Origin of the sequence: Psychroflexus aestuariivivens, assembly GCF_004010055.1 — a bacterium.
Lineage (GTDB): Bacteria > Bacteroidota > Bacteroidia > Flavobacteriales > Flavobacteriaceae > Psychroflexus > Psychroflexus aestuariivivens.
Window position 1 is genome coordinate 57,672 of sequence record NZ_RQVT01000024.1, and the last position, 57,671, is coordinate 115,342.

The 57,671-nt window shown below is 33.5% G+C and carries 59 protein-coding genes (2 of these 59 cut by a window edge); 32 read left to right on the top strand and 27 right to left on the bottom strand.

What is annotated here, in order from left to right; genetic code table 11:
* The 7 genes in view from ppk1 to pyrR are tightly spaced (at most 57 nt apart) and all read right to left on the bottom strand, a layout consistent with a single transcriptional unit that may run on beyond the window.
* Window positions 1-1,773, bottom strand: partial view of a polyphosphate kinase 1 gene (gene ppk1 / locus EIG86_RS05230; protein ID WP_127845108.1) — the 5' portion only. It extends 303 nt beyond the left edge of the window; the window shows 1,773 of its 2,076 coding nt (coding positions 1-1,773); it begins with the start codon at window positions 1,771-1,773; its stop codon lies off the left edge, out of view.
* Complete coding sequence (locus tag EIG86_RS05235; protein ID WP_127845109.1) at window positions 1,770-2,258, bottom strand: SixA phosphatase family protein; 489 nt, start codon at window positions 2,256-2,258, stop codon at window positions 1,770-1,772. The genes ppk1 and EIG86_RS05235 overlap by 4 nt, the downstream gene beginning before the upstream one ends.
* A 1-nt stretch (window position 2,259) precedes the next feature.
* On the bottom strand, window positions 2,260-2,907 hold the full coding sequence (gene pdxH / locus EIG86_RS05240; protein ID WP_127845110.1) for a pyridoxamine 5'-phosphate oxidase: 648 nt from the start codon (window positions 2,905-2,907) through the stop codon (window positions 2,260-2,262).
* A 57-nt stretch (window positions 2,908-2,964) separates the two neighbouring features.
* Entirely contained in the window at window positions 2,965-3,873 is a 909-nt protein-coding gene (locus tag EIG86_RS05245) for a ribonuclease Z (protein WP_127845178.1), read from the bottom strand.
* 5 nt (window positions 3,874-3,878) lie between these two features.
* Window positions 3,879-4,211, bottom strand: a complete 333-nt coding sequence (locus EIG86_RS05250; RefSeq protein WP_127845111.1) for a ribonuclease Z — start codon at window positions 4,209-4,211, stop codon at window positions 3,879-3,881.
* Complete coding sequence (locus EIG86_RS05255; RefSeq protein ID WP_127845112.1) at window positions 4,201-5,139, bottom strand: aspartate carbamoyltransferase catalytic subunit; 939 nt, start codon at window positions 5,137-5,139, stop codon at window positions 4,201-4,203. Before EIG86_RS05255 ends, EIG86_RS05250 begins: the two co-directional genes overlap by 11 nt.
* Before the next feature lie 8 nt (window positions 5,140-5,147).
* Complete coding sequence (gene pyrR, locus EIG86_RS05260; RefSeq protein WP_127845179.1) at window positions 5,148-5,687, bottom strand: bifunctional pyr operon transcriptional regulator/uracil phosphoribosyltransferase PyrR; 540 nt, start codon at window positions 5,685-5,687, stop codon at window positions 5,148-5,150.
* A 152-nt stretch (window positions 5,688-5,839) separates the two neighbouring features.
* Here pyrR and EIG86_RS05265 point away from each other — a divergent pair, with 152 nt between their 5' ends.
* The gene (locus EIG86_RS05265) at window positions 5,840-7,057 is read left to right on the top strand and encodes an Nramp family divalent metal transporter (protein ID WP_240032182.1); all 1,218 of its coding nucleotides are present in this window, start codon (window positions 5,840-5,842) and stop codon (window positions 7,055-7,057) included.
* Window positions 7,058-7,113: 56 nt separating this feature from the next.
* On the opposite strand, the gene dnaK is transcribed toward EIG86_RS05265, so the two are convergent.
* Window positions 7,114-9,027: a molecular chaperone DnaK gene (dnaK, locus tag EIG86_RS05270; RefSeq protein WP_127845114.1), complete on the bottom strand. Its 1,914-nt coding sequence runs from the start codon at window positions 9,025-9,027 to the stop codon at window positions 7,114-7,116.
* Between the two features lie 186 nt (window positions 9,028-9,213).
* On the opposite strand from dnaK, the gene EIG86_RS05275 reads away from it, so the two are divergent.
* Entirely contained in the window at window positions 9,214-10,653 is a 1,440-nt protein-coding gene (locus EIG86_RS05275; protein ID WP_127845115.1) for an L-serine ammonia-lyase, read from the top strand.
* A 189-nt stretch (window positions 10,654-10,842) separates the two neighbouring features.
* Here EIG86_RS05275 and EIG86_RS05280 read toward each other — a convergent pair whose 3' ends face one another.
* Window positions 10,843-11,775 carry a peptidylprolyl isomerase gene (locus tag EIG86_RS05280; protein WP_127845116.1) on the bottom strand — a complete coding sequence of 311 codons (933 nt, stop codon included), beginning with the start codon at window positions 11,773-11,775 and terminating at the stop codon, window positions 10,843-10,845.
* A gap of 266 nt (window positions 11,776-12,041) precedes the next feature.
* Here EIG86_RS05280 and EIG86_RS05285 point away from each other — a divergent pair, with 266 nt between their 5' ends.
* The gene (locus EIG86_RS05285; RefSeq protein WP_127845117.1) at window positions 12,042-12,944 is read left to right on the top strand and encodes a T9SS type A sorting domain-containing protein; all 903 of its coding nucleotides are present in this window, start codon (window positions 12,042-12,044) and stop codon (window positions 12,942-12,944) included.
* 122 nt (window positions 12,945-13,066) lie between these two features.
* Here EIG86_RS05285 and EIG86_RS05290 read toward each other — a convergent pair whose 3' ends face one another.
* The 3 genes from EIG86_RS05290 to EIG86_RS05300 are packed head-to-tail and all read right to left on the bottom strand — an operon-like array spanning window position 13,067 to window position 15,360.
* Window positions 13,067-13,612: a Smr/MutS family protein gene (locus EIG86_RS05290; protein WP_127845118.1), complete on the bottom strand. Its 546-nt coding sequence runs from the start codon at window positions 13,610-13,612 to the stop codon at window positions 13,067-13,069.
* Window positions 13,602-13,814, bottom strand: coding sequence for a hypothetical protein (locus tag EIG86_RS05295; RefSeq protein WP_127845119.1), 213 nt, complete (start codon window positions 13,812-13,814; stop codon window positions 13,602-13,604). Before EIG86_RS05295 ends, EIG86_RS05290 begins: the two co-directional genes overlap by 11 nt.
* A 28-nt stretch (window positions 13,815-13,842) precedes the next feature.
* Window positions 13,843-15,360, bottom strand: coding sequence for a GH3 auxin-responsive promoter family protein (locus EIG86_RS05300; RefSeq protein WP_127845120.1), 1,518 nt, complete (start codon window positions 15,358-15,360; stop codon window positions 13,843-13,845).
* Window positions 15,361-15,435: 75 nt separating this feature from the next.
* Between EIG86_RS05300 and EIG86_RS05305 the strand changes: the two genes are divergently transcribed.
* A complete protein-coding gene (locus tag EIG86_RS05305; RefSeq protein WP_127845121.1) occupies window positions 15,436-16,230 on the top strand; it encodes a DUF2797 domain-containing protein in 795 nt (264 codons plus the stop codon).
* A 58-nt stretch (window positions 16,231-16,288) separates the two neighbouring features.
* Here the strand turns inward: EIG86_RS05305 and rpsU are convergent, their stop codons facing one another.
* Window positions 16,289-16,483, bottom strand: coding sequence for a 30S ribosomal protein S21 (rpsU, locus tag EIG86_RS05310; RefSeq protein ID WP_127845122.1), 195 nt, complete (start codon window positions 16,481-16,483; stop codon window positions 16,289-16,291).
* Between the two features lie 242 nt (window positions 16,484-16,725).
* On the opposite strand from rpsU, the gene EIG86_RS05315 reads away from it, so the two are divergent.
* The gene (locus EIG86_RS05315; RefSeq protein ID WP_127845123.1) at window positions 16,726-17,826 is read left to right on the top strand and encodes an acyloxyacyl hydrolase; all 1,101 of its coding nucleotides are present in this window, start codon (window positions 16,726-16,728) and stop codon (window positions 17,824-17,826) included.
* Between the two features lie 9 nt (window positions 17,827-17,835).
* Here the strand turns inward: EIG86_RS05315 and EIG86_RS05320 are convergent, their stop codons facing one another.
* On the bottom strand, window positions 17,836-18,567 hold the full coding sequence (locus EIG86_RS05320; RefSeq protein ID WP_127845124.1) for a biotin--[acetyl-CoA-carboxylase] ligase: 732 nt from the start codon (window positions 18,565-18,567) through the stop codon (window positions 17,836-17,838).
* A gap of 90 nt (window positions 18,568-18,657) precedes the next feature.
* On the opposite strand from EIG86_RS05320, the gene rsfS reads away from it, so the two are divergent.
* From rsfS to EIG86_RS05365, 9 genes are all read left to right on the top strand, one after another.
* Window positions 18,658-19,029 (top strand): ribosome silencing factor, encoded by a 372-nt coding sequence (rsfS, locus tag EIG86_RS05325; RefSeq protein ID WP_127845125.1) that lies wholly within the window; start codon window positions 18,658-18,660, stop codon window positions 19,027-19,029.
* Window positions 19,030-19,045: 16 nt separating this feature from the next.
* Window positions 19,046-21,172: an ATP-dependent zinc metalloprotease FtsH gene (ftsH, locus tag EIG86_RS05330; protein WP_127845126.1), complete on the top strand. Its 2,127-nt coding sequence runs from the start codon at window positions 19,046-19,048 to the stop codon at window positions 21,170-21,172.
* A 149-nt stretch (window positions 21,173-21,321) separates the two neighbouring features.
* Window positions 21,322-21,924: an LUD domain-containing protein gene (locus EIG86_RS05335; RefSeq protein WP_127845127.1), complete on the top strand. Its 603-nt coding sequence runs from the start codon at window positions 21,322-21,324 to the stop codon at window positions 21,922-21,924.
* Window positions 21,925-21,928: 4 nt separating this feature from the next.
* Entirely contained in the window at window positions 21,929-22,729 is an 801-nt protein-coding gene (locus EIG86_RS05340) for a phosphatidate cytidylyltransferase (protein WP_127845128.1), read from the top strand.
* Window positions 22,719-23,372, top strand: a complete 654-nt coding sequence (locus tag EIG86_RS05345; protein ID WP_127845129.1) for a phosphatidylserine decarboxylase family protein — start codon at window positions 22,719-22,721, stop codon at window positions 23,370-23,372. Before EIG86_RS05340 ends, EIG86_RS05345 begins: the two co-directional genes overlap by 11 nt.
* A gap of 2 nt (window positions 23,373-23,374) precedes the next feature.
* Window positions 23,375-23,683, top strand: coding sequence for an acyl-CoA-binding protein (locus tag EIG86_RS05350; protein WP_127845130.1), 309 nt, complete (start codon window positions 23,375-23,377; stop codon window positions 23,681-23,683).
* Between the two features lie 186 nt (window positions 23,684-23,869).
* Complete coding sequence (locus EIG86_RS05355) at window positions 23,870-26,497, top strand: gliding motility-associated C-terminal domain-containing protein (protein WP_127845131.1); 2,628 nt, start codon at window positions 23,870-23,872, stop codon at window positions 26,495-26,497.
* Between the two features lie 28 nt (window positions 26,498-26,525).
* The gene (locus EIG86_RS05360) at window positions 26,526-27,464 is read left to right on the top strand and encodes a PorP/SprF family type IX secretion system membrane protein (protein WP_127845132.1); all 939 of its coding nucleotides are present in this window, start codon (window positions 26,526-26,528) and stop codon (window positions 27,462-27,464) included.
* Between the two features lie 10 nt (window positions 27,465-27,474).
* Window positions 27,475-29,556 (top strand): OmpA family protein, encoded by a 2,082-nt coding sequence (locus EIG86_RS05365; RefSeq protein ID WP_192901708.1) that lies wholly within the window; start codon window positions 27,475-27,477, stop codon window positions 29,554-29,556.
* Window positions 29,557-29,619: 63 nt separating this feature from the next.
* Here EIG86_RS05365 and EIG86_RS05370 read toward each other — a convergent pair whose 3' ends face one another.
* Complete coding sequence (locus EIG86_RS05370) at window positions 29,620-32,247, bottom strand: valine--tRNA ligase (RefSeq protein ID WP_127845134.1); 2,628 nt, start codon at window positions 32,245-32,247, stop codon at window positions 29,620-29,622.
* A 130-nt stretch (window positions 32,248-32,377) separates the two neighbouring features.
* Between EIG86_RS05370 and EIG86_RS05375 the strand changes: the two genes are divergently transcribed.
* Window positions 32,378-32,752, top strand: coding sequence for a DUF1573 domain-containing protein (locus tag EIG86_RS05375; RefSeq protein ID WP_127845135.1), 375 nt, complete (start codon window positions 32,378-32,380; stop codon window positions 32,750-32,752).
* Here EIG86_RS05375 and EIG86_RS05380 read toward each other — a convergent pair.
* Window positions 32,749-34,110 (bottom strand): aspartyl protease family protein, encoded by a 1,362-nt coding sequence (locus tag EIG86_RS05380; RefSeq protein ID WP_127845136.1) that lies wholly within the window; start codon window positions 34,108-34,110, stop codon window positions 32,749-32,751. The genes EIG86_RS05375 and EIG86_RS05380 overlap by 4 nt on opposite strands.
* 143 nt (window positions 34,111-34,253) lie before the next feature.
* Here EIG86_RS05380 and EIG86_RS05385 point away from each other — a divergent pair, with 143 nt between their 5' ends.
* The 5 genes from EIG86_RS05385 to EIG86_RS05405 all read left to right on the top strand — a co-directional run bounded on the left by EIG86_RS05385 (window position 34,254) and on the right by EIG86_RS05405 (window position 37,877).
* Entirely contained in the window at window positions 34,254-35,447 is a 1,194-nt protein-coding gene (locus tag EIG86_RS05385; protein WP_127845137.1) for a pyridoxal phosphate-dependent aminotransferase, read from the top strand.
* Window positions 35,448-36,452 (top strand): UDP-N-acetylmuramate dehydrogenase, encoded by a 1,005-nt coding sequence (gene murB / locus EIG86_RS05390; protein ID WP_127845138.1) that lies wholly within the window; start codon window positions 35,448-35,450, stop codon window positions 36,450-36,452. It begins immediately after the preceding gene.
* Between the two features lie 93 nt (window positions 36,453-36,545).
* Window positions 36,546-36,752 carry a membrane or secreted protein gene (locus EIG86_RS05395; RefSeq protein WP_127845139.1) on the top strand — a complete coding sequence of 69 codons (207 nt, stop codon included), beginning with the start codon at window positions 36,546-36,548 and terminating at the stop codon, window positions 36,750-36,752.
* Between the two features lie 160 nt (window positions 36,753-36,912).
* Window positions 36,913-37,461, top strand: a complete 549-nt coding sequence (locus EIG86_RS05400; RefSeq protein ID WP_127845140.1) for an RNA polymerase sigma factor — start codon at window positions 36,913-36,915, stop codon at window positions 37,459-37,461.
* Window positions 37,458-37,877, top strand: coding sequence for a DUF4174 domain-containing protein (locus tag EIG86_RS05405; RefSeq protein ID WP_127845141.1), 420 nt, complete (start codon window positions 37,458-37,460; stop codon window positions 37,875-37,877). Before EIG86_RS05400 ends, EIG86_RS05405 begins: the two co-directional genes overlap by 4 nt.
* A 5-nt stretch (window positions 37,878-37,882) precedes the next feature.
* On the opposite strand, the gene EIG86_RS05410 is transcribed toward EIG86_RS05405, so the two are convergent.
* Window positions 37,883-38,839: a phosphoribosylaminoimidazolesuccinocarboxamide synthase gene (locus tag EIG86_RS05410; RefSeq protein ID WP_127845142.1), complete on the bottom strand. Its 957-nt coding sequence runs from the start codon at window positions 38,837-38,839 to the stop codon at window positions 37,883-37,885.
* Between the two features lies 1 nt (window position 38,840).
* Window positions 38,841-39,794 carry a PhoH family protein gene (locus EIG86_RS05415; protein WP_127845143.1) on the bottom strand — a complete coding sequence of 318 codons (954 nt, stop codon included), beginning with the start codon at window positions 39,792-39,794 and terminating at the stop codon, window positions 38,841-38,843.
* Window positions 39,795-39,889: 95 nt separating this feature from the next.
* On the opposite strand from EIG86_RS05415, the gene EIG86_RS05420 reads away from it, so the two are divergent.
* Genes EIG86_RS05420 through gldG form a run of 4 tightly spaced genes read left to right on the top strand, consistent with a single transcriptional unit; the run spans window position 39,890 to window position 43,419 of the window.
* The gene (locus tag EIG86_RS05420; protein ID WP_127845144.1) at window positions 39,890-40,720 is read left to right on the top strand and encodes an SAM hydrolase/SAM-dependent halogenase family protein; all 831 of its coding nucleotides are present in this window, start codon (window positions 39,890-39,892) and stop codon (window positions 40,718-40,720) included.
* A 2-nt stretch (window positions 40,721-40,722) separates the two neighbouring features.
* Window positions 40,723-41,019, top strand: a complete 297-nt coding sequence (locus EIG86_RS05425) for a putative quinol monooxygenase (RefSeq protein ID WP_127845145.1) — start codon at window positions 40,723-40,725, stop codon at window positions 41,017-41,019.
* A gap of 1 nt (window position 41,020) precedes the next feature.
* Window positions 41,021-41,752 carry a gliding motility-associated ABC transporter permease subunit GldF gene (gldF, locus tag EIG86_RS05430; RefSeq protein WP_127845146.1) on the top strand — a complete coding sequence of 244 codons (732 nt, stop codon included), beginning with the start codon at window positions 41,021-41,023 and terminating at the stop codon, window positions 41,750-41,752.
* Entirely contained in the window at window positions 41,749-43,419 is a 1,671-nt protein-coding gene (gldG, locus tag EIG86_RS05435) for a gliding motility-associated ABC transporter substrate-binding protein GldG (protein WP_127845147.1), read from the top strand. Before gldF ends, gldG begins: the two co-directional genes overlap by 4 nt.
* 1 nt (window position 43,420) lies before the next feature.
* Here gldG and EIG86_RS05440 read toward each other — a convergent pair whose 3' ends face one another.
* Window positions 43,421-43,654, bottom strand: coding sequence for a DUF5652 family protein (locus tag EIG86_RS05440; protein WP_127845148.1), 234 nt, complete (start codon window positions 43,652-43,654; stop codon window positions 43,421-43,423).
* A gap of 130 nt (window positions 43,655-43,784) precedes the next feature.
* Here EIG86_RS05440 and folP point away from each other — a divergent pair, with 130 nt between their 5' ends.
* Window positions 43,785-44,612 (top strand): dihydropteroate synthase, encoded by an 828-nt coding sequence (gene folP / locus EIG86_RS05445; RefSeq protein WP_127845149.1) that lies wholly within the window; start codon window positions 43,785-43,787, stop codon window positions 44,610-44,612.
* Between the two features lie 3 nt (window positions 44,613-44,615).
* On the top strand, window positions 44,616-45,392 hold the full coding sequence (cdaA, locus tag EIG86_RS05450; RefSeq protein ID WP_127845150.1) for a diadenylate cyclase CdaA: 777 nt from the start codon (window positions 44,616-44,618) through the stop codon (window positions 45,390-45,392).
* Between the two features lie 56 nt (window positions 45,393-45,448).
* Here the strand turns inward: cdaA and EIG86_RS05455 are convergent, their stop codons facing one another.
* Together EIG86_RS05455 and truA are read right to left on the bottom strand one after the other, a co-directional pair.
* The gene (locus tag EIG86_RS05455) at window positions 45,449-47,215 is read right to left on the bottom strand and encodes an ABC transporter ATP-binding protein (RefSeq protein WP_127845151.1); all 1,767 of its coding nucleotides are present in this window, start codon (window positions 47,213-47,215) and stop codon (window positions 45,449-45,451) included.
* Window positions 47,216-47,968 (bottom strand): tRNA pseudouridine(38-40) synthase TruA, encoded by a 753-nt coding sequence (truA, locus tag EIG86_RS05460; protein WP_127845152.1) that lies wholly within the window; start codon window positions 47,966-47,968, stop codon window positions 47,216-47,218.
* Between the two features lie 86 nt (window positions 47,969-48,054).
* On the opposite strand from truA, the gene EIG86_RS05465 reads away from it, so the two are divergent.
* Window positions 48,055-48,564: a metallophosphoesterase family protein gene (locus EIG86_RS05465; RefSeq protein WP_127845153.1), complete on the top strand. Its 510-nt coding sequence runs from the start codon at window positions 48,055-48,057 to the stop codon at window positions 48,562-48,564.
* A 62-nt stretch (window positions 48,565-48,626) separates the two neighbouring features.
* Here the strand turns inward: EIG86_RS05465 and EIG86_RS05470 are convergent, their stop codons facing one another.
* On the bottom strand, window positions 48,627-49,037 hold the full coding sequence (locus EIG86_RS05470; RefSeq protein WP_127845154.1) for a DUF4293 domain-containing protein: 411 nt from the start codon (window positions 49,035-49,037) through the stop codon (window positions 48,627-48,629).
* A 184-nt stretch (window positions 49,038-49,221) separates the two neighbouring features.
* Between EIG86_RS05470 and rho the strand changes: the two genes are divergently transcribed.
* Entirely contained in the window at window positions 49,222-50,985 is a 1,764-nt protein-coding gene (rho, locus tag EIG86_RS05475) for a transcription termination factor Rho (RefSeq protein ID WP_127845155.1), read from the top strand.
* An 82-nt stretch (window positions 50,986-51,067) separates the two neighbouring features.
* On the opposite strand, the gene EIG86_RS05480 is transcribed toward rho, so the two are convergent.
* Entirely contained in the window at window positions 51,068-52,360 is a 1,293-nt protein-coding gene (locus tag EIG86_RS05480; protein WP_127845156.1) for an NAD(P)/FAD-dependent oxidoreductase, read from the bottom strand.
* An 89-nt stretch (window positions 52,361-52,449) separates the two neighbouring features.
* Between EIG86_RS05480 and EIG86_RS05485 the strand changes: the two genes are divergently transcribed.
* Window positions 52,450-52,947: an RNA polymerase sigma factor gene (locus EIG86_RS05485; RefSeq protein WP_127845157.1), complete on the top strand. Its 498-nt coding sequence runs from the start codon at window positions 52,450-52,452 to the stop codon at window positions 52,945-52,947.
* A gap of 3 nt (window positions 52,948-52,950) precedes the next feature.
* Window positions 52,951-53,556, top strand: a complete 606-nt coding sequence (locus EIG86_RS05490) for a hypothetical protein (protein ID WP_127845158.1) — start codon at window positions 52,951-52,953, stop codon at window positions 53,554-53,556.
* On the opposite strand, the gene xerD is transcribed toward EIG86_RS05490, so the two are convergent.
* Window positions 53,557-54,453, bottom strand: coding sequence for a site-specific tyrosine recombinase XerD (xerD, locus tag EIG86_RS05495; protein ID WP_127845159.1), 897 nt, complete (start codon window positions 54,451-54,453; stop codon window positions 53,557-53,559).
* A gap of 59 nt (window positions 54,454-54,512) precedes the next feature.
* Window positions 54,513-54,962 carry a thioredoxin-dependent thiol peroxidase gene (gene bcp / locus EIG86_RS05500; RefSeq protein WP_127845160.1) on the bottom strand — a complete coding sequence of 150 codons (450 nt, stop codon included), beginning with the start codon at window positions 54,960-54,962 and terminating at the stop codon, window positions 54,513-54,515.
* A gap of 30 nt (window positions 54,963-54,992) precedes the next feature.
* Here bcp and EIG86_RS05505 point away from each other — a divergent pair, with 30 nt between their 5' ends.
* The gene (locus EIG86_RS05505; protein ID WP_127845161.1) at window positions 54,993-55,655 is read left to right on the top strand and encodes an endonuclease III domain-containing protein; all 663 of its coding nucleotides are present in this window, start codon (window positions 54,993-54,995) and stop codon (window positions 55,653-55,655) included.
* Window positions 55,656-55,686: 31 nt separating this feature from the next.
* On the opposite strand, the gene EIG86_RS14170 is transcribed toward EIG86_RS05505, so the two are convergent.
* Entirely contained in the window at window positions 55,687-55,836 is a 150-nt protein-coding gene (locus tag EIG86_RS14170) for a hypothetical protein (RefSeq protein ID WP_192901709.1), read from the bottom strand.
* 55 nt (window positions 55,837-55,891) lie between these two features.
* Window positions 55,892-56,479 (bottom strand): RNA polymerase sigma factor, encoded by a 588-nt coding sequence (locus EIG86_RS05510; protein WP_127845162.1) that lies wholly within the window; start codon window positions 56,477-56,479, stop codon window positions 55,892-55,894.
* Between the two features lie 225 nt (window positions 56,480-56,704).
* Between EIG86_RS05510 and uvrA the strand changes: the two genes are divergently transcribed.
* Window positions 56,705-57,671: the start of an excinuclease ABC subunit UvrA gene (gene uvrA / locus EIG86_RS05515; protein ID WP_127845163.1), read on the top strand. The gene runs 1,829 nt beyond the window's last position; only the first 967 of its 2,796 coding nucleotides appear in the window; its start codon is at window positions 56,705-56,707; its stop codon lies beyond the right edge, outside the window.

Consider the following 57,671-nt stretch of genomic DNA (forward strand, 5'->3'; position numbering starts at 1 on the left):
GTGTTCCAAAAATTTATCTACAATACTTATCGATTCTATATTTTCACTCATTCCAGGTACTTTTGGAATCAAACAATTAATTCCACGTACTATTAGTTTTACTTTGACTCCTGCTCGACTGGCTTCATACAATTTATCAATCATATCATAATCAGATAAAGCATTCATTTTTAAATATATACCTGATTTTTTTCCAGCTTTATGATTTGCAATTTCATGATCAATTAAATTGGAAAATGCTTCTCTGGAATAGTGTGGCGAAACGATAAGGTGTTTATAATTTTTAATTTTATAGTTAACTTCAAAAAATTCGAAAACTTTATTGATGTCTTTCAGAATTCCCTGATGCGCTGTAAATAAAGTATAATCGGTGTAGATTTTCGCCGTATTTTCATTGAAATTTCCCGTACTGATAAATCCGTAATATTTAATTTTCTGATTTTCCAAACGTTCGATAATACAAGTTTTAGAATGCACTTTTAAACCTGTGACACCAAAAATTAATTTGACGCCTTCGCGTTCCATTTTTTCAGCATATTTGATGTTGTTAGCTTCATCAAAACGGGCTTGCAACTCTATAGAAACTGTAACACGTTTTCCATTTTTGACAGCATTAATCAAAGAACTTGCAATGTGAGATAGAGATGCCAAACGGTAGATTGTAATTTTAATCGCTTTCACTTTTGGATCCAAAGCAGCTTCTCTTAGAAATTTTACTGTGTACGAAAAAGTTTGGTAAGGCACATATTGAAGAAAATCTTTTCTGGCTATTTTCTCGAGCAAACTCCCTTGAATTTGTAGTCCAGGAATAGGTAATGGTTCGATTTTATCGTATAACAAATGCTTCGCGCCCAAATCTGGAAAATTCATATAATCACGACGATTGTGATATTTACCTCCTGGAATTAAACTATCTGTGTTGTCAATTTCCATTTTTTTCAAAAGGAAATCCAAAGTATCTTGTTCTATGTTTTTATCGTACACAAAACGCACTGGATCTCCCTGTAAACGGTCTTTGACGCTGTCCATCAATTTCTCGATGTAGCTCTTACTTAAATCGCCTTCCAAATCCAATTCTGCGTCGCGCGTAATTTTGATCATGTGTGCAGAAATGCTTTCATAATCGAAAATATTGAAAATTACATTTAAGTTAAAGCGAATCAAATCATCCAATAAAATGATGTATTTTTTCCCATCGTCCGAAGGAATTTCTACAAAACGCTCAACGCTAGATGGAATTTCAATCAAAATATATCGATTGGTCAAGCGGTCTTTTTCCAACTGAACCATTTTTACAGCCAAATAGGCTTTAGAATCTTTTAGATTTGGAACTTTGTCCAAATCGTTCAACATAATTGTAACAAGTGCCGGACTTACTTTTTGAAGAAAAAACTCTTTTAAAAATTTAGCTTGTTGACTATTAACTTGATTTTCATCAATGATAAAAATATCGTGATTTTTCAATTCCTCTTGAATTGAAGCTAAAATTTCAAGACTTTCAGATTGTTTTTTTATTACAATTTGAGTAATTTCTTTCAGCAAACGACCAGCATTAAAACCACCTAAAGCTTTTTTACCAGATTTTCCTGCCAAATCTATACGTTTGACAGTAGCATAGCGGACTTTAAAAAATTCATCCAGATTATTAGAAAAGATTCCCAAAAACCGCAAGCGTTCCAATAACGGGACACTAGAATCGGCAGCTTCCTGCAAAACGCGACTATTGAACTGCAACCAACTCATTTCACGATTGTTATACTTATTTTTAATCATAATCTAAGATTTTTTGGGAACAAATTTAACCGTGTTATTCCAGGTTGAATGTTGTTCCAAGAGGAAGAATTGAATTCCAAAACAACTAAACCAGTCGTTGGAATATTTTCATAATTTTCTGAACCAAAAAAATTTACAAAATTTGTTATTGCAGGATTATGACCAAAAAGCATAACATTATCTACTGAATTTGGCAATCTTTCGATTTCAGATTTAAGTTCGTTGACATCGAAAGTGTAAATTTCTCTTTTAATATGAAATTTCTTATCAGGAATATTGAGTTCGTTTTGGAAAATTTCAGCTGAAGATTTGGCTCTATTTGCATAGCTTGTAAAAATCTCAAATTCAAAATCAACAAAATTCTTAAATGAATTGATGACCAATCTTGCATCATCATAAGCGCGTTTCAGCAAAGGTCGCTCTTTATCTTCAACATTATGTTCCCAAGATGATTTTCCATGTCTAACTAAAATTAATCGTTTCATATCAAGGTGCTAATCGTTCTATTTTCCAGTCTAAGTTGTTGATTAAGGTAAATCTAAATCTGTCGTGAAGTCGATTTGGTCGACCTTGCCAAAACTCTATACTTTGCGGTCTAACTAAAAATCCACCCCAATTTTTGGGTCTGGGCACATCTCTATTTTTGTATTTATCTTCGAGTAGATTTAGTTCTTTCTCCAAAATCTCACGACCTTCAATTACACTACTTTGATTAGAAACTAAGGCACCGAGTTGACTACCTTTTGGTCTCGAAGCGAAATAATTATCCGAAACACTTTCAGGAACTTTCTCTGCCTCACCCTTTATAATAACCTGGCGTTCAGTGTTCGGCCAAAAAAATGAAAGGCAAGTTTTTGGATTGTTCGATAGAGCTTTACCCTTTTCACTTTCATAATTAGTATAGAATACAAATCCGTTTTCGTCGTAAGATTTCAAAAGTACGATGCGGTTTTTTGTAAAACCATCCTCGCCAATGGTAGAAATTGTCATTGCATTGGCTTCATCTAAACCACCAGATTTTTCAACATCATAAAACCAAGTTCTGAACTGTTGAATTGGATTTTCATTGAGATTTTCACGAATAAGACTCGCTTTTTCGTAAGATTTTCTATAATCGTGTAATTTGTTTTCCATATCGCCAAATTAGAAAAATTAAATTTTTAACCCAATGGATTTTGTAAAAGTTTAGATTTATTCAAATCTAAAAACTTTACCACTTTCAGCAGCTACAGAATTTTCAAAAACCACTTTAGCTTCATTTTCAAAAAGTTTTAAATCGTTGTATCTAGCTGAAAAGTGCCCTAAAATAAGTTGCTTAACATTTGCTTTCTGCGCAATAATTCCGGCTTGTTTTGCTGTAGAATGCTTGGTTTTTTCACATAAATCTTCATGAGTTTCTAAAAATGTTGATTCGTGATAAAGTAAAGTTGTGTCTTTTATCTGAGGGACAATATCTGGCTTAAACATCGTGTCACTACAAAATGCATAACTCAATGGTGTTTTTGGCGGTTCTGTGATTTCTTTATTTTCAATGATTTCACCGTTTTCCAAGACAACATCTTTTCCTTTTTTAATGCTTTTGTAATAGGCTTTATCAATCTCTAGATTTTGTACTTTATCAATGAGTAATTTCCGATCGCCTGGCTTTGCTTTGAACAAAAAACCATTGGTATAGACACGATGTTTCAATGGAATAGTTTCTACTGTAAGTTTCGAATTATCTAATATTTTTTCAGGCTGATTGGATTTTAACTCATTAAATACCAAAGGATAAGATGTAAACGCTCTACTTGCTTTTAACTGAATTTCAACAATTTCTTTTATGCCTTCTGGAGCGTGAATGTGAAGCGTTGCTTTACGATTTAGCAAACTGAAAGTGGAAATTAAACCAATGAGTCCAAAATAATGATCGCCATGCAAATGAGAAATAAAAATATGACTTATGCGTGAAAACTTTACTTTTCGTCTCCTCAACTGAACTTGAGTGCCTTCTCCACAATCGATAAGCATAAGTTCCCCATCTATGTCCAAAACTTGGGCAGTAGGATGTACATTTGCTCTAGGCGTTGCTGAATGACAACCTAAAATAGTGAGTTCCATCATGCCTAAAAACCTAAATCGCGTTCTATCTCCTCTAATTTGATAATATCTTCTGCTTCCTGTAATGTTGGGACGACATTCAATTCTTCAGGAACAGTGTCAATATTAATCGTGTCATTGACAATTACAAAAGACTTTTTAGCTTTTTTATGTTTGGTGGAAAGTTTCAAAAATGATAATAATTCTTCCAAAGTCAAATTGCCATATTTTTCAATATCAACGACAATATTTTCATCTTTGAATTGTTTGTAAATACTATTCAAAAAATCTGCAAAATCTTTAACATCATTTTTTTCATCTCTAAGAATAATATAATCCTTTTTCTTTTCAGTTTTCATATTGTTTGATTTTTGAAGCTAAAAGATAAATTACCGCCATTCTGACAGCCACACCATTTTCAACTTGATTTAGAATAATGGAATGTTCGGAATCTGCTACATCACTTGTAATTTCTACTCCACGATTTATTGGTCCAGGATGCATGATTGTTATTGGTTTTTTCAATTGATCCAAAATAGTTTTGTTCAATCCGTACTGTTGTACATATTCTCGAATGCTAGGAAAATAAGAATTGTCCATTCGCTCATGTTGAACGCGAAGCATATTGGCAATATCGCACCATTCCAAAGCTTTTTTCAAATTAGGTTCAACCTGAACGCCCAAACTTTGGATGTGTTTAGGAATTAATGAGTTAGGACCGCAAACTTTCACTTTAGCGCCCAATTTTTTTAATGCAAAAATATTACTTAAGGCGACACGAGAATGTAATATATCACCTATAATAACAATATTTTTATCTTTCACTTCCCCAAATTTTTCTCTTATAGAATAGGCATCCAACAAAGCCTGAGTTGGATGTTCGTGAGCACCATCGCCTGCATTTATAATACTTGCGTTAATATGTTTCGATAGAAAAACGCCTGCTCCAGGATTGGGGTGACGCATTACAACCATATCAACTTTCATTGCCAAAATATTATTGACTGTGTCTATTAAGGTTTCACCCTTATTTACTGATGAAGATGCTGCAGAAAAGTTAACCACATCTGCACTCAACCTCTTTTCTGCTAACTCAAAAGACAAACGTGTTCTCGTGCTGTTTTCAAAAAACAAATTGGCTATGGTAATATCTCTTAAACTCGGCACTTTTTTTATCGGTCTATTGATGACTTCTTTAAACTGATCGGCGGTTTCAAAAATGAGATTCAAATCTTCCGGTTGCAAATATTTTATCCCGAGTAAATTATTAACGCTAAGTTCTTTCATAAAAATCTTCAATTATTCAATAAATAAATAGCATCCTCGCCATCCTTGTTCTGCCAATTTACCTTTACATATTCATCGTTAATCGCATCAACTTGTCGGCCTTTATAATCTGGTTGAATTGGCAAATGCCGACTAAAACGACGGTCGATTAATGTAAGTAGCTCTACTTCTGAAGGACGTCCAAAAGATTGTAAAGCAGTAAGCGCTGACCTGATGCTTCGTCCGGTATACAACACGTCATCGACTAAAATGACTCGCTTATTTTCTATAATAAAATCAATTTCTGTTTCGTTGGCTTTCAAAACTTTGTCTCCTCTTCTGAAATCGTCTCGATAAAATGTAATGTCCAGTTTTCCAGCTTTTATATTTTGAAGTTGATAGTCTTCAATTAAAATCTGATGCAAACGCTCGCAAAGCAAACTTCCTCTTGGCTGAATACCTATAAGCACGGAATTCTCAAAATGTTTGTGATTTTCGACGAGCTGACAAGCCAAGCGCTGCAAGATGATCTTGATTTCTTTGGCGCTCAATAGCAGTTTTTGGTGCATCGGTGTTGAAAATTTATTGTCTTTCACAAAAGTAATTAAAATAAGCTGTAATGTTAAAAAGTAATTTCACTTTATGATTTCACTAATGAAATTATAAGAATTTCAAAAATTATTTTTAAGATTGTCAGTTAAATGAATTTCTATTGAAAACAATGCTAAAACACATTGGACCAGGTTTTTTATTAGCGGGCGCAGCTATTGGTGTTTCGCATTTGGTTCAAGCCACACGTGCTGGTGCAGATTATGGTATTGTTTTGATTTTTGCCATTTTAATTGCTTGCTTAACAAAATATCCGTTTTTAGAATTTGGTTCGAGATATGCGTCGGCCACGGGAAAAAATTTGATTGACGGTTACAGAACATTAGGACAAAAATATGTAATTGCCTTTGCAGCGATTACAATTTGTACGATGTTCATTATTCAGGCAGCTGTAACTATTGTTTCCGCAGGTTTAGCCGAATATTTATTTGGTTTTGGTTGGTCGAACTTCACTTGGAGCGTTCTACTTTTGATTGTTTGCATTTTGATTTTGCTTATCGGAAAATATAAAAAATTGGATTTATTGATGAAAATTGTCATCAGCCTCCTTACAATTTCTACTTTATTTTCTGTAATAATCGCAGCATTTCAAGTCGATTTTTCTACAATTAGTTTCAATAAATCTTCTGAATTATGGACGCTCAGCGGAATCGGATTTATAATTGCATTGATGGGCTGGATGCCAATTCCAATAGATGCATCGGTTTGGCATTCGTTATGGGTTGGCGAAAAATCACAGCAGACCAAGCTCAAAGCAAATTCTAGAGAAGCCAGTTTCGATTTTAATCTCGGCTATATTTCTGCAACTTTTCTTGGAGTGTTATTTTTCTTGATGGGACTTTTGGTCATGAACAGTAGCGGTGTTAGTTTTGCTTCTGGTAGTGTTGCTTTTTCTGCACAATTGATAGAAATGTACGCCCAAACTTTGGGTGAATGGAGTAAGATATTGATTGCTTTTATTGCTTTTGTGACCATGTTTAGTACAACTTTAACCGTAACTGATGCTTTTCCCAGAGTGATGTCAAAATTGTTTCAAAATGAAAATCAAACTCAAAAAAGCTTCAATAGTTACCATATTTTTATATTCCTTATTCCAATTGTAGCACTATTCATTCTTTACTTTTTAAAAAGTACGTTTACAGTTTTGGTTGATTTTGCCGCAGGTTTATCATTTTTGGCTTCTCCAGTTTTGGCTTGGTTCAATTTGAAATTGATAACTCAAAATAATTCGATTCAAATCAATCGCAGTTATCTGATTTTTTCTAAAATCTGTTTATTCTTTTTAGTTTGTTTTGGCTTAGGTTATATAATATACGAATTGATGTTATAAAAAAAAGCTGCCTCAACTTAATGAGACAGCTTTTTTAGAAAAATATGTGTGAAGAATTATTTCACTTCTTCGAAGTCTACATCTTCAACATCGTCTGAATCTTCGCTAGATTTTTTCTGTTTATCATCTGATTCAGCGCCACCGCCCTGAGCACCACCTTGCGCTTCAGCTTGATTTTTGTACATTTCTTCAGAAACTGTTTTCCAAGCTTCATTCAATTTGTCTAAAGCTGGTGTAATTTGCTCAATATCTTTAGATTCGTGCGCTTTTTTCAATTCTTCTAAAGCATCTTCAATTGGCTTTTTCTTGTCATCAGAAATCTTGTCGCCATATTCTTTCAATTGACTTTCAGTTTGGAAAATCATCGCATCTGCCTCGTTAAGTTTGTCAACTTTTTCTTTGGCTTTTTTATCAGCTTCAGCATTCGCTTCAGCTTCTTGCTTCATTTTTTCGATTTCCTCTTCTGTCAATCCTGAAGACGCTTCAATTCTAATGTCTTGAGACTTACCAGTTGCTTTATCTGTCGCACTAACTTTAATTATTCCGTTGGCATCAATATCGAAAGTAACTTCAATTTGTGGTACACCGCGTTTTGCTGGTGGAATACCGTCTAAGTGAAATCTTCCAATAGTTTTGTTGTCTTGCGCCATTGGTCTTTCACCTTGTAAGACGTGAATTTCAACACTTGGTTGATTGTCTTGCGCAGTTGAAAAGACTTGCGATTTTTTAGAAGGAATTGTCGTGTTTGCTTCTATTAATTTTGTCATTACACCGCCCATAGTTTCAATACCAAGAGACAATGGCGTAACATCTAGTAACAATACATCTTTGACATCACCTGTCAAAACTCCACCTTGAATAGCTGCACCAATCGCAACAACTTCATCTGGGTTTACACCTTTACTTGGTTTTCTTCCGAAGAAGTCTTCCACAGCTTTTTGTACTGCTGGAATTCTTGTTGAACCACCAACTAAAATCACCTCATCGATGTCGCTTTTAGTCAAATCTGCAGCTTTTAGTGCTTTTTCGCATGGTGTAATTGTTCTTTTAACTAAATCTGAAATTAATTGCTCAAACTTAGAACGAGACAATGTTCTTACCAAGTGCTTAGGTCCGCTTTGCGTTGCAGTAACATAAGGTAAATTGATTTCTGTTGAATTTGAAGAAGACAATTCGATTTTCGCTTTTTCAGCTGCTTCTTTCAATCTTTGAAGCGCCATTGCATCTTTTCTTAAGTCAATGTCTTCATCTTTAATGAATTCTTCAGCTAACCAGTCGATGACAGTTTCGTCAACATCATCACCACCTAAATGTGTGTCACCATCTGTTGCTAAAACTTCAAAAACACCATCACCAAGTTCTAAAATAGAGACGTCATGCGTACCACCACCAAAGTCAAAAACAGCGATTTTTTGATCTTTATCCTTTTTATCCAATCCATAAGCTAAAGCAGCTGCGGTTGGTTCGTTTATAATTCTGCTTACTTTCAAACCAGCTATTTCACCAGCTTCTTTAGTCGCTTGTCTTTGTGAATCGTTGAAATATGCAGGAACTGTAATTACCGCTTCAGTGACATCTTGACCTAAATAATCTTCAGCAGTTTTCTTCATTTTCTGAAGAATCATTGCAGACAATTCTTGTGGTGTATATTTTCTACCATCAATATCAACTCTAGCCGTATCGTTTTCACCTTTGACTACTTTGTAAGGAACTCTGTCTATTTCTCTTGTAGATTCAGAATATTTGTTCCCCATAAATCTTTTGATAGACGATATGGTTTTTTCTGGATTGGTTACCGCCTGACGTTTTGCAGGGTCACCAACTTTTATTTCACCATCTTCTACAAAAGCAATCACAGATGGGGTTGTTCTTTTACCTTCAGCATTAGAAATAACAGTTGGCTCGTTACCTTCCATTACAGAAACGCAAGAATTTGTTGTTCCTAAATCTATACCTATAATCTTACTCATAATTTTTTGTTTTGTAATTTCTAATTTGAATTCGCTATACAAAAGTCAATCTTTATGCCATCAAAAAGTCTATGACATAGTGTCAGATTATGATTTTCTTTCAAATCTTTACATTTTGAAAGATTATGAATTTAGATTGAAAAAAAACTTGAATATTTGCAAATAGATAAATAAATGACTTAAATAATGAAAAAAGTTGAATGCATTAGTGTTTTCGATATGTTGAAAATCGGTGTCGGACCGTCAAGTTCGCACACTTTAGGACCATGGCGAGCTTCTCAGCGTTGGATTGAAGAGCTGAAAGATGAAGGCATTATTGATGACGTTGAAAAAATAGAAATTCAATTATACGGATCTTTATCTTTAACCGGGAAAGGTCACGCTACAGATATCGCTGCCATTTTGGGACTTTGCGGTCACGATCCTGTCACAATGGATATTAACTTAATCGATGTAGAAATTGATCGCGTCAAGAAAGATGGCAACCTGAATTTTGATAACAGCCGCCTTTTAGATTTCGATTTTGAAAAGGATGTCAAATTTCTAAAAGAATTCAAAGATTTCCATCCCAATGGCATCACCTACAAAGCAACTTTAAAAAATGGTGAACACACAGAATCGACTTTTTATTCTATCGGCGGTGGTTTTGTAGTGAAAGAAAATCGTGAAAATGCGAAACAAAAACAAGAAGAACTTGCACAGTTTCCTTTTCAAATTGAAAACGCCAAAGAACTCTTGAAACATTGTAAAGCTGAACAAAAAATCATTTCAGAAATCGTTCTGGAAAATGAAAAATCCTTAAGAAGTGAAGCTGAAATCGATGAAGGTTTAGAAAAGATTTGGGAGGTTATGTTGGAATCAATGTACATTGGTTGCCACACCGAAGGAGAATTACCTGGTGGACTAAATGTAAACCGTCGAGCTGCCAAAATGAACGAAAAACTTCTGGCTGAAAAACACAATACTTACAACAATCCTAAAGAATGGTTAGAAACTATTCGTACCAAAGAAGTGAAATTTCGACAAATTCTGCAGTGGGTCAGTTGTTTTGCTATTGCAGTAAATGAAGTCAATGCTTCACTTGGGCGCGTGGTTACTGCACCAACCAATGGAAGTTCCGGAACTGTTCCTGCCGTCATGATGTATTATATGGTTATTGAAAATCACAATGCAACATTTAAAGATTTAAAACAATTTATGTTGGTTGCTGGAGAAATTGGCAGTTTATTTAAAAAAGGCGCTACAATTTCGGCAGCTATGGGTGGTTGCCAAGCAGAAATTGGCGTTTCTTCTGCGATGGCTGCTGGTGCACTAACGGAAGTTATGGGCGGCACGCCAGAGCAAGTCTTGATGGCAAGCGAAATTGCCATGGAACATCATCTCGGTATGACATGCGATCCAATCGCTGGACTGGTACAAATTCCTTGTATAGAACGAAATGCTATGGGTGCCATAAAAGCCATTAACGCCGCAGAAATCGCTATGGAATCTGATGCCACAAAAGCCAAAGTTCCTTTGGATAAAATTATTTCTACCATGTGGGAAACCGCAAAAGATATGAATTCTAAATATAAAGAAACTTCTGAAGGTGGACTGGCTGTAGAAGTTAATATGAGTGATTGCTAAGAAAGACGTAAGATCGCTTCGCTTTCAGACAATAGATATTAGAAACGCCTATAACTTATTTTGAAAACAAGTTTTACTGAAAAAGTCTTCATGTTTATAATTTCATATTATAAAACGGTGATTGCTAAAACAAAAAAACCTTAGAAAAATCAGATTTTTAAGGTTTTTTGTTTTAAAATATTTTTAGAATTACTTGACTTTCGTCAATTCCAATTCAAAAATCAAAATAGAGTTTGCAGGAATAACGCCAGCCACTGCTCTATCACCGTAGGCCAATTCTGGCGGAAGTACAAATTTAGCTTTTGTACCTTCGTTAAGCAAAGTCAAACCTTCATCCCAACCTTCAATCACTTGACCAACGCCAAGCTTAAATTCTATAGGTTGCTTTCTTGAATAAGAAGAGTCGAAGACTGTGCCGTCTACTAAACTTCCTTTATAATGAACGCTTACAGTTTGTCCTTTTTTAGGTTTTGCGCCGGCACCTTCATTGATTATTTGATAGCGCAAACCGCTTTCAGTTTCTTTGAAACCTTTGGAAATTTCGTCAAGTTTTTGAGTAGCTTCAGCTTTTTTTTGAGCTTCTCTTTCGGCTTTAGACTTTGTAAAATTTTCAAATTCAGAGATTGCATCAAAATTTTCAGCCTTCTCGCCAATACGTTCAATGTCTAAACTTTCAATTTTATCACCTTGTTGAATATCATCAACGACATTTTGACCTTCTACAACAAAACCAAAAACTGTGTGTTTACCGTCCAACCAAGGTGTTTCATTATGTGTGATGAAAAATTGACTTCCGTTGGTTCCAGGACCAGCATTTGCCATAGACAAAACGCCAGGTCGATCATGTTTCAAATCTGGGTGAAATTCATCATCAAATTGATAACCAGGACCGCCAGTACCATTACCTTTAGGGTCGCCGCCCTGAATCATAAAATTCTCGATAACGCGGTGAAATTTCAATCCATCATAATAGGCTTCGGCTTTGGGTTTGGCTTTATTGTCGATTTTGCCTTCTGCCAAACCGACAAAGTTACCTACAGTTCCAGGTGTTTTTTCAAAAGTTAATTGAACTGTAATCTTTCCTTTATTGGTATTGAAATGTGCGTAAATACCGTTTTCCATAAATCTAAATTTTTCAGCAAATTTAGAACTAAATTCAAATTAGATACAAAAATTGTAAGATTTTACTTGAATTTTAAAAATTTATAACTAAACAGAATTGAATTTATATTGTATAATATCTCTATAATTCGACAAACATATAAACGGAAAAAATAAAAGATTTAACATTCACCCCCCCAATTTATAAATATTATACTTAATTTTATATGAAATTTTAAAACCAAAACCAATGAAAACAAATTTACTTTCTTTTTTTTTTAAGCCTCATGTTTTTCCATTTTGGCTATTCACAAACAACAAACATCCCCGACGAAAATTTTGAACAAGCCTTGATTGACCTTGGCATTGACAGCGACGGCACCGTAAACGGTCAAGTTCTCACCGCTGATATAGAAACTTTGACGGAATTGGATTTTTCAGAAATTAGTATTGATACTCATATTACCGATTTAACTGGAATTGAAGACTTTACTGCTCTTGAAATATTAAATTTAAATTATGCGACTATTGCTATAGAAGAATCTGATGAAGATTTTTTGAGCAATAATCTAAACTTAAAAGAATTACACGCCCAAAATGGCTGTGGCGACTGTGGTGGTCTTTTTATTGAAAGTTTAGACTTTAGCAATTTGGAAGATTTGGAATATGTCAATTTAAAACATGTCGACATTCAATCTTTAAAATTAGATAATCCGAATTATGATTATGAAAATTTGGTTTTAGACTTGTATCATGAAGGTTACCCAAGACCAGCTGAACCAATTACAAACGACGATGACACAAACTGGACGAATGAAGTTTGTATTCAAGTCAACGACCCTAATGCGGCAAGCAATAACGAAGCACCTTACAATACTTGGACAATAACTGTCAATGATTTTGTAACAACCTATAGTTTTTCCTCAATTTGCAACCTAAATACTGAAGATTTTGAAAATTCAAATTCCATCTCCGTTTACCCCAATCCGGTACAACGTGAGTTGAATTTTGAGAATCCAAGACAAATTAATTTAGACAAAGTTGAAGTCTTTAATATAAAAGGTCAGTTGGTCAAAACATTTTCTAAAGTTAACAATCAAATCAACATAGAAAGTTTAGACCAAGGCGTTTATTTTGTAAAAGTAAAATCTGAGGATGTTTCAGAAACTTTTAAAATTTTAAAACATTAAAAATTATTAATTTAGGTTGAAAAAGGCTTTTGGGGTGAAGACTTCAGAAGCTTTTTTTATTCGCTAAAATTTCTTTGTGTTTATTCAAGGCTTGCTATTCCATTACTGGTTTTCAGTAATTCTCAATTATGATAAATATAAATTTCCGTCGCGCCTAAACCATATTTTTGATAATCGGCATCATAAAATTCAATTTGATCGTAGCGTCTGAATAAGGTTTCCAATTCAGCCTTGAGGACGCCTTGACCAACGCCATGAATAAAGACTATTTTTTTGATACGTTTTTCAATGGCAAATTCAATTTTCCGACGACTGTGATCCAACTGAATATTGAGCATTTCAAAATTGGATAAATTTGCAGTTTTGTCTAGCAAATGATGAATGTGCAGGTCAACTTCCATCGCTGGAACATCACGTACTGCTTTTTGCGAAGGTCGTTTTGATTTTAATTTTAAATCAGATTGGATTTTTTGCTGTAAAGCATCATCGGCTAAATCAACATCAATTTCATTTTCAATTTTGACCAAAAGATGAGCAGGAAAGGTCATATCGAAACCATCTTCAGTTGTAAAAGTAATTTCATCTTGATCTACAGTAATCACTCGACCCGACATATTGTCGTCCAAAAGTTCAACGCGGTCACCGATATGAAAATTTTTATTGCCCATCTTCGGATTCGTCTTGATCGTTGTCTTTATTATTATCGCTTGCCCACTGTTTTGTAGAGTTGTAGAGTCCAATCATCAAAATCACTAAGCCGCCAATTTTGAAATATACATTTTCGCTTTCACCCGTTAAATCATATATGATTAAAGCTGCACCAACAATGATGAATGCGGTATAAATGGCTTGTCTTTTAGTGTTAATCATGAATTTTAAAATTTCTACAAAGGTAAAATCAATTTTGGTTTAAGACTAGCAATTCTTCTAGATGTTCTCTATTGTTGGACAAACGTGGAATTTTGTGTTGACCGCCGAGTTTGTTATTTTGTTTGAGCCATGTTTGAAACAATCTGGGTTTGGCTTGGTGGATTTTTAACAAGTTCAATGTCATATTATTGTAGCGTTTGGCTTCATAATCGCTATTGACTTTCTGAAGGTTGAAATCTAATGTTTTTTGAAACTGTGACAAGCTTTCAGGTGGTGTTTTGAATTCTATAATCCATTCGTGCGCTCCTTTTTCTTTGCCAACCATGTAAATTGGCGCTGCGGTATATTCCATCACTTCGCAATTCAATTCTTGAGTGGTTTTTTTGATGGCTTCTTCAGCATTTTCAATAATCAATTCTTCACCAAAAACATTGATGTGGTGTTTTGTCCGTCCTGTGACACGAATTTTATATGGACTTAAAGATGTAAATCTGATGGTATCGCCAATTTTGTAACGCCACAAACCAGCGTTCGTGGTAATGACAAGCGCATAATTTTCACCTATTTCAACTTCAGACAAGGGAATAATTTTTTCTCTTGGTGTGCCATAAGTTGACATGGGAATAAATTCATAAAAAATACCGTAATCCAACATTAGCAACAATCCATCGGTAGAATTGGCATCTTGTGCGGCAAAAAATCCTTCAGAAGCATTATAAATTTCATAATACTTCATTCTCGGATTATTTATAATATTTTGATATTGGTTTCTATAAGGTTCAAAACTCACGCCGCCATGAAAATAAACCTCCAAATCAGGCCAAACTTCACTGATATTAGACTTTCCGGTTGTTTTCAAAACATCATTGAGCAGAACGAGCATCCATGAAGGCACGCCAGCCAAACTGGTGACTCGCTCTTTAATCGTTTCATCAACAATAGCTTGCATTTTTGTTTCCCAGTCGCTCATCAAAGATACTTCATTGCTTGGTGTGCTACTGAAACTAGCCCAAAAAGGCATATTGTAAATCAACAACGCAGACAAATCGCCGTAAGAAGTGCCTTTGTTTTGGTAGATTTCTTTGCTTCCTCCTAGTCGCAAACTTTTCCCTGTAAACAATCTAGAGTTGCAATTATTGTTGAGATACATACAAAGCAAATCCTTGCTAGCCGCGTAATGACAGTCTTCTAAAGATTCTTGACTTACGGGAATAAATTTACTTTTGGCACTGGTTGTGCCGCTAGATTTTGCAAACATTTTGATTGGTGTTGGCCAAATGATATTGGATTCACCTTGTCGGCAACGTTCAAAAGTAGCTTCAAAATCTTCATAAGTTTGAACAGGAATGCGGTCTGCGAAAGTTTGATAATCTTTAATTTCACAAAATTGAAATTGTTTACCAAATTCGGTGTTTTTTGCTTTATAAATCAAATCTAAAAGCAGTTCATTTTGAACTTCACTCGGGTATTTTTGAAAAAGTTCCATATGATGAATTCTTTTTTTCAAAATCCAAGAAGCTATAGAATTGACAATAGGAATTGGCATAAATCGATTATATTTAAACTTTGAATCTAAATTAAAAATTCAAACAATATTTTAACTCATCAAACTTAATAAAAAATGCAATATAGAGGCGTTTTAAAGAAAATGAAAACAGAGAATAATGAAGAAGTCGATTATTTTTTGGATTTCGAAAATGACATTATTCATATGAACCAATTTCTAGACAAAGAGTTGGCGTTTTACTTCGTTGAATACCAGTGTTTAAATTGCAGTAAAAACAAAAAAATATTTAGACAAGGTTTTTGTTACGATTGTTTCCAAAGCATTCCAAATGCTGGCGAATGGATTATGCATCCAGAATTGAGTAAAGCGCATTTGGACGAGGAAGATCGTGATTTAGTATATGAGAAAAAAGTGCAAATGCAACCCCATGTGGTGTATTTGGCCAATTCTAGCAACGTGAAAGTTGGTGTGACCAGAAAAACGCAAATTCCTACCCGATGGATCGACCAAGGCGCACATGAGGCCATTGCCATTCTGGAAGCACCCAATCGCTATTTGGCTGGTATTACTGAAGTGGCGCTGAAAGAACATATTGCCGACAAAACCAACTGGCGAACGATGTTGAAAAACGAAATTGAAGATAAAAACCTAGCAGAAACACGAGATGTTTTAAAAGAATTTATTCCCGATGAAGCCAAGCCTTATTTTTTGGATGAAAGCGAAGAAATTCATATTAATTTTCCAGTTTTGGAATATCCGACAAAACTGAAAAGTTTGAATTTGGAAAAGAATAATAATTTCAAAGGCAAACTGAAAGGCATCAAAGGTCAATATTTGATTTTTGAAAACGGTGTGGTTTTCAATATCAGAAACAGCGAAGGTTTAGTAATTGACTTTGAGGTGAAGTAAAACAAAAATACCCTATCAAATAAATGATAGGGTTATTTTAAATTTATTTTAGAAAAAACTACAAATTATCTTTCTCTCTAAGAGACTGGATGTATTGTGCTTTTTTAAGGTTTTGTCTTTTTTCAACAGATTTTTTCGTGAATTGTTTTTTATCACGAAGTGTTTGAAGAACTTTTGTGTCTCTGAATTTTCTTTTAAGACGCTTTAAAGCTCTTTCAATTTTTTCACCATCTTTTACTTTAACTACTAACATATAATGACTAATTAATTTTATTATTATTTAAAATCAAATTTTAAGTTTGCAAATATAGATAATTCAATTATAATTAAGCGAAAAACTTTACTTTTTTCTGAATTTTATTTTTTATTAATTTTCAAAAATTTGAATTACCGCTATTTTATAATATCAATACAAACCTAAGGTTTAAATAGAACTAAATCGTCATATTTTGAGTTTATGATTTTTAAATTGCCATTACATTTAATGAGAACTATATGAAAAAGCTATTTCTTATAGCCTTATTATTGTCGATAAGCTTTACTCCTTTACTTTGGTCTCAAAATCAAGGTTCAGATATAGACCAAAAACCGACATTAATCGGTGTGAGTTTTGACTATGGATATATTCTCAAACATTCAGAAAATTTACGCGAATTGGACGATGCATTTCCAGTCGGAATTGGCTTGGAATGGAGTAAAATGCTCCTGACAAAAAATGCTTGGGAATTTTGCAACTGCTTACCAAGAATTGGTGTCGAACTCGCCTATTGGAGTTGGGATAATCCAGATATACTCGGCAACGGTATAATTGCTATGGGTTTTGTAGAACCGTACTTCAGAACTCATAAAAAAATGAATCTATTTTTCAGAGCAGGCTTAGGCGGAACTTACCTTACCAAACCTTTTGATGCTGAACAAAATCCTCAAAATTTGTCTTACAGTACAGATTTTAGTTTTGCCATCATGCTTGGAGTTGGCATCAATTATCGCTTAACCAAGGAATGGAATATTGGACTTCTTGCAAAATACAATCACACTTCTAACGGAGGAATCAAAACCCCTAATAAAGGAATTAATTTTCCTTCTATTAGTTTCAGAATTAATAAAAGCCTGGAGCCAATTGTTTTTCCAGATTTTCAAAAAGTTGAAAACAGAAAACCTCCAAATGAGCTTTCCAGAATTTCAGTAACCCATTTTTCGGGATGGAGTAATGCTAAAGTTGGTGACCGCGATAAATTTTATGTCTTTGGAATTTCAGGACGATTCAGCAAATGGATTGGCCGAAGAAGTGCTGTTTCTGGCGGAACCGAATTGATTTTTGACTATTCCAGAAAAGAACAAATAAATCTGAATAATCAAAACAATAATTTTGCACAAGCTGCCGCTTTAGTGGGACACGAATTTTGGCTTGGCAAAGTTACTTTCAGCCAACAAATAGGTATTTATTATTATAATGACTACAGAATCAATGACGATTTCTATCAGCGTTATGGGCTGACCTATAATTTTTCAAAACATATTTTTGCAGGTTTCAATTTGAAAGCTCATCGACATGTAGCTGATTTTTTTGACTTTAGAATTGGCTATACTTTTTAGGGATTTAATTTAAATTTTGATCTTAATCTCCTTAATATCAAAAGACTCTAACCTATCTTCTTCAAATTCAACAATCAATCTACCATAATTATCAACGCCTCTAATAAGTCCTTGCGCTAAACTATCGTCAGGAAATTGAAGCATGGTGACTTTATTGTATTTGAAAAGTGAAGTGTAGTAATCAGAAATGACTTTTTTATAACTCATTTCATTAAAAAGATTAGGAATTTGTTCAAATTCAAATAAAATATCTTGCAGTAACACATCAAGATCATAAGTGACATCGGTTAAAAGTTTCATCGAAGACGCTTTGGGTAAATTCTGAAATGAAGTTTGATTCACGTTCAAACCAATTCCTACAATACTTGCGCCTAGTCGATTTTGAGTAATCATATTTTCAATAAGAATACCTCCTATTTTGAATTGACGTGACAAGATGTCGTTTGGCCATTTGATAGAAAGTTTAGGAATGTCATAATTTGTCAATACTTTTTTTAAGGCCATAGCGACTAAAGCACTTAATTTAAAAGTCTCTTTATGAATAGATTCTAAACCAGGAAAATACACGCTAAAGGTCAGGTTTTCACCAGCTTCTGACTGCCAAACCGTTCCTCGCTGCCCTCTACCTTCTACTTGGTGATGAGCTACAACGCAAAACATTTTCTTTTCAGAATGGGACTTTACGAACTCTTTTAAAAAGCTATTAGTGGAACTTGTGGCATCAACTTTGACAACTTTCATAACCTAGCTAAATATCGAATAATCTTTTGTTAAGTGTGGCAAAAAAAAGGATTAAAAACCTATTTTTGCGTTAAAGTTTAAAATAATTTAATGACATTGAATAATAAAAATTCAGATCAACTTATTACCTATATTATACAAGGTATTGAAGACGTAAAAGGAGATAATATTGACATTATAGACCTCAGAGAATTAGAAAATACAGTTTGCGATTATTTCGTTGTATGTTCTGGAAATTCCAACACTCAGGTGAACGCTATAGAAAGCTCTGTTAGAAAAGCTGTCAGTAAAGCACTAAAAGACAAACCTTGGCACGTCGAAGGTTTAGAAAATTCCGAATGGGTACTAATGGATTATGTTGATGTTGTAGTTCATATTTTCCAGAAAAAAACTCGTGAATATTATGATATTGAAAGCTTGTGGGGAGATGCGAAGATAACTTCAGTAGAAACAAATTATTAATTTTTAGTGAAATATAATGGCTAAAAAAACAGCAGAAAATAGACCAAACAATAGTAACAACAATAGAAAAGAACCTAAGAAACCAAAATTCAATTCTTATTGGATTTATATTGGCATAATTGTCATTTTCTTAGGTGTTCAATTTTTTGGCGGTAGTGGATTCAGCGAACCTAATAAAACAAGTCCGGCAGAATTTGAATCATTTTTAAGAAACGGTGATGTTGAAAAAGTGAATATTATCAAAAATGCTAGAGTTGCCGAAGTATTCTTAACCGAGGAAGCCAAGCAAAAACCAGAACATAAATCAACTTCAGAAGATCAGGTTTTTGCAGGTTCTGAGAGTCCAGATTATGAATTTGAATTCGGTGATCTTCAGAATTTTGAAAATACCATTGAAAAAATAAAAAAAGAGAACAATCTAAATACAAGTGTTTATTTTGATACGCGTTCAAATTACATGAGTGATATTTTAATTGGTTTATTGCCGATAATTATCATCGTAGGAATTTGGATTTTCATTATGAGGCGCATGAGTAAAGGTGGCGGCGGTGGACCAGGTGGTCAGATTTTCAATATTGGAAAATCTAAAGCCAAACTTTTTGACGAAAAGAAAGATATCAAAACCTCTTTCAAAGATGTTGCTGGGTTAGAAGGCGCTAAAGACGAAGTTCAAGAAATTGTGGACTTCTTGAAATTTCCTGATAAATATACTAATCTAGGAGGTAAAATTCCTAAAGGTGCTTTACTTGTTGGCCCTCCAGGAACAGGAAAAACATTATTGGCAAAAGCTGTAGCAGGTGAAGCTGGCGTGCCTTTCTTCTCCCTTTCTGGGTCAGATTTCGTAGAAATGTTTGTTGGAGTCGGTGCTTCTCGAGTTAGAGATTTATTTAAACAAGCTAAAGAAAAGTCGCCTTCTATTATTTTTATAGATGAAATTGACGCAATCGGTCGATCTCGAGGAAAAGGCAATATGTCAGGTTCTAACGATGAAAGAGAAAATACGCTGAATCAATTATTAACAGAAATGGATGGTTTTGGCACAAACACAAATGTTATTGTGATCGCTGCTACAAACCGTGCTGATGTTTTGGATAAAGCACTGATGAGAGCTGGTAGATTCGACAGGCAAATTTATGTTGACTTGCCAGATGTTCGAGAGAGAGAAGAAATCTTTGAAGTACATTTAAAACCGCTTAAGAAAATAGACAACGAAGTAGATACAGAGTTTCTTGCTAAGCAAACACCAGGATTTTCTGGTGCAGACATTGCCAACTTATGTAATGAAGCTGCACTAATTGCCGCTAGAAATAACAGTAAAGCTGTTGGTAAGCAAGATTTTCTTGATGCAGTTGACAGAATTGTCGGAGGCTTGGAAAAGAAAAACAAAATCATGTCGCTGGAGGAGAAAAAAGCTATTGCTTATCACGAAGCAGGTCACGCTACAGTGAGCTGGATGTTAGAATATGCTGCACCTTTGGTTAAAGTTACGATTGTACCTCGTGGTCAATCACTAGGCGCTGCATGGTATTTACCAGAAGAACGGCAAATTGTAAGAACAGAGCAAATTCTTGATGAAATGTGTGCCACGATGGGAGGAAGAGCCGCTGAAAAAGTGACTTTTGATAAAATTTCTACTGGCGCATTGAGTGATCTTGAAAAAGTAACCAAACAAGCTAAAGCTATGGTTACAGTTTACGGACTCAATGACAAAATAGGAAATTTAACTTATTACGATTCCTCTGGTCAGTCAGATTATAACTTCACAAAACCATATAGTGACAAGACGTCAGAGTTAATTGATGAGGAAATTTCAAAGATTATCGAAGAACAATACCAACGCGCGATTCAAATTCTGAATGATCACAAAGAAGAATTGAATCAGTTGGCAGAGTTATTACTTGAAAAAGAAGTTATTTTCAAAGACGATTTAGTTGATATTTTTGGAGAAAGACCTTTTAAAAAGCCAGAAATGGCTGCGACAAGTGCTCAGAAATTAAAGAATAAAAGTGATAAAAAAGAGTCTGAAGAGTTAAAAAAAGAGTCTGACCAAGATCGTCCAAAAAACGAAAATATTTCTTCAGAAGATTCTTCTTCAGAAAATAAAGATAAAAACTCAAAAGAAGCTAACGAGATGAAAAGTTAGTTAAAAGACTTAACAAGCTTAAAAAAAGGGATAAAAATTAAGATATTTCCCATGTTTTACCTAAAAAACTTGCATTTGACAGGAGTCAGATGCAAGTTTTTTTTATATTTGAATTGGTGATTTATATTTAAATAATTTATGGTCAATATATGAACTTCTTGAAACGTTTGTTAGGTTTAGAAACTAAAGATGATGAAAACTCTGACAGAAATGAACAGAGCAAATTCATGCCAGAACCCAAACTTCCAGTTGATGAAGCCTTCACCAATAATTTCAGAAATAATGGTGGTAAATTCCTGTATTGTGAAAATGAAAATGAACTACGAATTACTTTTAATGAAATTTTAAATGAAAACCACTGGGAAGAAGCTGAAGTGTATTGTCATAATGAAAAACTGAAAGAAAAATTTGAACATACTAGGCTGACGTTTTCCAAAAATAACAACGCTAGTTTTTTCCTTGCAGGTTGTGAATTCTTAATTGCAAATACTGGTGCAATTTTAATTAGTTCTAGCCAAATAGGTGACAAAAAATTAGCAGATTTACCTTACGATTTTATAATTATTGCTTACACTAGTCAATTACTTGAAACTATCGGTGAAGGTTTGCAAAAAATAAAACGCAAACATAAGAATAGAATTCCTACCAATATTACCACACTTAAAACATTTGAAGACAAAGAAGAATCTGATTTTATGAGTTATGGAAGTACGCCTAAAAATTTGTACTTGCTACTTGTAGAAGACCTATAAATTTATGAGTGAAATTCTTAAACGGAGCATAACAGGTGCTTTATATATAATAATAATTGTAAGCACTGCATTTTTAAGTCACTATGCACTTCTTGTTTTTTTTGTAATAGTCGGCTTCATTTGTTTGAGGGAGTTTCAAAAATTGCTTGGCTTCAGAAATATTATTTCCTATATTTCTTTAGTCGTACTACTCTACTATTTTAATTTTACAGAAATATATTTACCACTTCTTATAGCCTATTTGGCAATGACTTTATTTGTAAAAGTTTTTTTGCTAAGAGACCTCTTTACCTTGTCAGAAATACCATTATTCGATGGAAGAAAGCATTTACTGACATTGTTTTATATCGTTCCTTCGATTATATTCCTGACTATGATTCCGGTTTATAAGCCTAATTATGAATACGTTTTAGTAGGCACTTTTGTGTTGATATGGACAAATGATTCTTTTGCGTATTTAGTGGGAAAAAGCTTTGGTAAACGAAAACTTTTTGAAAGAATTTCACCAAAAAAAACTATAGAAGGTTTTATAGGTGGCGCTATTTTCACAATGATTATGGGCTATTTAATTTTTATTTACATAGATATTTTAAATTGGTGGGCGTGGCTAATTTTAGCAGTAATAATAAGTGTCTTCGGCACTTTAGGAGATTTGGTTCAGTCCAAATTTAAAAGAAAAGCAGATGTAAAAGACAGTGGAAAAATCATGCCTGGTCATGGTGGAATTTTCGACAGAATGGATAGTATGCTTTTTTCTAGTACATTTGTATTTATATTTTTACTTTTAATAGATTATGTTTCATAAAGAAGGTTTTAAAATTTTATTGACAACATTTGTTGTTTTCATCATAATCAATTTCTTAATAAATCATTATTTTGAAAACGATATTGTCATTTATAGTGTATTTGGAATTACTTTGGTACTATTCATATTAGTAGCTCAGTTTTTTAGAAACCCAAAACGAAATTCACCAAAAAATGACAAACATATTTTGGCACCAGTTGACGGTAAGGTTGTCGCTATAGAAAAAGTATATGAGTCTGAATTTCTAAAAGAAGAACGTTTACAAGTATCAATTTTCATGTCGCCATTGAATGTTCATGTTACTCGATACCCTGTCAGTGGAAGAATTTTGTATAGCAAGTATCATCCTGGCAAATTTTTAGTTGCTTGGCATCCAAAATCTAGTGAAGAAAACGAGCGCACTACAGTTGTGCTGGAAACAGAGAATTTTGGCAATATTTTATACAGACAAATTGCGGGTGCTGTAGCCAAACGTATTGTTAATTATGCTTCTGAAAACCAGAAAGTTTTACAGGGAAGTGATTCTGGTTTCATCAAATTTGGATCTAGAGTTGATCTTTTTCTTCCAGCAAACTCTAAGGTAGATGTGAAAATTAATGAAGTTGTTAAAGGCGGTATATCTGTAATTTCAAAAGTTGAATAATTATGGAATTGGACAACTTAACAGAAAGCGAGCTTGACCATTTATTTTTTAAAGCTTATCAAAAAGTAAGTCGTACCAAAAGAAAATTTCCACAGGATACTTTACTATATTTCTACGCTTTTTACAAACATGCTACACGAGATAATCAACTCAATGTTACTCACAACCCTATGAATGGGGAAGAACTTGTAAATGCATTTAAAGCAAATGCTTTATTCCAAGTTAAAACTATTTCTGAAAAACAAGCAAAAAAAGAATACATCAAACTTGCCCAAAAACACCTGAATGGAGAGTTTGATTTAGAAAAATAACGCTTTAGTAAATCTAACTATTAATAAAAGTTATTCTTCTAACACTTTTAAAAATTTAGCTTCAAACAGAAATTTATAATGTTTCGTAGTGATTTTATTAACAAATTAGCTAGTTTTGAGAGTCATGTATTATAAAACAAGACCTTTAAAACTGAAACGCTAACTTCACACCCTTCAAAATCTATTATGAGAATACCATTTAATCTACCAAAGGTGGCAAATCCATTTCTGTTTTTTTATCTAATTTTTTCATTATTTACTATTCAAAATTTAAATGCACAATGCGCAGGAAGTAATGCTTCAGTAACCATTTGCGACATCACTGATCCCGAAAATCAAAATCTTAATTTATTCAATTTATTAAATGGTAACCCTGAAACGGGAGGAACTTGGGAAAGTAACGTTAATATTTTCGTTAACCAAGATCAAGGGATTGTCAATATTTGGAATTTAATTCAAGGTGGAACCTATGTTTTTAACTATACTGTTGAAAACGACAACTGTGGGATAGACACAGCCTCTGTTGCGCTCATTGTTGGCGGTTATCCAGGTACAGATAATTTTACTGCAAATGCTTGCGAAGACGACACAAGCGTAAACTTATATCAATTTATTAGCAGCAGCCCAAATCCACATTTTTTTGGAGAATGGACAGATGTTAATGGAACTGGCGGTTTAAGCGAAAACACATTTAATGCTACAGTTCCAGAACCAGGAACATACACATTTATTTATACAGTTCCGGCCGTTGGAGATTGTTCTGAAAAAACCGCTACTGTAGAACTTACAGTACACCCTATAATTGATCCTGGTGAATCTTCAGAAATGGTTATATGTGGTGAAGAGCAGTTGCAAGAATTCACAAATGTTGACTTGAATCAATACCTTTCTGGAAATTACAATGGAAACTGGTTTGAAGCTTCAGGCACTTCTCAGATTGAAAACAACGAAGATTCTGTAATAAATCTTCAAGAAATTTACAACAATTTCGGGTATGGTATTTACATTTTTAATTTTAACGCCAACCCAAGCCACCCCATATGTGATCCAGTGATTACTATGGTTACATTTGAAATTTACAGAGAAATAGATTATTCTGATGCTGAATTGAATGTTGATTCTTTTTGTATAAATGAATTAAATCCAAGTGGAATTTTTGCTGAAATAGTGAATCTCCCCCTATTAGAAGATTTACCGAGTAATAGTTTAGTCTTGCAATACGAAATTGCAGGACCAGATTTTTTTCAAGGACAAACTCAAGTAGAAATTGCTAATCCAACTTCTTTCAATTTAAATCCAAATTTTAACCTAACCCCAGGTGAATACACAATTTCAATCACAGGTCTTGGAATGTCAAGCGATCCTGACGGTCTGATTTGTAATATAATTTTTGAATTGGAAGATACTTTTGAAATTTATGAGATTGAAATTGAAGATCTGGAACTTGAAATCGAAAATATTTGTTTTGGTGAAAATGTAACTGTCACCGTAACTAGTCCAGATCCTAATTTTGATGAAAACTTTACTCTCGAGTACAACATTACTGGCGCAAATGAATTATTGAATCAAACTGAAGGCTTAATCTTTGTAAACGGACAAGCAAGTTTTGAAATTGATAGTAACTTATTTACAAACGCTGGAAATCATACACTTACAGCTACAAATATCAGCAACGAGTTTTGTACAGAATTTCCAGATTTATCAGATGATTTTGAAATCTATGAAATCCCCGAATCAAATATCAATATTTCAGTAAATAATGTTTGTTTAGGTGAGGATTTAAGCATTTCACTTTCCAATTTATCTAATCTGAATAATATTGAAATAGAATATGAAATCACAGGTTCAGAAAATTTTGGCAATGTGATTTCACTTCAAGTTGACAATGGTTCTTCAGGATTTGTCTTATCCGGAAACAATTTTCTAACAGAAGGTAATTACAATATTGAAATTGTTAGCATCACAAATTTAGATTCTGAATGCAATATAATTTTAAACAACAATACAGATTTTGAAATCTATGAAATTCCACCGCCGCCAAATACAGATTTATTGCAAGAATTTTGTGAAGTTGATCAGAATCAAATTTCAGATTTAGTTCCGAATGGCGTTAATTATTTTTGGTATGATAGTCAAAATTCAACACTTCCGCTGTCAGATAATATTGCTTTAACCGAAGGTGAATATTGGTTAGCCCAATCGAATGAAAATAATTGTATTTCAGATAAAACGCCTGTTTCAATAATTATCAACGAAGTTCCAAATTTAACAATGATTTCTGAAGGCAATGAGTTTTGTGGTTCAGATGAACCCCAAATTCAAGATTTATCTCTAAATACTGATCAATTTTCTAATTACAATATTATTTGGTTAGATGAAATTGACGGAAACTCTCTCTCAGATGAAACTTTATTAATGAATAATCAAAGTTATTATGGCATTGTTTCCGATCCCGTTACTGGCTGTGAATCTACATTTGCAGTTGAAATTACTGTGAGTTTGAACAATTGCGATTCTGAAAATTATGAATTCTTAGTTCCAGATGGATTTTCACCTAATGGAGACGGCGTCAATGATGTTTTCAGGATTTTAGATATAGAATTCATTTATCCCAGTTATGAATTTGAAATTTATAATCGTTATGGAAAACTCCTTTTCAAAGGAAATAAGGATAAACCGAGTTGGAATGGAGAATCTACCGAAGACGATGCGCTGATGAACGGCGTTGCACCAAATGGCGTTTACTTTTATGTATTGCATTTCAATAAAAATAATCGTTCATCTGAACAAGGCAGACTTTACCTCAACCGATAACTAAACTTTTATTTCAGAAATAAACTTCATGAAAAATATTCTAAAAAGCTTTCTTGTAATTTTTGTGTGTTGCTTTTCAAATATTCGGGCACAGCAAGATCCGGGTTTTACGCAATATACTTACAACATGAGTGTCATCAATCCAGCCTATGCCACTGGAACTCCAGAAATAATCAACTTTGGTGCTTTCCATAGATCTCAATGGGTTGGCGCGGTTGGCGGTCCAATTACGAATACGTTTTTCGCCCACATGCCAGTCAGTAATAAAATCGAAACAGGATTATCTTTCGTCAATGATGACATCGGTGACGGCGCGCTCAAAGAAAACAATATTTACGCAGATTTTGCTTACATTCTGAATTTGTCACAAACACACAAATTATCTTTTGGAATTAAAGCTGGCGCAACGTTTTTGAATACAAATTTCAATGATTTTCAGCTAGAAAGTGGCGCAGTAAACACAGATCCGGCGTTTAGCGAGAACCTAAATCGTGTATTTCCAAATTTTGGAACTGGTATTTATTTTTATACAAACGATTATTATGTTGGTTTTTCCACGCCAAATTTACTCAACAGTAAACATCTGAATACCATTGATGGCGTTCAACGGTTGGGGCAAGAAGCCATCCATATGTACCTCACCGGTGGTTATGTTTTTGATCTTGATAAAAATTTTAAAATCAAACCTTCATTTATGGCAAGAACGGTTGAAGGTGTTCCGCCGATGTTTGATTTTTCTACAAATATTTTATTTAGAGACAGATTTGAACTCGGCGTATCTTACCGCTACGACGATTCGTTTAGCGGACTCGCCAAATTCGGCATAACGCCAAACCTTCATATTGGTTATGCCTATGATTACACGACGACCAATCTTGGAAATTTCAACTCAGGATCGCATGAAATATTTATACTTTTCAATCTGAATTTCAACAAAGGTTATGACAAATCGCCAAGATTCTTTTAAACCAAATCCTATGAAATTACAATCTCAACATATCATTCTAAGCTTCATAATTGGGTTGACAGCAATAAATTTAGCCTCTGCACAAAACAAATTTTCAACTTTCACAGCAGATCGATACTTTGAAAACACATATTATCAAAAAGCAATTCCCATTTATGAAAAATACCTAAAACATAATGACGAAGATTTTGAATCCATGCTGAAATTAGCAGATGCTTATTTTTACACTTACGACCTTGAAAATGCAGAATTGATGTATTCAAAATTGAACAGATTGCATCGAAATAAAATGAATTCTGAAGCCAATTTCAGAATGATTCAAACATTCAAAGCTTTAGGAAAATATGAAAAAGCAAATGAGTTGTACAAAACAAAGTTGATTCATAATGAGAATGAATTGGCAGCATTTGAATCAAAACTCAAATATTTGGATAATGTTGAAGCAATCGGAGACCGTTTTGAAATTGAAAATTTATCGATAAACACTGAAACTTCAGAATTCAGCACAAGCATTTATCAAGACAGTTTGTTGGTGTATGCAGCTAACAAGAAGGCAAAAGGTATTTTCAATAAAATATTTCATTGGAATGCTATGACCTACTTAAATTTATATAGTATTCCAAAAGAAAATCTTGACGTAAAACCTAAATTACTTTCAAATGAAATCTCAACACGTTTTCATGAATCTTCGGCAGTTTTTACCAAAGATGGCAAAACCATTTATTTCACAAGAAATAATTATTTTAATAACGAAAAAAACACAGACAACGAAAAAATAAATCATCTACAAATTTACAAAGCAGAATTGGTCAACGGCAAATGGACAAACCTAACTTCACTCCCAATCAATAGCGATTCGTTTTCTACTGAACATCCGGCTTTGAGTAATGATGAGGAAACGCTGTATTTTTCATCCGATCGACCTGGCGGATTCGGAAGTTTTGATTTGTATAAAGTAAATACCAAAAACTTTGAAAATCCTGAAAATTTAGGTGCTGAAATCAACACCAATCATCGAGAACAATTTCCATTTATTTCGAAAGAAGGCGACCTCTATTTTTCTTCAAATGGTCATCCTGGATTTGGACTTTTGGATGTTTTTCTAAGTAAAACTGAAAATGGTGAATTTCAAAAACCAGACAATATAGGACAACCTGTAAATTCTGGTTATGATGATTTTGCATTTTATCTTATAAAAGACAAGGATGGATATTTTTCTTCAAATCGACCATCTGGTCAAGGAAGTGACGATATTTACAAGTTCAAAGAAACCAAAGAATTAATCATTGAAGACTGCTATCAATTAATTTCAGGAAAAAGTTTACATAAAATCACGAATGAAATTCTACCCAACACAAAAATTGAATTGATTGCTGATGATGAAATCATAGAAACTTTCACAACAGGAGAAGACGGAGTTTTTGAATTCAAAATTGAATGTGAAAAAAATTACACCATCACCGCAAATAAAACTGATTTTGAAGGGGATTCTAAAAATTTCAGAACAAATGACGTTCGGAAAAAAGAAAATAATGTAGATCTTTTTCTGATTTCGCCTTCTGAAATTGAAAAGATACAGGCAAAAAAAGAAGCCGAAAGAGAAGCGAAATTGGCTGAAAAAATCAAAGCTGAAAAACAAGCTGAAGCTGAACGCAAAGCGAAAATTGAACGTGCGGCAAAGCAAAAAATCATGACCGATGAACCAAATATCATTGAAAAAAATCAGCGTATTTTTATAAAAACAGAACCAATTTATTTCGATTATGATTTGTGGTATATTCGGAAAGAATCAAGAGTTGTACTCAACAAAGTTGTAGATATTCTTAAGAAATATCCAGAGATGAAAATAGAAATTGGTACGCACACAGATATTCGTGGCAATGTGAAATACAACCAAAAATTATCCCTAAAACGCTCTAATTCTGTCTTAGATTATTTTGAAAGTCAAGGCATCGACAGAAACAGAATATTAGCTAAAGGTTACGGAGAAAGCCAGCCGATTATTCATTGTGAAACTGAAGAATCCTGCACAGAAGAACAACACGAAATCAATAGAAGATGTGAATTTGAAATTTTATCATTCACAGAATAAATCATAAGAAAAAAGCAAAATCAGTTTTATGATTTTGCTTTTTAAAAATTAGAGTAAAGGAATTTACAAACTCTCCAAACTCGCCTGAATAGTTTCTATTTGTGCTTCAGCATCTGCTTTTTTCTGCTTTTCAATATTAACGACTTGCTCTGGAGCATTATTAACAAATTTCTCGTTAGATAATTTTTTCTCAACCGATTTCAAAAAGCCTTGATAATAAGTCAATTCTTCATGAAGTTTTGCTTTTTCAGCTTCAACATCTATCGCGCCCTGAACCGGAATAAAATATTCATTAGATTTCACTCTAAACGTCAAGCTGCCATCAACCGGAGCATTCACATAATCCAAATGATTGATATTTCCCATTTTTAAGATTATAGAATCCAAATCTTTGGTAAAGGGTTCGTTATCGATGACCGCTAAATTGATTTCATTTTTGAAAGCAATATTTTTGTCTTTTCTGATGGTTCTAATTCCTGAAATCACATCTGCTGCAAAACTGAAATCTTTGATTATTTGTTCATCAAATTCTGTCATTTTTGGCCAAAATGAAACTGTAAGTGCTTCAGAAGGATGTCTATCCGCAATCTGATGCCAAATTTCTTCAGTAACAAAAGGCATAAACGGGTGCAGAATTTTCAAATTATCTTCAAATAAAGCTATTGCAGCTTCATAAGTTTTTTGGTCTATTGGTTGCTCGTAGCCAGGTTTTATAATTTCTAAAAACCAAGAACAGAAATCATCCCAAACCAGCTTATAGCTTGTCATCAACGCATCTGAAATTCTATATTTACCATAATGATCTTCCAATTCTCGGAGTTTCTGTTGAAATACGGATTGATACCAATCTATGGCTTTTTGAGAAGATTCAGGTTGTTCTATTTCTTCGCTTATTTCCCAAGATTTTATCAATTTGAAAGCGTTCCAGATTTTATTACTGAAACCTTTTCCCTGCTGACAAAGTGCTTCATCAAAAAGCAAATCATTTCCTGCTGCATTACTCAGCAACAAACCTACACGAACACCATCGGCGCTGAATTCATCTATTAAACCCAAGGCATCTGGAGAATTCCCAAGAGATTTCGACATTTTTTGACGATTTTTATCTCTTACCAAACCGGTGAGATAAACATTTTCAAACGGGCGTTTTCCTGTGTATTCATAGCCTGCCATAATCATTCTGGCAACCCAAAAAAACAAAATATCTGGACCAGTCACCAAATCGTTCGTTGGATAATAATATTGGAACTCTTTATTATCTGGATTTCTGATGCCGTCAAAAACACTCATTGGCCAAATCCATGATGAAAACCATGTATCCAAAACATCTTCATCTTGTTTTAAATCAGTAAGTTTTAAATCCTTTCCTGATTTTTCTTGAGCAAGTTTTAAAGCTTCTTCTTTTGTTTTAGCAACCACAAAATCGTTTTTGTCATCACCATAGTAAAATGCTGGAATTTGATGTCCCCACCAAAGTTGTCTCGATATGTTCCAATCTCTGATGTTATCCATCCAGTGACGGTAAGTATTTTCAAACTTTTTCGGGAAAAGATTAACCTCTTCAGTTTCCAAAACAGCTTTTAAAGCGGGTTCTGCCAAATCTTTTGTTTTCAAAAACCATTGGTCAGAAAGTTTTGGCTCTATGACTGCTTTAGTACGCTCTGATGTACCAACTTTATTGGTGTAGTTTTCAGTTTTAATTAAAAATCCTTCAGTTTTCAATTGTTTGACAAAAGCTTTTCTGACTTCAAAACGATCTTGACCTTCGTATTGCAAACCAAAACTATTCAGCGTAGCGTCGTCATTGAAAATATCAAAAACTTCCAAATTGTGCTTGTCTCCCAACATTTTATCATTTTCATCATGCGCTGGTGTCACTTTCAAACAACCAGTCCCGAATTCCATATCAACATATTCGTCCTCAATAATTGGAATGCTTCTTCCAACAACAGGAACGATCGCTTTTTTTCCTTTCAAATGAGAAAAGCGCTCGTCGTTTGGATTGATACAAATTGCTGAATCCCCAAAAATAGTTTCTGGTCTTGTGGTAGCAATTGTGAGTTTTTCGTCAGAATTTTCAACTGGATAAGATACGTAATAAAGTTGTCCTTGTTTTTCCTCATAAATCACTTCTTCATCAGAAAGTGTGGTTTTGGCTTCAGGGTCCCAATTTACCATTCGGAAACCTCTATAAATCAAACCTTTGTTGTATAAATCGATAAAAGTTTGGATGACAGATTCGTACATGTCGTCATCCAAAGTGAACTTTGTTCTGTCCCAATCGCAGGAAGCACCGAGTTTTTTCAACTGGTTTAGGATTCTTCCGCCGTAATCATTAGTCCAGTCCCAGGCATGTTCCAAAAATTCTTCTCTGGAAATATCATTTTTGGATTTGCCTTCAGATTTCAATTTGGCAACAACTTTGGCTTCTGTAGCAATGGAAGCGTGATCCGTACCTGGAACCCAGCAGGCATTTTTACCTAGCAATCTGGCTCGACGCATCAACACATCTTGAATTGTGTTGTTTAGCATGTGTCCCATGTGCAGAATTCCAGTTACATTTGGTGGTGGAATGACGATGGTATATGGTTCTCTATCATCGACTTCAGAATGAAAGAAATCGTATTTCATCCAGTAGTCATACCATTTTTGTTCCGCTTCTTTTGAATTATAATTTAAATTGCTAGACATAGTCAAAACCTAATTTGTTAAGTCGGCAAAATTACTGATAACTGGACAATCTGAAAAGTTTAAATTTTGATAATATTAAAATTTTGAAAAAAGGTAAAGTTCTATTATCTTTAACGTCCAATCTAGTTTTATGAAAAACTTTACAATCATATTTTTATTCACTTTGAGTGCTTTTACTTCAGCTCAAGACAAAGGCACTATGGATTTTAAATCAACGATTTACGATTTCGGCCAAGTGGCTTCTGGAGATAAAGTTCAAGCTGTTTTTACATTTACAAATAATGGTAAGAAAAGCGTAAAAATTTTAAATATCCAATCTACTGGCGACTGTATTTCTTCAGAAAAAACAGAAAAAGAAATTGCTGTTGGAGAAAGTGGACAGATAAAACTGACTTACGACACTAATTGTGAAGGTCCAATTAGAAGTACCGTAACCGTATTTTCTGATGCTGAAAATTCTGCACAAGCGTTGAAACTAAGAGGTCGAGTTTTACCAAAAAGTTAATTCATTTTTTCAAAAGCATCAAACTGATTTTCTAAAATAATCTCTCTTTTTAAAATCTTGCTTTGCCTTAGTAATTTCAACTTGATTTTAGTACCTGATTCCTGACTTAATCTTTTTATAATTTCTTTTGAATCCATTTTATCTACAGAACTACCATTTATAGAAAGTAATTGATCACCGATTTGGATATCTTTTTGAGATGCTGGAGAATTTGGTCTGATGTTTTCTACACTCAACACATCTGTAACTTGATAGCGAATTTTAAATTTCTGCTCATTTTTATATTGATTATAACCTGTATTGACTTCATCTGGTTTTGAAAATACACGAACCTGTTCTTTGTAAGTTTTTATTTTCTTTCCTGAATAGGTTAAAATCAAACCACTCCGATCATAATTGAAAGTATCGTCAAAATTTTGATTGGGTTTCAAATAAATTGAAGCTGTTTTGTAATTGAGGAACAATTTGAATCTTCGCAGAATTTCTCCACCAACCAATCCATTTTTAAAATCATCTACTGAAACTTTCAATTTATCTGATTCATCAACAAAAGAAGCGCGCGGATATTCAAACACTACAGATGCCATCTTTGCAGATTGAAGTTTACTACGTTTACCGTAAATGGGTGATTCTAAACCATAACCAACTATATCTGTAAACGAAGCTTTTGGTGCTTTACGTTTTTCGTCTTCAAACACCCAAAATGAATCGCTGGCACCTAAATCCATCAACATGACCAAAGTATCTTTTTGTCCATCTAGATATTGAACTGGCATTTTGAAATGAGGCTTATTTTTGTAAAAGCGAAAATCTAATTTTTTAAAACTTCTTAAGTTTCGATTGAATTTTTCATGCTGATAAACTCTGATGGAATTCTTTAAGTAATTGATTCTAAACACGAAGGATTTTAAAAATTCATAACCGATAATTCCTTGAATATTAATACCAATTTTTTGACTTAAATTCATTCGTTCATCAACAATAAAATAGATGTCTTGGTCATGTCCAACAATTTTACCAAAATCTACTTTATTGCCTTCACTTCGGTAAGCTTTTACAGGAATCTTGCTTCCATAACTTTTCACATTTACATACGAAAAGTCTTTCAAAAGGGCAGAATCTATTTCCTTGGCAAAAACTACTGTTTTGCTAACACCTGAATCCAACAAAAAGTTTAATTCTTGCCCATTCAGTTTAGCTTTTAGAATAATCAAATTATTAATGGATTGAAATCTAAGATTCAGTGCACGCTTTTTTTCATTTTTGAATTTAAAAGTTTCTTGTGCACTTAAAATTGATGAATTAGTAGTAAATAATGAAACTATAAGTGAAAATTTTAAAAATAAGTGTCTCATCATATTCAAATATAAGTAAATCGTAAATAAAAAAATTCAAATAAATTTGCAAAAATTGAATTTTTAATAGGTCAAAAAGAATCGTTTAAGGTTTTAAACCTTGCAAATAGGAATTAAAATTCTCACATTTGCATAAAAACATTACAATGCCTAAAATTTCGCTGAAAGGCTTGGATATGCCCGAGTCACCGATTAGAAAACTTGCTCCTTTTGCTGAAAAAGCTATAGAAGATGGTAAGAAAATTTATTTTTTAAACATAGGTCAACCGGATATTCCGACGCCAAAAATTGCATTGGAGGCAGTTAAAAACAATGACCTTGACATTTTATCTTACAGTCCGTCTTCAGGTTTTGAAAGTTATAAGCAAAAACTTGCTAAATATTACCAGAAAAACGGCATCGATATTCAATCTGAAGATTTAATTGTTACCACCGGCGGTTCAGAAGCTTTGCTTTTCACAATGGGTACAATTACAGACCCAGGTGATGAAGTGATTATTCCAGAGCCTTTTTATGCCAACTACAACGGATTTGCTGTTGCTTCTGGCGTTACGGTAAAGCCAGTAGAATCTACTATTGAAAACAATTTTGCTCTGCCACCAATCAGCGAATTTGAAAAACAAATCACAGATAGAACTCGCGCAATTATACTTTGTAATCCTGGAAATCCTACTGGATATTTATATACAAAAGATGAGATTCAACAATTAGCTGATTTAGCTTTGAAACACGACATTTTTATTGTTGCAGATGAAGTTTATCGTGAATTTGTTTACGACGGTGTTCAGCATCATTCTATAATGAGTTTGCCAGAATTGAAAAATCATGCTATAATGGTAGATTCAGTTTCAAAAAGATACAGTATGTGTGGCGCTAGAATTGGTTGCATGGTATCCAAAAATAGGGATGTCATGGTTACAGCTTTAAAATTTGCTCAAGCCAGACTAAGTCCACCAACTTTTGCACAAATTGCCAGTGAAGCGGCTTTAGATACAAAAGATGCTTATTTTGAAGAAGTCAACCAAGAATATACAGAACGAAGAAATACCTTGATCGAAGCTTTAGAAAGCATAGATGGTGTAAAAGTTGCTAAACCGAAAGGCGCTTTTTATTGTATTGCAGAATTGCCAGTAGCAGATACAGAAGACTTTGCAAAATGGATGCTTTCTGAATACGAAATGAATGGCGAAACTGTTATGGTCGCTCCAGCAGCTGGATTTTATTCTACACCAAACACAGGCATGAACCAAATTAGAATTGCTTATGTTTTGGAAAAACAAAGATTACTGAAAGCGGTTTCAATACTAAAAATGGCACTTGAAACTTATCAGAAATTATAAATGAAAGTTGATAAAAACATTTCATTAAAAGCTTACAACACTTTTGGCGTTGATGTGAAAGCCAAACAATTCATCTCCGTGTCCAGCGAAGATGAATTGTTTGAAATTTTGAAACGTTTTTATGCTTCAGAATTATTTATTATCGGCGGCGGTAGTAATATGTTATTAACACAAGATGTTGAAGATACAGTTTTGCATGTCAACCTGAAAGGCATCGAAATTTTAGAAAATCACAAAAATCATGTTTTGGTCGCCGCCAATGCTGGCGAAAATTGGCATGAATTTGTTACTTATTGTGTCAATAATAATTTTGGTGGCATCGAAAATTTATCTTTGATTCCTGGAAATGTTGGAACTGCTCCAGTTCAAAATATCGGCGCTTACGGCGTTGAACTGAAAGATACTTTTGAATATTGTGAAGCTATCAATCGACAAACACTCACCAAAAAAAGATTTAACCTTGAAGATTGTGAATTTGGTTATCGCAATTCTGTGTTTAAAAATAAGTTAAAAGACCAATTCGTGATTTCTAAAGTTGTTTTTAAACTCACTAAAAAGAAACATAATTTCAAACTAGATTATGGTGCTCTGAAGCAAGAATTCGCTAAGAAAAAGCCAAATTTAAAATCGATTTCTGATGCGGTTATAGCCATTCGAGAGTCTAAATTACCAAATCCGAAAACACTTGGAAATAGTGGAAGTTTCTTTAAAAATCCGATTGTCCAGCGCGAAAAATTTGAAGAAATTCAAAAGGATTTTCCAGACATGCCTTTTTACGAAATCAACAACGATGAGATTAAAATACCAGCTGGATGGCTCATTGAAACTACTGGGCTTAAGGGTTTCCGAGAAGGCGATGCGGGTGTTCATGAAAAACAAGCACTTGTATTGGTCAATTATGGATCCGCCAGTGGTCAAAATATTCTGAATTTAGCAAATTTAGTTCAAGAAAAAGTACAGCAGAAATTCGGTATAATGCTTGAGAATGAAGTTAATATTTTTTAACATAGCGTGAAATCGAATTCAAAATTTGGTTAAATAATAACTTTTATCTGTAATTTCAATCTTGATTTTATTTAAATTAATTAAATTTGCAATATGAAAATTTTATTGATAACCATAGCTTTATTAGGGCTAGCAGTTGCAGGAATTGCAATCAAAATCTGGGGTAAGAAAGATGGTAAATTTGCTGGAACTTGTGCCAGTCAAAGTCCATTTCTTAACAAAGAAGGTGAAGCTTGTAGCTTTTGCGGTAAAATGCCTGAAGAACAAACTGATTGTGACGGCGCTGCAGAAAAAAAATAGTTTTACTATTTTGCTTTTCAACAATATTCGAACACATTTTGCTAATTCCATTTAGTTCTATAATTCAAATACTAAATTTTAGCTTTAAATCTTCCGATAGAATTTAAATTGTGTAACTTTAATTTTATTAAAATTTAGATCTTCAAAACTGAAAAAATCAATGTTAATTTCAGAAGAAATCCAAAAAGCGAAAGAAGGAAATCAGAAAGCTTTCAAAAACTTATTGGATAAATTCTGGGAAGATGTTTTTAGGTTTCAACTGAATAGAACAAAAGACGAATACCAAGCTGAAGAAGTCACAGTACAAACCTTTTCTCGTGCTTTCGATAAGATAAACACATACGATTCCAACTATCGTTTCAAGACTTGGCTCATTACCATTTCAAAAAATATCCATACAGATATTACTCGAAAAAATAGCATCAAAACTTCTGAAATAGATTCGAAACGCGCCAACCAAATTGCAGATTTGGAACCTACAGTTGAGGACAGAATCATTAAGGAACAGAACTTATCTAATTTATTAAGTCAAATCAAAGAATTACAACCACATTACAGAGAGGTTATAGAATTGCGTTTTTTCAATGAAATGAGTTACCGGGAAATAGCAGAAAAACTCGATCAACCCATCACAAATATCAAAGTGAAATTGTTGCGTGCTAAAAAACTTTTAGCTGAAATTATCCGTAAAAAATCAGTTTCAAAATGAAAATAACTTTATGTACAATATTATTAACCTTGGTGTATACAAATCAAGATTTTAACGATCATCGGATTATTTTAATTCATGCCGATAACGAGCATGAAGAAAAAATGAATCAACAAGTTGAAAAATTTCTCCAGGAAAAACTTAAATTGAAAGACAGAAAACTAGCCATCTTCACATTTCATAATAACGAACTGAAAAATGTGTTCAATACGGATTCTGAATCTGAGAAATTCATCAACGAATTCATATCTAATCATAATTTTGAAGATGAAAATTTCAGCGTTCGTTTATTTGGATTAGACGGTGGTGAAAAATCTAAATTTTTCAAAATAGTCAAACCAGAAATTATCTATAATCAGATTGACCAAATGCCAATGAGACGAGCTGAATTAAGACGTGAAAACAAAAAGGATTAATAAAATTAATCTAAATGTCTTAAAATATTGTTTTCAATTCTAGATTCAATATTATTCAAATCTGCTTTTTTAAATTTCTTCCCAGTAATTTTTTCGTAAAGTTCAATGTATCTTTCGCTTATAGATTGCACAACTTCGTCTGACAAATGTGGAATTTCTTGTCCTTCTTTCCCTTGAAAACCTTTGGACATCAACCATTCTCGCACAAATTCTTTAGACAATTGGCGTTGCTCTTCTCCCCTAGCCTGTCGTTCTTCAAATCCATCTGCATAAAAATATCTGGAAGAATCTGGTGTATGAATTTCATCAATAACAACGATTTTTCCTTCTGGGGTTTTACCAAATTCATATTTCGTATCAACCAAAAGTAAACCGCGTTCTTTAGCTAATTCTGTGCCTCTCGAAAACAATTTCAACGCATAATCTTCCAAAACAGCGTAATCTTCTTCAGAAACAATATTTTGAGATAAAATTTCAGATTTTGAAATATCCTGATCGTGATCGCCTTGCTCTGCTTTGGTAGTTGGCGTAATAATTGGCTTTTCAAATTTTTCATTAACCGATAAACCTTCTGGTAACTTCACACCACAAAGTTCTCGTTTTCCTGCGTTATATTCTCTAGCAGCATGGCCAACAAGATAAGCTCTAACTACCATTTCAACTTTAAAAGCTTCGCATTTTACGCCAACACTTACGTTTGGATCAGGCGTGGCTTGAAGCCAATTTGGCACCAAATCCTCCGTAGCTTTCAGCATTTCTGCAGAAATTTCATTTAGAATTTGACCTTTATATGGAATGCCCTGTGGCAAAACCACGTCAAAAGCGCTGAGTCTATCGGTGGCAACGATAACAAGTTTGTCGTTCTCTAAACTATAAACTTCTCTGACTTTGCCTTTATAAAAATCGGTTTGTTGAGGAAATTGAAAATTGGTTTCCAGTAAAGTTGAGTGATTTGAACTCATTTTAATCTTGGTTTTCAATAGATTTATATGCAGAAATAACTTTTTTGACAAGTCTGTGTCGAATAACATCTTTGTCGTCTAAATAAATCATGCCGATGCCTTTCACGTCTTTCAGAATAAGTAAAGCTTCCTTAAGACCAGAAATAGCGCGTTTTGGCAAATCTATCTGACCAGGATCTCCAGTGATCATAAATTTGGCATTTTTTCCCATTCGGGTCAAAAACATTTTCATTTGTGGATGCGTTGTATTTTGAGCTTCATCTAAAATCACAAAAGCATTGTCCAAAGTTCGACCACGCATAAAAGCCATTGGTGCGATTTGAATTGTACCTTTTTCAATATAACTTTCTAGCCTTTCTGGCGGAATCATGTCTCGCAACGCATCATAAAGCGGTTGCATGTATGGATCTAGTTTTTCTCGTAAATCACCAGGTAAAAAACCTAAATTTTCACCAGCTTCTACAGCTGGACGCGTCAGAATAATTCTTCGGACTTGTTTATTTTTCAATGCTTGTACAGCCAAAGCAACGCCAGTGTAGGTTTTTCCTGTTCCTGCCGGACCGATGGCAAAAACCATATCGTTGGTGTTCATCAAGTCTACCAACTTACGTTGATTTGGTGTTTGTGCTTTGATCAATCCGCCCCCAACCCCATGAACTAGAACTTCTCCAGAAGAAATTGGCGAATCGTAATCTGCTTTAGATTGGCTGGTCAATATGCGTTCTATAGAATTTTCGTCTAATTTGTTGAACTTATTGAAATGATCCATCAGCATGGAAAAGCGTTCATCAAATTCTTCTAGCTGTTCCTCATCACCGTAAACTTTAATTTTGTTGCCTCTAGCAACAAGTTTTAGCTGTGGAAAATACTTTTTTATCAATTCAATATTGATGTTGTGGTGTCCAAAAAACTCTCTTGGATTGATTTCTGATAGTTCTAAAATAAGTTCATTCAAAGGCTGAAAATTTTGGTTAAAAATAATACATTCGCAAAACAAATTTACGCATTTTTTTGACGAAATTTAGTTTGAATATATTAAGTATGCATTAAATGCCAATAATCACATTAACTACAGATTTCGGAACTAAAGATCATTCGGTGGCAGCCGTAAAAGGTGCTATTTATAGTGAGCTGGATCAGGTGAATATTGTAGATGTTTCTCATGATATTTCACCCTTCAATTATACCGAAGCGGCTTATATCATCAAGAATGCGTATCATAATTTTCCAAAAAACAGCATTCATATCATCGGTATTGATTCTGAATTGACACCAGAAAATAAACATTTAGCGATTTATCTGGATGGACATTATTTCATTTGTGCCAACAATGGAATTTTATCGCTCATTGCTTCAGAAATAAAACCTGACAAAATTGTTGAAATTAATATTCACAATTCTATCGAAACAAATTTTACGGTTTTGGATGTTTTCGTCAATGTGGCTGCGCATATTTCCCGAGGAGGCGCTCTGGAAGTCATTGGTAGAAATATCGATGAAATATATCAGTTGAAAAATATTCAGCCAATTGTGAATCAAAACAAAGACCAAATTATTGGTCATGTGATTTATATTGATAATTTTGGGAATGTGGTTTCAAATATCAACAAAAGGGATTTTCAATATTTAAGAAAAGGTCGAGATTTTACAATTAAAGCAAGGTCAACAAAATTCAGCAAAATTTTTGACAGCTATTCTGAAGCGATTAATTTTGACATTCCGAAGGAAAATCGAGAAATGGAAGGTAAAAAACTCGCATTGTTCAATGCCTCAAAATATTTGGAACTGGCGATTTATAAAAGCAATCCTATGAGTGTTGGCTCAGCTTCAACTTTGTTTGGTTTAAAATATATGGACACAATTACCGTTAATTTTCTATAGATATGTTTGTACGCATTGTAAAAATGACTTTTGAGCAAGATTTTATCAACACTTTTGAAGCAATTTTTGATGAGAACAAATCAAAAATCAGAGGTTTTGAAGGTTGTGAATTTTTGGAACTTTATCAAGATAAAAATCAACCAAATATTTTTTTCACTTACAGTTACTGGCAAAATGAATCAGATTTAGAAAATTACCGACATTCTGACTTATTCAAAAAAGTCTGGAAAGCTACTAAAGCTGGATTTTCTGAAAAAGCTGAAGCTTGGAGCCTTGACAAAAAAATACAATTGCATTAGTATGTTTGCCATTTTCGCCAAAGAAGTCAACAGTTTTTTTTCCACAGCCATTGGCTATGTTGTGATTAGCATTTTCATAATCATGACTGGACTTTTCATTTGGGTGTTTCCTGGAAATTTTAATGTCTTCGATAGAGGTTTTGCAAACCTGATTCCTTTTTTTGAAATTTCACCTTGGATTTTTATATTCCTGATTCCGGCGATTTGTATGCGTAGTTTTTCTGAAGAAAGAAAACAAGGCACACTGGAGTTGATTTTGACAAAACCAATTTCGCTCAACCAACTCATTTTCGGTAAATTCTTTGGCGCATTGGTATTAGGTATTTTTGCCTTAATACCTACACTTCTTTATATTTTTACAATTTCAAACTTAACTGCAGAAAACTCAACAATAGAATTGGGCGCAATTTTGAGTTCTTATTTTGGTTTGGTTTTATTGATGGCAAGTTTCACAAGTATAGGAATTTTCGCGTCTTGTATTACGGACAATCAACTTATCGCTTTTATTTCCGCAGCATTTTTGTGCTTACTGATGTTTTATGCATTCGAAGGCATCAGCGATGTTCAGCTTTTTGGTTCAGAAATTTATGCTTTAGAATATTTAAGTTTGAGTTTTCATTACAATAGTATGACTCGCGGAGTTTTGGATACACGAGATATTATTTATTTTTTATCGATAAGCATATTTTTTTTAGGATTGGCTAAACTTCAACTTCAAAATTTTCTGAAATGAAATCAAGGTTCAATTTTAAATATCTCTTGGGTTTAATTCTGATTTTGTGTTTAATCAATTTTGGAGCGAGTTCTATTTTTAAGCGATTCGATTTCACTGAAGATCAAAGATATACGCTTTCAGAAACTTCACTTGAAATCACTTCAAAAATAAAAAAACCTGTAGTTATTCAGGTTTTCCTGAAAGGAGATTTGCCGTCAGGATTCAGTCGTCTTCAAAGAGAAACGCGATACATTCTTGAAGAATTTTCAGCGTATAACAGCAATATAAAATTTGAATTTGTAGATCCCGTTGGTAAAAATGAGACTGCTATTGAAGTAGGAACAAGATTTTACGAAAACGGCATGCCGCCAGAAAATTTGAATATTAGGGAAAAAGGCAGAACTACAGAAACACTGATTTTTCCGTGGGCGACAGCAAAATATGGAAATAAAACATCTAAAATACCGCTACTTCAGAAGACTTTGGATCAGAATAATGAAGAAACAATTAAAAAATCGATTCAGAATTTAGAATATGCGTTTGCAGACGCTTTCACAAAATTGACACGCGAACGAAACAAGAAAATCGCCATCATTAAAGGTCAAGGTGAATTAGACGATCGATATATTTCAGACTTTCTGCAAACCATAAAAGATTATTACCTCATTGCACCATTTACATTAGATTCAGTTGAAGTATCACCGCAAAAAACACTAGACGTTTTAAAGACTTACGATCTGATTATAGATGCAAAACCGAGACAAGAATTTTCGGAAAACAAAAAATATGCACTGGACCAATACCTGATGAACGGTGGAAAATCTTTGTGGCTCATAGAACATACCATAGCAGAAAAAGACAGCTTGTATAACCAGTCTCAACAAACTTTTGCTATTCCTAATGACTTAAATTTGCATGGTTTTTTCTTTAAATACGGATTTAGAATCAACCCCGTTTTAATAAACGATTTGTACTCCGCACCAATAGTTTTAGCTTCTGGTCGAGGTAATAACACACAACTAAAGCGTTTCCCTTGGTTTTATGAACCACTTGGTGTGAGTGCTGACCATCCAATTACTGAAAACATCAAACAAGTAAAATTCGATTTTGCTAACCAAATTGATACTTTAAAAAGTGAAATTGATAAAACTGTTTTGCTTGAAAGTTCAGAACTGTCAAGAAAAGTTGGCACACCTAGAATAATAAATTTAGATATCATTTCACAACAACCTGATCCGAGATTGTACACTGAAGGAAAATATAATTTAGCTGTATTGCTTGAGGGCAAATTTGAATCGGCTTATAAAAATAAAGTGAAACCATTTGAAATTGAAAATCATCTGGACAAAAGTGAACCAACGCAACAAGTTGTCGTTGCAGACGGAGATGTTATTAAAAATCAAATTCAATCTGGAAAAGCATTAGAGTTGGGTTTCGATCGCTATACAGGTTTAACTTACGGCAACAAAACATTTCTACTGAATACTGTAAATTATTTATTGGGTGATCAAGGTTTGGTTGAAGTCAGAAATAAATCGATTAGTCTTAATAAATTGGATGCCAATAAAATTCAAGCTCAGGCTCTGAGATGGCAAATTATAAATTTAGGTGTAAGTGTCTTAATGCTTATTGGAATTGGCGTTTTGCTCAATTATTTGAAAAGGAAACGCTACCAAATTAATTAAGTTAGCGTTTGAATTCTTCTTTATTTCGATTAATTATCAAATAAATAATTGGTAAAATTCCCAAAGAATTGACCAAAGCCAGAAAAATAAACCAAACCAATTGCTTTCGTCTTGCAGATTTCCAAAGTGTGATAATTTTCAGAACAGCATCTACAAGTACTAAAAATAATAGAATTCCAAAAAGCCAAGTGTATTCTTCAATAAAAGAACTGATATTGAATTCATCTTTATTCATAATGAAAGGGTTTTAGTGAGATACAATTTTAAAATAAATTTTTGAATATTGCCATATTTTAATCTAAATTCAAAATATGTTCATAATCATTTAGACATAAAATTCATAAATTTGTTTATAAAATTACAAGATGACAATTAATTGTGGTGGACAACTGCTTGACTTAAATACCCCAAAAATAATGGCAATTTTGAACCTGACACCAGATTCATTTTATGATGGTGGAAAGTTCAAGGAAAATTCTAAAATTTTAAATCTAATTGAAAAAAATATTCAAAATGGCATGGATATTTTGGATATTGGCGCCTACAGTTCCAAGCCAAATGCGGTTGAAGTTTCTGTTGAAGAAGAAAAGCAAAGATTGCTCCCAGTTTTGACATTGATTAGAAAAGAATTTCCTGAAATCATTATTTCAATTGATACATTTCGGGCTTCTGTCGCTGCTGAAAGTATTGATATTGGTGCACAAATTATCAACGATATTTCTGCGGGAAATTTGGATTCAGAAATGATGAAAACCATCGCCGAATTTCAAGTTCCTTATATTATGATGCACATGAGAGGAACACCACAAAACATGAATACTTTTACAAATTATGAGAATTTGGAACAAGATATTTTGTTTTATTTTTCTGAGAAAATCAACGAAGCCAGAAAGCTTGGAATCAATGATTTGATACTGGATCCAGGATTAGGTTTTGCTAAAACTGCAAACCAAAATTTTCAAATTCTAAATCATCTTTCTATATTTAAAAATACAGATTTGCCGATTTTAATAGGTTTATCAAGAAAATCAATGATTTACAAAAGTTTAGATATTACAGCAAAAGATGCTTTGAATGGAACCACAGCACTCAATATGGCAGCTCTTATGAATGGTGCTAACATTTTAAGAGTTCATGATGTACTAGAAGCTAAACAATGCGTAACATTGTTCAACGAAATGAAACACAACTAAACAATGTTAGACTTTTTGGACGTAAGAATTTTAGATATTTTGGACATCGTCTTGGTGGCTGTCCTTTTATATTATGTTTATAAACTTGTAAAAGGTTCTGCGGCCATCAATATTTTTATTGGTATTGTCATTATTTATCTGATCTGGAAGTTGACTCAACTCCTTCAAATGGAGATGTTGAGCAGCGTTTTAGGTGAATTTATCGGCGTTGGAATGTTTGCTTTAATTGTAGTATTTCAACAAGAAATCAGAAAATTTTTGTTGATGATTGGCTCAACAAATATCACTGGAAGAAATAATTTTATTAGACAATTTAATTTATCGAATCGAGAAAACAAAACTTTAAATTATGTCGACACCATCGTTGAAGCTTGTAGAAAACTTGGAACAACCAATACTGGAGCATTAATTGTTATCAAACGAAATACGAAATTAGATTTTGTAAAAAATACTGGCGATGATATGGACATAAAAGTCAATCGGCCAATTATAGAATCCATTTTTTATAAAAATTCAACACTTCATGACGGAGCTATTGTGATTGAAGACGGTCGAATAACAGCAACTCGAGTAATTTTACCAGTTTCTAACGATCGTGATATTCCACTTAGATTTGGCCTTAGGCATCGTGCCGCAGTAGGAATTTCTGAAAAAACCGATGCTGTGGCTTTGGTTGTTAGTGAAGAAACGGGGCAAATTTCATATTTAAAAAATGGTGAATTCAATATTTTTGATAATGTGGACAATCTCGCCGAACAAATCAAAAACGATTTGAGTTAAGAAAAAGCCGCAAATTGGTTTTAATAAATTAGGAAATTCAAATTGAAACTCACTTATTATTGAACTTTTTCCTGTTGAAATTGAGCTTCATAAAGATTTCGATAATAACCATCAAAATCAAGCAACTCGCTATGCGTTCCAGTTTCCTTAATCTCACCTTGATCCATTACTATGATTTTATCGGCATTTTTAATTGTAGCCAAACGATGGGCAATGACGATGGAAGTTCTCCCTTTGGTTAGCTTTTCAGTAGCTTCTTGGATAAGCTGTTCGCTATAACTATCTACTGAAGATGTGGCTTCATCCAAAACCAAAATACTAGGATTTGAAACATAGGCACGCAAAAATGCAATTAGCTGTCGCTGCCCAGAAGACAACATTGCGCCGCGTTCTTTCACATTATAATGATAGTTATTTGGCAAAGTTGAAATAAATTTGTGAACTCCTATTTCTTTTGCAGCTTCAACAACTTCATCTTCAGAAATTTTCAATTTATTCAAAGTAATATTATTCAAAATGCTATCTGCAAATAAAAATACATCTTGCAGGACAACAGCTATTTGACTCCTAAGAGAGGTCAATTCATAAGATTTCAAATCACGTCCGTCGATATAAATATTACCGCTTTTAATATCATAAAAACGACTCAATAAATTAATAACAGTACTTTTACCAGCGCCTGTGGCACCGACAATAGCTACAGTTTCACCAGGTTTAACTTCAAAAGAAATGCCTTTTAGAATTTCTTCATCTGGAATATAGTTGAAGCGTACATTTTCAAATTGAATGTGTCCTTCCAGTTTTTCTGTCACAAATTCACCTTCGTTCTCAATTTTAGAATCGGTATCCAAAATGCCAAATACTCGATTGGCAGCGACCATTCCCATCTGTAATGCGTTGAACTTATCTGCAATTTGACGCAAAGGTCTGAACAACATTTGGGTTAATTCTATAAACATAACAATAATACCCAACGACAAAGCACCAGATTCCACTACACGCAAACCGCCAAACCAAACAATAAGACCAATTGTTATTGAGGTTGACATTTCAGCAATTGGAAAAAAAATAGCATTGTACCAAACCGTTTTTATCCAAGCTTTTTTATGCTTTTCATTAATATTTTTGAAATTTTTAAACTCCTCTTTTTCACGATTGAAAATCTGAACAATTTTCATCCCAGTAATATGTTCTTGGACGTAAGAATTCAAATTAGAAACTTGAGTTCTCACTTCTTCAAAAGCAAGTTTCATTTTTTTCTGAAAAACACGCGTCGCGTAAATAATGAAAGGTAAAACTAAAAGTACCAAAAGTGTAAGTTGCCAACTTTGCCAAAACATAAAAATCAATACTACCAGCATTTTCATCAAGTCGCTAATAATCATAAACAAACCTTGACTAAAAATACTGGCTATGGTTTCAATATCGCTAACTGCACGAGTAACTAATCTTCCAACAGACGAATTATCAAAATATTGTTTTTTGAAATTCATCATATGTCGAAACAATTTCACCCGAATATCTCGAATAACTTCTTGCCCCAACCAGTTGGCGTAGAAAATAAAACTAAACTGCACCAATACTTCCATAATAAGAGTACCGAGCATCAAAACCACGAAAAATATAAGATCCTCACTGCTTTGTCCTATCACACCCTGGTCTATGGTCAATTTCAGCAAATAAGGACGCAAAACACCTAATCCTGACAAAGCAATGGCAGCAAAAGCGACAAAATAAAAAGTCTTTTTGTACGGATTTGTATAAGCTAAAAGTCGTTTGAACAACTTAAAATCAAAGGCGTTTCCTGTATTATTGCTTTTCATTTACAAATTTGAAATTATATGATTTGGGTACGAAATATCGGTCAAAAACAAAGCATGAGCCGGTACAGATTTGCCAGCATTTCGCCGGTCTTGTGACAAAATAATATTATCAAAATCTTCAACCGAAATTTTGTGGAGTCCAACCTGAATTAAAGTGCCAACAATTGCTCTAACCATATTTCTTAAAAATCGATTGGCCTGAATCTGAAACTGCAATCTATTACCAAGATCTGTCCAAAATGCTTCATATATTTCACAGTCAAATGTATAAACATCTGTTTTAACTTTGGAAAAAGATTGGAAATTTTTATGATTAAATAACAGCTTAGTAGCTTCTTGCATTTTTTCAAGATCGAGATCATTTTTGATATAATAACTATTATCAACCAAAAATGGGTCTTTCTGTTGAATCACAAAATAATGATATGTCCTAGAAACGGCATCAAATCTAGCATGAGATTCAGAATGAACTTCAAAAATGTCTTGAATGGCAATATCTTTTGGTAAAATTGTGTTTAGCCTAAAAATAAGTTGATCTAAATCTTTAAGCTCAAATTCAATATCGAAATGCGCAAAATATTTAGTCGCATGCACACCAGTATCAGTTCTTCCTGCACCAACTACATCTATTTCTGTTTGTAGTGCTGTAGAAAAAGCAGAATTTATTTTTTCCTGAACAGACATTGCATCTGGCTGTTTTTGCCAGCCGTGATAATTTGTTCCTGAATAAGACAATTGAATAAAATACCTCAATATTTCGCAATTTTGAATCTGCAAATATAGGACTTTGCGCAGTGACAAAATCTTAATACTTTACTTATATTGTGAAGCAAAAAACCATGTCGAAATCAATTTTATTACTCAGCGACACACATTCATATATAGACGAACGCATATTGCATTGGGGTGAAAAAGCAGATGAAATTTGGCATGCTGGCGATATTGGAGATAATTCTGTTACAGACCAACTTAAGGAAATCAAACCACTTCGTGCAGTTTATGGAAATATTGACAGTCATAAAATAAGAGCAGAATTTCCGTTGGATCAACGTTTTGTGCTGGAAGGCGTGGATGTTTGGATGACGCATATTGGCGGTTATCCAAAAAGGTACGACAGGCGTATCGATTCAGAAATAAAAAAAAATCCCCCAAAACTATTCATCTCCGGACATTCTCATATTCTGAAAGTCATGCATGACAAAACACTAGGATTGTTGCATATGAATCCTGGTGCAGCAGGAATACACGGGTTTCACCAGGAGCGCACAATGTTAAGGTTTAAATTGGATAGCGGCCAAATTAAAGATTTGGAAGTTGTTAAACTTGGAAAACGTGGACAAAAAGCTTAAACAAAAAAAACCCCGAATGGCTTCGGGGTTTCAATGCACTAACATTACTAAGATTTGAGTGTTTAACGCAATCGATCCACAGATTTTACAAGATCTTCGTCCTTTTTGATGGCTTTGTTAGCCAGAGCAATAAAAACGATAGAAATTATAGGAAGAAGCATCCCAATACCTTTCTCAGAAATATCCATTTCTCCAGGTAGGCTTAGTGTCCAATATGCGAAAACGCCTACTAAAACAAAGTTCAATATGATGTTCAATCGTCCTAAAACGAATTGAAATTTTCTCTTTTTAAATAAAAATATTGTAATGAGCGTAACCAAACTTGATAACAAAAACAAAGATATGGCAATTGGTTGAGAAATCGCATACATTTCTACATCATCTGAAGTTGTCCACAACGGCAGATAGAAAATTAAGACTGCGTTGAGCAGAATTACAACCAATAAAAATAGGCTTTGAATTCTTTGAATCATAATTTGATTAATTTCTGCACAAAAATAATAGAATATTTGAGAAATAATATTCTGAAATAAAATAAAGTTGTATAATTGCAATGTCTTCGGACAACTATTTTCCTAAATAGTTATTTATCATCATTTTAAAATTCGAAACTCCTTCGAAAAAAATTAATTTCATAATCTAATTTCATATAAATAAATGTTAGAAATTATAGAACTTAAGTCTAGAAAGCTTTATGAGTTACAGCAGATAGCTAAAGAACTAAAAGTACCTAAATTCAGAAGTTTAAAGAAGCTCGATTTAATATATCAAATACTTGATTATCAGGCTGCTAACCCAAAAAAAATGCAGGAAATCTTAGCTAAAGAAAACGAGGTTTTTAATAAAAGCAAAGAGCCTAAAGAAGAACCTAAGCCAACAGCTGAGGATTCAACACCCGATAAGAAATCACAAGAAGAATCTGAAGCTCCAAAAAAGCAGAGAAAGCGTCTTTCTAAAAACGAGCCCAAACCACCTGCCAAAAATCCTTTTGAAAATTCTGATCAAGCAAAACAAGATCAAAAAAAACCTGCTGCTCCTAAAAAACAGCAAGCACAAAAAGAATCTAAACATAAGCCAGATTCTAAAAAAGCTGAGGAAGATTCTCATAATAAAAAACCAGAATCTAAGCCAAAACCTAAGCCCCATCAAAATAAAAAGGTTCAGGAAAACAAACAAAAGGACAATAGTCCTAGGCAAAATAAGCCACAGAGTAACAAGCCTAGCAACGATTCTAAACAAAAAAATAACAACGACAAAAGCGGAAATCGAGACCAAAAGAATAAATACAAAAATCCAGATTACGAATTTGACTCAATTATAGAAAGTGAAGGTGTTCTTGATCTGATGCAAGATGGTTACGGATTTTTAAGATCTTCAGACTACAATTATTTATCGTCACCAGATGATATTTATTTATCACAATCTCAAATTAAATTATTCGGTTTAAAAACTGGAGATACTGTTTTAGGTGAAGTACGACCACCAAAAGAAGGTGAAAAATATTTCCCTTTAATTAAAATTAAAAAAATAAATGGTTTAGACCCAAAAATAGTGAGAGATCGTGTTTCCTTTGAACACTTGACCCCATTATTTCCTCAAGAAAAGTTTAAACTTGCTGAAAAAAGAAGTACACTTTCTACAAGAATTATAGATTTGTTTTCGCCAATTGGAAAAGGACAGCGAGGCATGATTGTTTCTCAGCCAAAAACTGGAAAAACAATGTTGCTAAAAGACATTGCCAACGCCATAGCAGCAAATCACCCAGAAGTTTATCAAATTGTTTTACTTATAGATGAACGCCCGGAGGAAGTTACCGATATGCAACGAAATGTTCGTGGCGAAGTTGTCGCTTCTACTTTTGATAAAGAAGCTCATGAACATGTCCGCGTCGCCAATTTGGTTATTGAAAAAGCCAAAAGATTGGTAGAATGTGGTCACGACGTAGTTATTTTGTTAGATTCTATCACAAGATTAGCTCGAGCTTACAACACAGTTCAACCAGCAAGTGGAAAAGTTTTGAGTGGTGGTGTAGATGCTAATGCATTGCACAAGCCAAAACGTTTCTTTGGTGCAGCACGTAATATAGAAAATGGTGGTTCATTGTCTATCATTGCTACAGCACTAACAGATACCGGTTCAAAAATGGATGAAGTAATTTTTGAAGAATTTAAAGGTACTGGAAATATGGAATTACAACTCGATCGTAAAATTGCAAATCGTAGAATATTCCCAGCTATCGATTTGACGTCCTCTAGTACTCGTCGCGATGATTTACTTCTTGACAAAAACCATATTAATAAAATGTGGATTATGAGAAAGTATCTAGCTGACATGAATCCTATAGAAGCCATTGAATTCTTGAATACTAGAATAAAAGACACCAAATCCAACGAAGAATTTTTGATGTCGATGAATGGCTAATTTCTTTAAAATAAATTCAATAGAAAATCCCTCAAAATTTGAACTTTGAGGGATTTTTTTGTTTAAAATTGAAATTGAATTATCAATCTGGAGATTTTAATTTGTTGGCCTTGAAAGGACGGACAATCAACCTTGCGGCACGATCATAATTGATGTAACTGTAGGTCCAATTGAAGAATGTAACTATTCTATTTCTGAATCCGACCAAAAACCAGAGATGAATGAACATCCAAATAAACCAAGCAAAAGCACCTCCAAAATGGGTTTTATCCAAATCAACAACAGCTTTGTTTCTCCCAATGGTTGCCATCGTTCCTTTATCATTATATTCAAATGGTGATAATTCTTGTTTATTTTTCATTTTGACCAGATTTTTAGCCAAGTGTTCACCTTGCTGAATAGCTGGTTGAGCCATCATTGGGTGTCCTTTTGGAAAATCTTCACTTTGCATTAGTGCAATATCACCAATTGCAAAAATATTGTCATAACCATCAATTTGGTTGAAAACGTTCACATTATATCGGTTGGCTTTTTTCATAAGTGCAACATCTTTCAAACCTTGAATAGCTGCGCCAGTGACACCAGCGCTCCAAATAAAAGTTTCTGCATGAAAATTATCACCGTTATTGGTTTTTACAATGTTATCATCGTAGGATTCGACCATCGTATTTAAGTGAATTTTCACCCCTAAATTCTCTAAGTATTTCTGGGCATTTTGAGAAGATTTTTTGCTCATGGGCGGCAATACCGCATCTAAACCTTCAATTAAATGAATTTGAATTTCGTTAGGGTTAATGTCGTGATAATCTTTGGGCACCACATTTTGTCGTAACTCTGCTATAGCTCCGCTCAATTCTACTCCTGTTGGGCCAGCACCAGCAATCACAAAATTCAGTAAAGCCTTACGTTTTTTTTCATCAGAAGTTATAGTAGCTTCCTCTAAATTCTCCAGAATCAAACTTCTCAAATTTAAAGCTTGAGGCACAGTTTTCATCCAAATCGCATTTTCTTCAACGCTTTTATTTCCAAAAAAATTTGTTTTTGAACCAGTTGCAATAACCAAATAGTCATAAGTTAATTCACCTATATCGGTTTTCAGTGATTGCTGTTCAGCATCAATCTCTTGGACTTCAGCCATTCTGAAATAAGCTTTTTTGTTGTTATTCAAAATTTTTCTAATCGGATATGCTATAGAATCTGGTTCGAGTCCTGAAGTAGAAACTTGATAAAGTAAAGGCTGAAAAGTGTGGTAATTTCGCTTATCTAGCAATACTACCTGAAATTGTTTTTTTCGTAATTTTTTAGCTAAATTTATACCACCAAATCCGCCACCTATTATGACGACCCTTGGTAAATCGGTCACTGGAATATTCATTAGGCTTTTTTTTCTAAAATAATTTATTTTAAGCGAAAAGCTGTAACATTAGGAAAATTTTACTACTTATACTTAATAAATAGCGTAAAGTGAATCAAGTTTTGGAGGAAGAATTCGTCATGCTTTTGGAGAAAAACCAAAACATCGTGCATAAAATTTGCAGGATGTACACCAACGGTGATGAAGTAGCCCACAAAGATTTGTTTCAGGAAATTACAATTCAACTTTGGAAAGCATACCCGAAATTTAGAGGTGATTCTAAATTTAGCACTTGGATGTATCGTGTTTCGCTAAATACTGCGATTACACTTTACAGAAAACAAAAGAGAAAAATAAAAACGCAAGATTGGGAAAATGTTGATTTCAAAATAAAATCTGAACCTTACGATTCTACTTTGGATGACAATATGAAGTTGATGTATGCTGCTATTAAAGAACTGAATGATATTGATAAAGCTTTGGTTTTGTTGTACTTGGAAGACAAATCATACACTGAAATTTCCGAAACCCTCGGTATTTCTGAAGTCAATGCTAGAGTGAAAATGAACAGGGTGAAAACAAAGCTAAAAAAAATACTGAATCCTTAATTTATGGATGAATTAGATTTAATAAAAAAAGACTGGCAAAAACGAAATGAAAATTTGCCTAAATTCTCTGCATCGGAACTATATCCCATGTTAAAAAAGCGCTCCTCTTCTATTGTGAAGTGGATTTTCCTAATCAGCGTTATCGAGTTTTTATTTTGGATAGGCATAGAAATTATTAGTTTCTCTCAAGAATACATGGATTTGGTAGAAAGCATGGGTTTAGGATTGTTTTTGAGAATTAGCATGGTTATTAATTACATAGTAATAGTCACATTCATTATTTTATTTTTCAACAATTATAGAAAAATAAAAATCAATGATGACATTAAAACATTGATGAAGAATATTATCAGAACTCGTAAAACTGTAAAATGTTATGTTTGGTTCAATGTCAGTATTTTTATTATAACTTTTTTAGTTTCAACAATAGCAATGTTAGTAGAGCAAGATTTTCAAGACATGCAAAAAGTGTTGATTGTCGGAGTAATATTAATTGTAGTTATGACTGTATTTGTTGGTCTTATCTTATTGTTTTATAGATTACTTTACGGTTTTCTAACTAAAAAACTTTATAGAAATTACGAACAATTGAAAAGAATAGAATTATAATTATGCTCTTGGATGAAATTTTTCCATAACTGACCTTAAATGTGTTCGATCCAAATGCATATAAATTTCTGTTGTTGTAATACTTTCGTGACCTAACATTTGTTGGATGGCACGCAAATTAGCTCCGTTTTCCAAAAGGTGTGTTGCAAACGAATGACGAAACGTATGCGGACTTATTTTTTTAGTCAAATTTGCTTCTTTGGCCAAGCTTTTTATCATTGTAAAAATCATGGCACGAGTTAATTGGCGACCGTAACGATTTAGAAACAAAACATCCACAGCTTCGGGCTTTATATCACGATGAATGCGTACTTCATTTTTATAGATATTTATAAATTTTTGAGTATAATCATTTACTGGCACCACACGCTCCTTATTGCCTTTACCAATCACTCGGATGAAGCCTTCCTCAAAAAACAAGTCAGAAATTCTCAACTCAATTAGTTCACTCACACGCAAACCACAACCATAAAGTGTTTCGACGATCGCACGATTACGTTCACCTTGGGGATGAGACAAATCTATAGTTTCAATAAGTTTATCAATATCAGCAGTAGAAAGTGTATCGGGCAACTTCCGTCCTATTTTAGGAGAATCGATAAGTTCTAATGGATTGTCTTTCCTGTAATCTTCAAAAATAAGATAATTGAAAAAACTTTTCAATCCTGAAATAATTCTGGCCTGTGACCTGGCGTTTACAAACTGAGAAATCGAATAAATAAATTCCTGAACTGTAGTTTCAGAAATATTTTCAGGTGTGATTTTTATTTCGTGATTTTCTAAAAAATTCTTCAACTTTTCAACATCCATTTTGTAGTTGGCTATAGAATTATCTGCCAAACCACGTTCAATTTTTAAAAAATAAGTGAAATCTGAAATTGCTTGCGTCCAATTCATGGGCTGAATAAAAAACACTTGATTTCAATATTTTGTCATCAAGTGTTTTTGAATTTATTTTATAAAATTTGCTCGGTATGCGCTTTGGTTTTTACTTTTTTGATGACGTCTTCAATCACGCCGTTTTCATCAATTACAAAAGTTGTCCGGTGAATGCCTTCATATTCTTTACCCATAAATTTTTTTGGTCCCCAAACACCAAAAGCTTCAATCACAGATTTATCTTCATCGGCAAGAAGTGGAAAAGGCAATTCATATTTATTTTTAAAATTTTGTTGGCGTTTTGGAGAATCTGCGCTCACACCTAAAATTTCATAACCTTTGGATTGAAAGGCTTCCCAATTGTCACGCAAATTACAAGCTTCCGCAGTACAACCTGGTGTACTGGCTTTTGGATAAAAGAAAACAACTAGTTTTTTGCCTTTGTAATCTTCCAATTTGTGCACATTTCCATCCTGATCTTTAGCTTCAAAATTTGGGGCTTGATTGCCTGCTTCTAATGTTGTCATAATTATTATTTTTGTTTAAAAGTAAAGTAAATGAAAAAATCTGAAAAAGTAGATTTCGTTATAAATACGTTAAAGGATATTTATCCTGAAATTCCAATTCCACTAGACCACAAAGATCCTTACACTTTACTGATTGCGGTTTTGCTTTCTGCACAGAGTACAGATATTAAAGTTAATCAAATTACCCCACTTCTATTTGAAAAAGCGGATAATCCGTGGGATATGGTGAAACTTTCTGTAGATGAAATTAGAAATATTATAAAACCTGTTGGTTTGTCGCCTATGAAATCTAAAGGAATTCACGGTTTGTCTGAAATTTTAATTGAAAAATATAATGGAAAAGTGCCACAAAATTTTGAAGCTTTAGAGGAGTTGCCAGCGGTTGGTCACAAAACTGCTAGTGTGGTCTTGGCACAAGCTTTTGATATTCCAACTTTCCCTGTCGATACTCATATTCACCGGTTGATGTACCGTTGGGGTTTAAGTACTGGCAAAAATGTAAAAGTTACAGAAAAAGATGCCAAGCGCTTATTTCCTGAATATCTTTGGAATGAATTGCATCTTCAAATCATTTGGTACGGAAGAGAATATTCTCAAGCTAGAGGTTGGAATTTAGACAATGATATTATCACTAAAACTATTGGCAGGAAATCCGTTATCAATGAATATTATATGAAAAAAGCCCCTAAATAGAGGCTTTTATGGTTTTAAAAGTTAAGATTTTTCAGTTTTGAATAAATTCAAAAGTTGAATTTTTATGTGAAATCACCTTCAAAGCTTTTGAGTAATTCAGAATGAAATCTATAGTTTTCCGTTTAGGTTTCATTCGTTGTCCTGATTTTTGTGTTGATTCATTCAAGTAGATTTTTGCCATATTGATAGATTTAAATCAAAGTAATAACGTCAAAAATTTACTTTTATTGTAATCGTTAATTGGTAAGGACAACCTGGTGTTTTTCTATGATTTTGCGCAAATTTATCAATGCGTATCGCATGCGACCTAAAGCAGTATTGATACTGACATCGGTTTTTAAAGCGATTTCTTTGAAACTCATTTCTTTGAAAATTCGCATTTGCAAAACGTCATGTTGATCTTCTGGCAATTCTTTGATTAGCTCGTGTAAATCCATTTCGATCTGTGACTTTATAATTTGCTTTTCAGCATTTAAAGTTCCATCTGTAAGAAAATCTAGAATTTCAAAATCACCTTTGCTTTCAAATTTTGGCATACGACTACTTTTTCTGAAATGATCAATCACTAAATTATGTGCAATACGCATAACCCAAGGTAAAAATTTACCTTCTTCATTGTATTTTCCACGCTTCAAAGTATTGATAACTTTGATAAATGTATCTTGAAAGATATCTTCAGCTAAATCTTTGTCGTAAACTTTAGAGAATATAAAACTGTAAATTTTTTGTTCGTGACGATTAATCAGGATTGATAATGCTTGCTCCTCACCTGCCATGTAACTCTTGACCAAAGTGGCCTCAGAAGAAATTTTTTTCCTATTCATACTTTTCACTTATTTATTAATATTGTGCAAACTGTGATGAGTTTGCGAAAATCTATTTAAGAATAATTTAAGTAAAAGTATGCTATAGGCTTCTATAATTTTTTGCTAATATATAAATATTGATCAAATTACAACAAATTGCTAAGAACTTTAACATTGTTAGAAATCTTATAAAATTCAGTTTTACAATGACATATCTTTATCTTTGCAACATTCAAAAGCAATATGAAAAAGATAAATTTAGAACAACTCGATCCTCGAGAAAATATAATTATTAAAGGCGCTAAACTCCATAATCTTAAAAATATAGACGTGGTGATTCCAAGAAATAAACTTGTAGTCATCACTGGACTATCAGGCTCGGGAAAATCTAGTTTAGCTTTCGACACTTTGTATGCGGAAGGACAAAGGCGCTATGTAGAAAGTTTGTCGGCTTATGCAAGACAATTTCTTGGAAGATTGGACAAGCCAAAAGTAGACTATATAAAAGGTATTGCTCCTGCTATTGCTATTGAACAAAAAGTAAATTCAACTAATCCACGTTCTACAGTCGGCACTTCTACAGAAATTTATGATTATCTGAAATTGCTTTATGCAAGAATAGGTAAAACCTACTCCCCTATTTCTGGTAATGAAGTCAAAAGACATCGCGTCACAGATGTAATTGACCACATTAAAACTCTAGATGAAAAAACCAAACTACTTCTATTATCACCAATTACTTTAGAAAAAAACAGAACGCCTTTAGAAAAAATAAAAATTCTTCAACAACAAGGTTTCAGCCGAATTAAAATTGACGATAAAGTTGAACGAATCAGTGATGCTTTAGAACAAAAAATTCCAAAGAAAAGTAAATTATCACTGGTTGTAGATAGAATTGTGGTCAAACACGAAGAAGATTTCTACAATCGTTTGGCAGATGCGATTCAGAATGCATTTTTTGAAGGTAAAGGTGAACTTCAAATAGAAGATGTCAAAACAGGAAATATTACAAATTTCAACAACAAATTTGAGTTGGACGGTATGACTTTCACTGAACCAAGCGTTCACTTATTCAGTTTTAATAATCCTGTCGGTGCGTGTCCAAAATGTGAAGGTTATGGTGATATTATCGATATTGACGAAGAATTAGTGATTCCGAATACAGGTTTAAGTATTTACGAAAATGCCGTTGCACCCTGGACAAGCGAAA

Bases quoted from the DNA above. Each gene is read 5' to 3' on its own strand.
- EIG86_RS05290 (WP_127845118.1), bottom strand. From the start codon at position 13,612: ATGGGCAATAAAAATTTTCATATCGGTGACCGCGTTGAACTTTTGGAC.
- EIG86_RS05380 (WP_127845136.1), bottom strand. From the start codon at position 34,110: ATGATGAGACACTTATTTTTAAAATTTTCACTTATAGTTTCATTATTT.
- EIG86_RS05335 (WP_127845127.1), top strand. From the start codon at position 21,322: ATGAACTTCTTGAAACGTTTGTTAGGTTTAGAAACTAAAGATGATGAA.
- pyrR (WP_127845179.1), bottom strand. From the start codon at position 5,687: ATGCACCAAAAACTGCTATTGAGCGCCAAAGAAATCAAGATCATCTTG.
- EIG86_RS05510 (WP_127845162.1), bottom strand. From the start codon at position 56,479: ATGAATAGGAAAAAAATTTCTTCTGAGGCCACTTTGGTCAAGAGTTAC.
- dnaK (WP_127845114.1), bottom strand. From the start codon at position 9,027: ATGAGTAAGATTATAGGTATAGATTTAGGAACAACAAATTCTTGCGTT.
- EIG86_RS05315 (WP_127845123.1), top strand. From the start codon at position 16,726: ATGAAAAAGCTATTTCTTATAGCCTTATTATTGTCGATAAGCTTTACT.
- EIG86_RS05275 (WP_127845115.1), top strand. From the start codon at position 9,214: ATGAAAAAAGTTGAATGCATTAGTGTTTTCGATATGTTGAAAATCGGT.
- EIG86_RS05300 (WP_127845120.1), bottom strand. From the start codon at position 15,360: ATGCCAATTCCTATTGTCAATTCTATAGCTTCTTGGATTTTGAAAAAA.
- EIG86_RS05320 (WP_127845124.1), bottom strand. From the start codon at position 18,567: ATGAAAGTTGTCAAAGTTGATGCCACAAGTTCCACTAATAGCTTTTTA.
- xerD (WP_127845159.1), bottom strand. From the start codon at position 54,453: ATGAATTGGACGCAAGCAATTTCAGATTTCACTTATTTTTTAAAAATT.
- murB (WP_127845138.1), top strand. From the start codon at position 35,448: ATGAAAGTTGATAAAAACATTTCATTAAAAGCTTACAACACTTTTGGC.
- EIG86_RS05365 (WP_192901708.1), top strand. From the start codon at position 27,475: ATGAAATTACAATCTCAACATATCATTCTAAGCTTCATAATTGGGTTG.
- EIG86_RS05470 (WP_127845154.1), bottom strand. From the start codon at position 49,037: ATGATTCAAAGAATTCAAAGCCTATTTTTATTGGTTGTAATTCTGCTC.
- EIG86_RS05235 (WP_127845109.1), bottom strand. From the start codon at position 2,258: ATGAAACGATTAATTTTAGTTAGACATGGAAAATCATCTTGGGAACAT.
- folP (WP_127845149.1), top strand. From the start codon at position 43,785: ATGACAATTAATTGTGGTGGACAACTGCTTGACTTAAATACCCCAAAA.
- EIG86_RS05405 (WP_127845141.1), top strand. From the start codon at position 37,458: ATGAAAATAACTTTATGTACAATATTATTAACCTTGGTGTATACAAAT.
- rho (WP_127845155.1), top strand. From the start codon at position 49,222: ATGTTAGAAATTATAGAACTTAAGTCTAGAAAGCTTTATGAGTTACAG.
- EIG86_RS05505 (WP_127845161.1), top strand. From the start codon at position 54,993: ATGAAAAAATCTGAAAAAGTAGATTTCGTTATAAATACGTTAAAGGAT.
- EIG86_RS05420 (WP_127845144.1), top strand. From the start codon at position 39,890: ATGCCAATAATCACATTAACTACAGATTTCGGAACTAAAGATCATTCG.
- EIG86_RS05425 (WP_127845145.1), top strand. From the start codon at position 40,723: ATGTTTGTACGCATTGTAAAAATGACTTTTGAGCAAGATTTTATCAAC.
- EIG86_RS05255 (WP_127845112.1), bottom strand. From the start codon at position 5,139: ATGAAAGAACTTAGCGTTAATAATTTACTCGGGATAAAATATTTGCAA.
- EIG86_RS05480 (WP_127845156.1), bottom strand. From the start codon at position 52,360: ATGAATATTCCAGTGACCGATTTACCAAGGGTCGTCATAATAGGTGGC.
- rsfS (WP_127845125.1), top strand. From the start codon at position 18,658: ATGACATTGAATAATAAAAATTCAGATCAACTTATTACCTATATTATA.
- EIG86_RS05400 (WP_127845140.1), top strand. From the start codon at position 36,913: ATGTTAATTTCAGAAGAAATCCAAAAAGCGAAAGAAGGAAATCAGAAA.
- pdxH (WP_127845110.1), bottom strand. From the start codon at position 2,907: ATGGAAAACAAATTACACGATTATAGAAAATCTTACGAAAAAGCGAGT.
- EIG86_RS05345 (WP_127845129.1), top strand. From the start codon at position 22,719: ATGTTTCATAAAGAAGGTTTTAAAATTTTATTGACAACATTTGTTGTT.
- EIG86_RS05250 (WP_127845111.1), bottom strand. From the start codon at position 4,211: ATGAAAACTGAAAAGAAAAAGGATTATATTATTCTTAGAGATGAAAAA.
- EIG86_RS05280 (WP_127845116.1), bottom strand. From the start codon at position 11,775: ATGGAAAACGGTATTTACGCACATTTCAATACCAATAAAGGAAAGATT.
- EIG86_RS05410 (WP_127845142.1), bottom strand. From the start codon at position 38,839: ATGAGTTCAAATCACTCAACTTTACTGGAAACCAATTTTCAATTTCCT.
- bcp (WP_127845160.1), bottom strand. From the start codon at position 54,962: ATGACAACATTAGAAGCAGGCAATCAAGCCCCAAATTTTGAAGCTAAA.
- EIG86_RS05245 (WP_127845178.1), bottom strand. From the start codon at position 3,873: ATGGAACTCACTATTTTAGGTTGTCATTCAGCAACGCCTAGAGCAAAT.
- rpsU (WP_127845122.1), bottom strand. From the start codon at position 16,483: ATGTTAGTAGTTAAAGTAAAAGATGGTGAAAAAATTGAAAGAGCTTTA.
- cdaA (WP_127845150.1), top strand. From the start codon at position 44,616: ATGTTAGACTTTTTGGACGTAAGAATTTTAGATATTTTGGACATCGTC.
- EIG86_RS05295 (WP_127845119.1), bottom strand. From the start codon at position 13,814: ATGATTAACACTAAAAGACAAGCCATTTATACCGCATTCATCATTGTT.
- EIG86_RS05355 (WP_127845131.1), top strand. From the start codon at position 23,870: ATGAGAATACCATTTAATCTACCAAAGGTGGCAAATCCATTTCTGTTT.
- EIG86_RS05305 (WP_127845121.1), top strand. From the start codon at position 15,436: ATGCAATATAGAGGCGTTTTAAAGAAAATGAAAACAGAGAATAATGAA.
- EIG86_RS05455 (WP_127845151.1), bottom strand. From the start codon at position 47,215: ATGAAAAGCAATAATACAGGAAACGCCTTTGATTTTAAGTTGTTCAAA.
- EIG86_RS05440 (WP_127845148.1), bottom strand. From the start codon at position 43,654: ATGAATAAAGATGAATTCAATATCAGTTCTTTTATTGAAGAATACACT.
- EIG86_RS05395 (WP_127845139.1), top strand. From the start codon at position 36,546: ATGAAAATTTTATTGATAACCATAGCTTTATTAGGGCTAGCAGTTGCA.
- EIG86_RS05385 (WP_127845137.1), top strand. From the start codon at position 34,254: ATGCCTAAAATTTCGCTGAAAGGCTTGGATATGCCCGAGTCACCGATT.
- gldG (WP_127845147.1), top strand. From the start codon at position 41,749: ATGAAATCAAGGTTCAATTTTAAATATCTCTTGGGTTTAATTCTGATT.
- EIG86_RS05285 (WP_127845117.1), top strand. From the start codon at position 12,042: ATGTTTTTCCATTTTGGCTATTCACAAACAACAAACATCCCCGACGAA.
- EIG86_RS05465 (WP_127845153.1), top strand. From the start codon at position 48,055: ATGTCGAAATCAATTTTATTACTCAGCGACACACATTCATATATAGAC.
- EIG86_RS05265 (WP_240032182.1), top strand. From the start codon at position 5,840: ATGCTAAAACACATTGGACCAGGTTTTTTATTAGCGGGCGCAGCTATT.
- EIG86_RS05490 (WP_127845158.1), top strand. From the start codon at position 52,951: ATGGATGAATTAGATTTAATAAAAAAAGACTGGCAAAAACGAAATGAA.
- EIG86_RS05350 (WP_127845130.1), top strand. From the start codon at position 23,375: ATGGAATTGGACAACTTAACAGAAAGCGAGCTTGACCATTTATTTTTT.
- EIG86_RS05370 (WP_127845134.1), bottom strand. From the start codon at position 32,247: ATGTCTAGCAATTTAAATTATAATTCAAAAGAAGCGGAACAAAAATGG.
- gldF (WP_127845146.1), top strand. From the start codon at position 41,021: ATGTTTGCCATTTTCGCCAAAGAAGTCAACAGTTTTTTTTCCACAGCC.
- EIG86_RS14170 (WP_192901709.1), bottom strand. From the start codon at position 55,836: ATGGCAAAAATCTACTTGAATGAATCAACACAAAAATCAGGACAACGA.
- EIG86_RS05375 (WP_127845135.1), top strand. From the start codon at position 32,378: ATGAAAAACTTTACAATCATATTTTTATTCACTTTGAGTGCTTTTACT.
- EIG86_RS05360 (WP_127845132.1), top strand. From the start codon at position 26,526: ATGAAAAATATTCTAAAAAGCTTTCTTGTAATTTTTGTGTGTTGCTTT.
- ftsH (WP_127845126.1), top strand. From the start codon at position 19,046: ATGGCTAAAAAAACAGCAGAAAATAGACCAAACAATAGTAACAACAAT.
- EIG86_RS05340 (WP_127845128.1), top strand. From the start codon at position 21,929: ATGAGTGAAATTCTTAAACGGAGCATAACAGGTGCTTTATATATAATA.